Source organism: Streptococcus oralis (assembly GCF_019334565.1).
Classification (GTDB): domain Bacteria; phylum Bacillota; class Bacilli; order Lactobacillales; family Streptococcaceae; genus Streptococcus; species Streptococcus oralis_CR.
In genome coordinates this window covers 433,358-489,846 of record NZ_CP079724.1, presented here as the reverse complement: position 1 = coordinate 489,846, position 56,489 = coordinate 433,358, and the positions used below count along the sequence as shown (strand labels likewise).

Annotated in this window: 60 protein-coding genes, 2 tRNA genes, 2 pseudogenes, 1 riboswitch and 2 other annotated features (2 of these 67 running past the window's edge); of the genes and pseudogenes, 23 read left to right on the top strand and 41 right to left on the bottom strand. The window is 42.3% G+C overall.

Going from position 1 to position 56,489, the window contains the following annotated elements; genetic code table 11:
• The 13 genes from acpS to nrdR all read right to left on the bottom strand — a co-directional run.
• Positions 1-298 carry the 5' portion of a holo-ACP synthase gene (acpS, locus tag KX728_RS02595; protein WP_215804973.1) on the bottom strand. Its footprint begins 65 nt before the window's first position, so 298 of the gene's 363 nt are visible here — the first part of the coding sequence; the start codon lies at positions 296-298; its stop codon lies off the left edge, out of view.
• A 44-nt stretch (positions 299-342) separates the two neighbouring features.
• Positions 343-1,374 carry a 3-deoxy-7-phosphoheptulonate synthase gene (locus KX728_RS02590; RefSeq protein WP_000864028.1) on the bottom strand — a complete coding sequence of 344 codons (1,032 nt, stop codon included), beginning with the start codon at positions 1,372-1,374 and terminating at the stop codon, positions 343-345.
• Position 1,375: 1 nt separating this feature from the next.
• Positions 1,376-2,407, bottom strand: a complete 1,032-nt coding sequence (locus tag KX728_RS02585; RefSeq protein ID WP_215804897.1) for a 3-deoxy-7-phosphoheptulonate synthase — start codon at positions 2,405-2,407, stop codon at positions 1,376-1,378.
• A 79-nt stretch (positions 2,408-2,486) separates the two neighbouring features.
• On the bottom strand, positions 2,487-5,000 hold the full coding sequence (gene secA / locus KX728_RS02580) for a preprotein translocase subunit SecA (RefSeq protein ID WP_215804898.1): 2,514 nt from the start codon (positions 4,998-5,000) through the stop codon (positions 2,487-2,489).
• A 115-nt stretch (positions 5,001-5,115) separates the two neighbouring features.
• Positions 5,116-5,886: a DNA alkylation repair protein gene (locus tag KX728_RS02575; RefSeq protein WP_042902670.1), complete on the bottom strand. Its 771-nt coding sequence runs from the start codon at positions 5,884-5,886 to the stop codon at positions 5,116-5,118.
• A 144-nt stretch (positions 5,887-6,030) separates the two neighbouring features.
• Positions 6,031-6,321 carry a hypothetical protein gene (locus KX728_RS02570; protein ID WP_215804899.1) on the bottom strand — a complete coding sequence of 97 codons (291 nt, stop codon included), beginning with the start codon at positions 6,319-6,321 and terminating at the stop codon, positions 6,031-6,033.
• Positions 6,322-6,452: 131 nt separating this feature from the next.
• The gene (locus tag KX728_RS02565; protein ID WP_000812473.1) at positions 6,453-7,049 is read right to left on the bottom strand and encodes a LemA family protein; all 597 of its coding nucleotides are present in this window, start codon (positions 7,047-7,049) and stop codon (positions 6,453-6,455) included.
• 160 nt (positions 7,050-7,209) lie between these two features.
• Positions 7,210-8,061: a TPM domain-containing protein gene (locus tag KX728_RS02560; protein ID WP_215804900.1), complete on the bottom strand. Its 852-nt coding sequence runs from the start codon at positions 8,059-8,061 to the stop codon at positions 7,210-7,212.
• Positions 8,062-8,288: 227 nt separating this feature from the next.
• A complete protein-coding gene (gene der, locus KX728_RS02555) occupies positions 8,289-9,599 on the bottom strand; it encodes a ribosome biogenesis GTPase Der (protein ID WP_033630096.1) in 1,311 nt (436 codons plus the stop codon).
• 13 nt (positions 9,600-9,612) lie between these two features.
• A complete protein-coding gene (locus KX728_RS02550) occupies positions 9,613-10,326 on the bottom strand; it encodes an NADPH-dependent oxidoreductase (RefSeq protein ID WP_033630097.1) in 714 nt (237 codons plus the stop codon).
• The gene (gene dnaI / locus KX728_RS02545; protein WP_033630098.1) at positions 10,323-11,219 is read right to left on the bottom strand and encodes a primosomal protein DnaI; all 897 of its coding nucleotides are present in this window, start codon (positions 11,217-11,219) and stop codon (positions 10,323-10,325) included. Before dnaI ends, KX728_RS02550 begins: the two co-directional genes overlap by 4 nt.
• On the bottom strand, positions 11,220-12,383 hold the full coding sequence (locus tag KX728_RS02540; RefSeq protein WP_215804901.1) for a DnaD domain protein: 1,164 nt from the start codon (positions 12,381-12,383) through the stop codon (positions 11,220-11,222). It abuts the gene before it with no gap.
• On the bottom strand, positions 12,384-12,857 hold the full coding sequence (gene nrdR, locus KX728_RS02535; RefSeq protein WP_001203676.1) for a transcriptional regulator NrdR: 474 nt from the start codon (positions 12,855-12,857) through the stop codon (positions 12,384-12,386). It abuts the gene before it with no gap.
• A gap of 140 nt (positions 12,858-12,997) precedes the next feature.
• Between nrdR and KX728_RS02530 the strand changes: the two genes are divergently transcribed.
• The 3 genes from KX728_RS02530 to KX728_RS02520 are packed head-to-tail and all read left to right on the top strand — an operon-like array spanning position 12,998 to position 14,807.
• Positions 12,998-13,363: a GntR family transcriptional regulator gene (locus KX728_RS02530; protein ID WP_000119117.1), complete on the top strand. Its 366-nt coding sequence runs from the start codon at positions 12,998-13,000 to the stop codon at positions 13,361-13,363.
• Positions 13,364-13,367: 4 nt separating this feature from the next.
• Entirely contained in the window at positions 13,368-14,063 is a 696-nt protein-coding gene (locus tag KX728_RS02525) for an ABC transporter ATP-binding protein (protein WP_215804902.1), read from the top strand.
• A 15-nt stretch (positions 14,064-14,078) separates the two neighbouring features.
• Complete coding sequence (locus tag KX728_RS02520) at positions 14,079-14,807, top strand: hypothetical protein (RefSeq protein WP_215804903.1); 729 nt, start codon at positions 14,079-14,081, stop codon at positions 14,805-14,807.
• A 31-nt stretch (positions 14,808-14,838) separates the two neighbouring features.
• Here KX728_RS02520 and KX728_RS02515 read toward each other — a convergent pair whose 3' ends face one another.
• Both KX728_RS02515 and KX728_RS02510 read right to left on the bottom strand, forming a co-directional pair.
• Entirely contained in the window at positions 14,839-15,534 is a 696-nt protein-coding gene (locus tag KX728_RS02515) for an LrgB family protein (protein WP_215804904.1), read from the bottom strand.
• Positions 15,531-15,905, bottom strand: coding sequence for a CidA/LrgA family protein (locus tag KX728_RS02510; RefSeq protein WP_000781325.1), 375 nt, complete (start codon positions 15,903-15,905; stop codon positions 15,531-15,533). The genes KX728_RS02515 and KX728_RS02510 overlap by 4 nt, the downstream gene beginning before the upstream one ends.
• Positions 15,906-16,100: 195 nt before the next feature.
• Between KX728_RS02510 and KX728_RS02505 the strand changes: the two genes are divergently transcribed.
• From KX728_RS02505 to queF, 7 genes are all read left to right on the top strand, one after another.
• Complete coding sequence (locus KX728_RS02505) at positions 16,101-16,481, top strand: MarR family winged helix-turn-helix transcriptional regulator (RefSeq protein WP_215804905.1); 381 nt, start codon at positions 16,101-16,103, stop codon at positions 16,479-16,481.
• A gap of 100 nt (positions 16,482-16,581) precedes the next feature.
• A complete protein-coding gene (locus KX728_RS02500; protein WP_000570264.1) occupies positions 16,582-16,803 on the top strand; it encodes a DUF4649 family protein in 222 nt (73 codons plus the stop codon).
• 15 nt (positions 16,804-16,818) lie between these two features.
• On the top strand, positions 16,819-17,133 hold the full coding sequence (gene trxA / locus KX728_RS02495; protein ID WP_215804906.1) for a thioredoxin: 315 nt from the start codon (positions 16,819-16,821) through the stop codon (positions 17,131-17,133).
• A gap of 202 nt (positions 17,134-17,335) precedes the next feature.
• Positions 17,336-17,989: a 7-cyano-7-deazaguanine synthase QueC gene (gene queC, locus KX728_RS02490; protein WP_095725852.1), complete on the top strand. Its 654-nt coding sequence runs from the start codon at positions 17,336-17,338 to the stop codon at positions 17,987-17,989.
• Entirely contained in the window at positions 17,989-18,432 is a 444-nt protein-coding gene (queD, locus tag KX728_RS02485) for a 6-carboxytetrahydropterin synthase QueD (protein WP_215804907.1), read from the top strand. The genes queC and queD overlap by 1 nt, the downstream gene beginning before the upstream one ends.
• Positions 18,425-19,141 carry a 7-carboxy-7-deazaguanine synthase QueE gene (gene queE / locus KX728_RS02480; RefSeq protein WP_193431769.1) on the top strand — a complete coding sequence of 239 codons (717 nt, stop codon included), beginning with the start codon at positions 18,425-18,427 and terminating at the stop codon, positions 19,139-19,141. Before queD ends, queE begins: the two co-directional genes overlap by 8 nt.
• Positions 19,142-19,158: 17 nt before the next feature.
• Positions 19,159-19,650, top strand: a complete 492-nt coding sequence (gene queF / locus KX728_RS02475) for a preQ(1) synthase (RefSeq protein ID WP_000082579.1) — start codon at positions 19,159-19,161, stop codon at positions 19,648-19,650.
• 57 nt (positions 19,651-19,707) lie between these two features.
• Here queF and KX728_RS02470 read toward each other — a convergent pair whose 3' ends face one another.
• The 8 genes from KX728_RS02470 to KX728_RS02435 form a co-directional block, all read right to left on the bottom strand.
• The gene (locus KX728_RS02470) at positions 19,708-20,376 is read right to left on the bottom strand and encodes an MIP/aquaporin family protein (RefSeq protein WP_215804908.1); all 669 of its coding nucleotides are present in this window, start codon (positions 20,374-20,376) and stop codon (positions 19,708-19,710) included.
• Positions 20,377-20,485: 109 nt separating this feature from the next.
• Positions 20,486-21,277: a DUF2785 domain-containing protein gene (locus KX728_RS02465; protein ID WP_009014059.1), complete on the bottom strand. Its 792-nt coding sequence runs from the start codon at positions 21,275-21,277 to the stop codon at positions 20,486-20,488.
• A 130-nt stretch (positions 21,278-21,407) separates the two neighbouring features.
• A complete protein-coding gene (gene pepF / locus KX728_RS02460) occupies positions 21,408-23,204 on the bottom strand; it encodes an oligoendopeptidase F (protein ID WP_215804909.1) in 1,797 nt (598 codons plus the stop codon).
• Between the two features lie 10 nt (positions 23,205-23,214).
• Positions 23,215-23,958, bottom strand: coding sequence for a 16S rRNA (uracil(1498)-N(3))-methyltransferase (locus KX728_RS02455; RefSeq protein WP_219108667.1), 744 nt, complete (start codon positions 23,956-23,958; stop codon positions 23,215-23,217).
• A 1-nt stretch (position 23,959) separates the two neighbouring features.
• Positions 23,960-24,910 (bottom strand): 50S ribosomal protein L11 methyltransferase, encoded by a 951-nt coding sequence (gene prmA / locus KX728_RS02450; RefSeq protein WP_215804911.1) that lies wholly within the window; start codon positions 24,908-24,910, stop codon positions 23,960-23,962.
• 137 nt (positions 24,911-25,047) lie between these two features.
• Positions 25,048-25,476 carry an NUDIX hydrolase gene (locus KX728_RS02445; protein WP_215804912.1) on the bottom strand — a complete coding sequence of 143 codons (429 nt, stop codon included), beginning with the start codon at positions 25,474-25,476 and terminating at the stop codon, positions 25,048-25,050.
• Position 25,477: 1 nt separating this feature from the next.
• Positions 25,478-26,545 (bottom strand): M50 family metallopeptidase, encoded by a 1,068-nt coding sequence (locus KX728_RS02440; protein ID WP_215804913.1) that lies wholly within the window; start codon positions 26,543-26,545, stop codon positions 25,478-25,480.
• Between the two features lie 18 nt (positions 26,546-26,563).
• Entirely contained in the window at positions 26,564-27,034 is a 471-nt protein-coding gene (locus tag KX728_RS02435) for a DUF3013 family protein (protein WP_000257122.1), read from the bottom strand.
• Between the two features lie 115 nt (positions 27,035-27,149).
• On the opposite strand from KX728_RS02435, the gene KX728_RS02430 reads away from it, so the two are divergent.
• The 4 genes from KX728_RS02430 (at position 27,150) to KX728_RS02415 (ending at position 29,763) form a co-directional block, all read left to right on the top strand.
• Positions 27,150-28,421 carry a replication-associated recombination protein A gene (locus KX728_RS02430; RefSeq protein WP_215804914.1) on the top strand — a complete coding sequence of 424 codons (1,272 nt, stop codon included), beginning with the start codon at positions 27,150-27,152 and terminating at the stop codon, positions 28,419-28,421.
• Positions 28,422-28,685: 264 nt separating this feature from the next.
• Positions 28,686-28,758, top strand: a tRNA-Lys gene (locus KX728_RS02425).
• A 354-nt stretch (positions 28,759-29,112) separates the two neighbouring features.
• Complete coding sequence (locus tag KX728_RS02420; RefSeq protein WP_000672740.1) at positions 29,113-29,628, top strand: DUF308 domain-containing protein; 516 nt, start codon at positions 29,113-29,115, stop codon at positions 29,626-29,628.
• 62 nt (positions 29,629-29,690) lie between these two features.
• Positions 29,691-29,763: transfer RNA gene (locus KX728_RS02415), tRNA-Lys, on the top strand.
• Between the two features lie 138 nt (positions 29,764-29,901).
• Here KX728_RS02415 and KX728_RS02410 read toward each other — a convergent pair.
• A complete protein-coding gene (locus tag KX728_RS02410; protein ID WP_215804915.1) occupies positions 29,902-30,990 on the bottom strand; it encodes an AI-2E family transporter in 1,089 nt (362 codons plus the stop codon).
• 9 nt (positions 30,991-30,999) lie between these two features.
• On the bottom strand, positions 31,000-32,289 hold the full coding sequence (locus KX728_RS02405) for a hypothetical protein (protein ID WP_084878804.1): 1,290 nt from the start codon (positions 32,287-32,289) through the stop codon (positions 31,000-31,002).
• Positions 32,290-33,092: 803 nt separating this feature from the next.
• On the opposite strand from KX728_RS02405, the gene KX728_RS02400 reads away from it, so the two are divergent.
• From KX728_RS02400 to KX728_RS02385, 4 genes and pseudogenes are all read left to right on the top strand, one after another.
• Complete coding sequence (locus KX728_RS02400) at positions 33,093-33,524, top strand: Rrf2 family transcriptional regulator (RefSeq protein WP_000379854.1); 432 nt, start codon at positions 33,093-33,095, stop codon at positions 33,522-33,524.
• 90 nt (positions 33,525-33,614) lie between these two features.
• A complete protein-coding gene (locus KX728_RS02395; RefSeq protein ID WP_215804916.1) occupies positions 33,615-34,619 on the top strand; it encodes an NADP-dependent oxidoreductase in 1,005 nt (334 codons plus the stop codon).
• Between the two features lie 13 nt (positions 34,620-34,632).
• A pseudogene (locus KX728_RS02390) lies at positions 34,633-35,468 on the top strand (alpha/beta fold hydrolase).
• Position 35,469: 1 nt separating this feature from the next.
• A complete protein-coding gene (locus KX728_RS02385; RefSeq protein ID WP_215804917.1) occupies positions 35,470-36,348 on the top strand; it encodes an SDR family NAD(P)-dependent oxidoreductase in 879 nt (292 codons plus the stop codon).
• A gap of 157 nt (positions 36,349-36,505) precedes the next feature.
• Here KX728_RS02385 and KX728_RS02380 read toward each other — a convergent pair whose 3' ends face one another.
• Complete coding sequence (locus tag KX728_RS02380) at positions 36,506-36,961, bottom strand: GNAT family N-acetyltransferase (RefSeq protein WP_215804918.1); 456 nt, start codon at positions 36,959-36,961, stop codon at positions 36,506-36,508.
• A 69-nt stretch (positions 36,962-37,030) separates the two neighbouring features.
• On the opposite strand from KX728_RS02380, the gene KX728_RS02375 reads away from it, so the two are divergent.
• Complete coding sequence (locus KX728_RS02375; RefSeq protein WP_215804919.1) at positions 37,031-37,690, top strand: prepilin peptidase; 660 nt, start codon at positions 37,031-37,033, stop codon at positions 37,688-37,690.
• Here KX728_RS02375 and trpA read toward each other — a convergent pair.
• From trpA to KX728_RS02305, 14 genes and pseudogenes are all read right to left on the bottom strand, one after another.
• Positions 37,662-38,438 (bottom strand): tryptophan synthase subunit alpha, encoded by a 777-nt coding sequence (trpA, locus tag KX728_RS02370; RefSeq protein WP_215804920.1) that lies wholly within the window; start codon positions 38,436-38,438, stop codon positions 37,662-37,664. The two genes, KX728_RS02375 and trpA, sit on opposite strands and share 29 nt — an antisense overlap.
• Entirely contained in the window at positions 38,431-39,654 is a 1,224-nt protein-coding gene (trpB, locus tag KX728_RS02365; protein WP_000331263.1) for a tryptophan synthase subunit beta, read from the bottom strand. Before trpB ends, trpA begins: the two co-directional genes overlap by 8 nt.
• Positions 39,632-40,231 carry a phosphoribosylanthranilate isomerase gene (locus KX728_RS02360; RefSeq protein WP_049484654.1) on the bottom strand — a complete coding sequence of 200 codons (600 nt, stop codon included), beginning with the start codon at positions 40,229-40,231 and terminating at the stop codon, positions 39,632-39,634. Before KX728_RS02360 ends, trpB begins: the two co-directional genes overlap by 23 nt.
• On the bottom strand, positions 40,218-40,985 hold the full coding sequence (gene trpC / locus KX728_RS02355; protein WP_084944995.1) for an indole-3-glycerol phosphate synthase TrpC: 768 nt from the start codon (positions 40,983-40,985) through the stop codon (positions 40,218-40,220). The genes KX728_RS02360 and trpC overlap by 14 nt, the downstream gene beginning before the upstream one ends.
• A complete protein-coding gene (gene trpD, locus KX728_RS02350; protein ID WP_215804921.1) occupies positions 40,982-41,986 on the bottom strand; it encodes an anthranilate phosphoribosyltransferase in 1,005 nt (334 codons plus the stop codon). The genes trpC and trpD overlap by 4 nt, the downstream gene beginning before the upstream one ends.
• A gap of 10 nt (positions 41,987-41,996) precedes the next feature.
• Positions 41,997-42,563, bottom strand: coding sequence for an aminodeoxychorismate/anthranilate synthase component II (locus tag KX728_RS02345; RefSeq protein WP_215804922.1), 567 nt, complete (start codon positions 42,561-42,563; stop codon positions 41,997-41,999).
• Positions 42,560-43,921 carry an anthranilate synthase component I gene (trpE, locus tag KX728_RS02340; RefSeq protein WP_215804923.1) on the bottom strand — a complete coding sequence of 454 codons (1,362 nt, stop codon included), beginning with the start codon at positions 43,919-43,921 and terminating at the stop codon, positions 42,560-42,562. Before trpE ends, KX728_RS02345 begins: the two co-directional genes overlap by 4 nt.
• Before the next feature lie 377 nt (positions 43,922-44,298).
• Positions 44,299-44,524: a binding site (T-box leader), on the bottom strand.
• Positions 44,521-44,754: pseudogene (locus tag KX728_RS02335) on the bottom strand (tryptophan synthase subunit beta); the annotation flags it as partial. It overlaps the preceding feature by 4 nt.
• Before the next feature lie 119 nt (positions 44,755-44,873).
• Positions 44,874-45,099 (bottom strand) — a binding site (T-box leader).
• Between the two features lie 40 nt (positions 45,100-45,139).
• Entirely contained in the window at positions 45,140-46,369 is a 1,230-nt protein-coding gene (locus KX728_RS02330) for a DegT/DnrJ/EryC1/StrS family aminotransferase (RefSeq protein WP_042902634.1), read from the bottom strand.
• 42 nt (positions 46,370-46,411) lie between these two features.
• Complete coding sequence (locus tag KX728_RS02325) at positions 46,412-47,104, bottom strand: sugar transferase (protein WP_000922225.1); 693 nt, start codon at positions 47,102-47,104, stop codon at positions 46,412-46,414.
• A 183-nt stretch (positions 47,105-47,287) separates the two neighbouring features.
• The gene (locus KX728_RS02320; RefSeq protein WP_215804924.1) at positions 47,288-49,030 is read right to left on the bottom strand and encodes an ABC transporter ATP-binding protein; all 1,743 of its coding nucleotides are present in this window, start codon (positions 49,028-49,030) and stop codon (positions 47,288-47,290) included.
• Positions 49,020-50,765, bottom strand: coding sequence for an ABC transporter ATP-binding protein (locus KX728_RS02315; RefSeq protein WP_215804925.1), 1,746 nt, complete (start codon positions 50,763-50,765; stop codon positions 49,020-49,022). The genes KX728_RS02320 and KX728_RS02315 overlap by 11 nt, the downstream gene beginning before the upstream one ends.
• Positions 50,766-50,963: 198 nt before the next feature.
• On the bottom strand, positions 50,964-51,599 hold the full coding sequence (locus KX728_RS02310; RefSeq protein ID WP_000174434.1) for a DUF421 domain-containing protein: 636 nt from the start codon (positions 51,597-51,599) through the stop codon (positions 50,964-50,966).
• Entirely contained in the window at positions 51,596-52,051 is a 456-nt protein-coding gene (locus KX728_RS02305; protein WP_000675341.1) for a DUF3290 family protein, read from the bottom strand. The genes KX728_RS02310 and KX728_RS02305 overlap by 4 nt, the downstream gene beginning before the upstream one ends.
• 133 nt (positions 52,052-52,184) lie before the next feature.
• Here KX728_RS02305 and KX728_RS02300 point away from each other — a divergent pair, with 133 nt between their 5' ends.
• The 4 genes from KX728_RS02300 to KX728_RS02285 all read left to right on the top strand — a co-directional run bounded on the left by KX728_RS02300 (position 52,185) and on the right by KX728_RS02285 (position 55,926).
• Complete coding sequence (locus tag KX728_RS02300) at positions 52,185-53,012, top strand: exodeoxyribonuclease III (protein WP_215804926.1); 828 nt, start codon at positions 52,185-52,187, stop codon at positions 53,010-53,012.
• A gap of 11 nt (positions 53,013-53,023) precedes the next feature.
• Entirely contained in the window at positions 53,024-53,410 is a 387-nt protein-coding gene (locus tag KX728_RS02295) for a bleomycin resistance protein (RefSeq protein WP_215804927.1), read from the top strand.
• Between the two features lie 141 nt (positions 53,411-53,551).
• A riboswitch (purine riboswitch) is annotated at positions 53,552-53,647 on the top strand.
• A 435-nt stretch (positions 53,648-54,082) separates the two neighbouring features.
• Positions 54,083-54,664 carry a xanthine phosphoribosyltransferase gene (locus tag KX728_RS02290; RefSeq protein ID WP_129326231.1) on the top strand — a complete coding sequence of 194 codons (582 nt, stop codon included), beginning with the start codon at positions 54,083-54,085 and terminating at the stop codon, positions 54,662-54,664.
• Positions 54,664-55,926: a nucleobase:cation symporter-2 family protein gene (locus KX728_RS02285; RefSeq protein WP_215804928.1), complete on the top strand. Its 1,263-nt coding sequence runs from the start codon at positions 54,664-54,666 to the stop codon at positions 55,924-55,926. The genes KX728_RS02290 and KX728_RS02285 overlap by 1 nt, the downstream gene beginning before the upstream one ends.
• An 88-nt stretch (positions 55,927-56,014) precedes the next feature.
• Here KX728_RS02285 and KX728_RS02280 read toward each other — a convergent pair whose 3' ends face one another.
• A protein-coding gene (locus tag KX728_RS02280; RefSeq protein WP_215804929.1) for an endonuclease crosses the window boundary here: on the bottom strand, positions 56,015-56,489 show its final stretch. Its footprint extends 1,181 nt past the window's final position; the window shows 475 of its 1,656 coding nt (coding positions 1,182-1,656); its start codon lies beyond the right edge, outside the window; its stop codon occupies positions 56,015-56,017.

Here is a 56,489-nt window from a genome sequence, read left to right as displayed (position 1 = left end):
ATAGCCAAATCTTTCCTGAAAATGGTGCCTGACTAAAATAAGGAGCCCCTCGTTCATTGTTCAAAACTTCCAAATCCTGAAAGGTCAGTTTGCCAATACCAGTTCCCATAGCCTTGGAAAAGGCTTCCTTAGCTGACCAGCGGCCTGCCAAGTATTCGATCTGTCTGCGCCCTTTGAGACTGGTAAAATGCTCCATTTCTTTAGGGGTCAGCACGCGCTTGGCAAAGCCCTCACGTCGTGTAACTGCTTTTTCTATCGAAGCCAATTCTTCGATGTCAATTCCGTGTCCAACTATCATACTCATAAAAGGAGCTGAGATTCCCCCAACTCCATCCTTTTCACTTATTTTGTTAAGGTAGTATAAATTTCTTCTACCAAGGCTACTGTATTTTCCCAACCTAGACAAGGGTCAGTTATGGAGCAACCAAAGACCTCTGGTTGGTTTTGACGACCATCTGCTAGGTAAGATTCGATCATAAAGCCTCGAACCGTCTTTTTGATTTTCTCATTCCAGTCACGATTCAGCAAGGCTTGACGAACAATGCGAATTTGTTCCATATACTGCTTGCCAGAATTGTCATGATTGGTATCGATGATAATGAAGGGATTTTCAAGTCCCATAGTCTCATAGCGATTGATGGCATTTAAGAGTGTTTCATAGTAGAAATTGGGTTCATTTTTACCATATTCGTTCATGGCACCACGAAGGATAACGTGGGCCAAGGGATTTCCTGAAGTTTCCACTTCTTGACCATGGTAAAGGAAGGTTTGCTTGTTTTGAGCCGCATAGATGGCATTAAACATGACCCCAAGATTTCCAGATGTTGGATTTTTCATCCCAACCGGAGCATCAATCCCAGAGGCTACAAAGCGGTGTTCTTGGTCTTCCACTGAACGAGCCCCTACAGCATGGTAGCTGACCAGATCATCAACCAAAACGAGATTTGACGGATAAAGCATCTCATCAGCTGTTGTCAATCCAGTTTCGGTAATCACTCGGTAGTGTAGCTGACGAACAGCCTGCAAACCATTGATGAGACTAGGCGCTTCGCTGGTATTTGGTTGATGAATCATTCCCTTATAGCCATCTCCATTGGTACGAGGTTTAGCCGTATAGACACGCATCACGATAAAGATTTTATCCGCAACTTTTTTCTGCAAGTCTGCTAAGCGACGAGCATATTCGAGTACTGCTTCTTCATTGTCTGAAGAGCAAGGCCCCATCACCAAAAGGATTCGGTCGTCCTCACCCGAGATGATGGCTGCCAACTCTCTATCGCGGGCTTCTTTCTTTCGCAAGGCTTCAGGCGATAACTGGGTCGCAGCCTTGATTGCTTCAATATCAATTTCTTGACCTTTTTCGATAAATGCCATCTTACTCTCCTAGCGTTTGGTAGATTTCGCGAACAAGTGCTTCTGTGTTGTCCCATCCTAGACAAGGGTCCGTGATAGACTTACCAAAAACTTCTGGCTCATTTTGACGTCCATCTTCTAGATAGGACTCAATCATAAAACCACGAACATATTTTTTGATTTTCTCATTCCAGTCACGGTTAATCAAGGTCTGACGAACGATACGGATTTGATCCATGTATTGCTTGCCTGAATTGTCATGATTGGTATCGATGATGATAAAGGGATTTTCCAAGCCCATCTTTTCATACTGATCAATGGTATCCATCAAATTGTCATAGTAGTAGTTAGGAATATTTTTCCCATATTCATTCAAGGCACCGCGAAGAATGGCGTGGGACAATGGATTCCCTGTTGTTTCCACCTCTTTACCGAGGAAGAGGAAACTCTGTTTATTTTGCGCTGCATAAATCCCGTTAAACATGACATTGAGATTTCCAGATGTGGGATTTTTAAATCCTGTTGAGAAATCCGCTCCACTCACTACAAAACGATGCTGTTGATCCTCTACAGAACGAGCTCCAACAGCCATATAAGAAATCAAATCATCCACCAGCGGAAGATTTTCAGGATAAAGCATCTCATCCGCTGTTGTCATTCCCGTCTCGGTAATCACGCGGTAGTGGAGCTGGCGAACAGCCTTGATTCCATTAATCAAGCTAGGTGCTTCTGTCGCATTTGGTTGATGAATCAAGCCCTTATAGCCATCCCCATTGGTACGAGGTTTAGCCGTATAGACACGCATGACCATAAAAATACGGTCTTTGACCTCTTCTTGCAAGGCAGACAGGCGCTTAGCATACTCGAGAACCGCCTCTTCGTTATCAGATGAACATGGTCCTATCACCAAGAGAATACGCTGGTCTTCCCCACGAATGATGGCTTCCAATTCCTGATCACGTTGATTTTTTCTCGCAAGAGCCGATCCCTCTAATTTAGACAAGGCGCGAACTTCTTCAATGTTAATTTTAGGACTTTTAGCTTTAAATACCATGATTCATCTCCTTATAAAGCAAACGGACACCAAGCAAAAAATGATTTTTACCAGGTATCCGCCTGTATCTTATCTCATATTATTGTCTCTTACCATGACAGTTCTTGAATTTCTTACCTGATCCACATGGGCATTGGTCGTTTCGTCCGATTTGGCTCAAGTCCAAATCTTCTGGAAGACTTGCCTGCTGCGCTGCGATATTACGAGTCGCAGTTGTACTGATATTGTGTTCAGTTTGCGGACGTTCTTGTTCATGGATTTGTGCTTTCATCATCAAGCGGGTCACATCGAATTCAATCGATCCAATCATGTCGTTAAACATGCGGAAACCTTCTGCTTGATATTCTACAACAGGGTTGTTTTGGGCATATCCACGAAGACCAACAGCATTTCGCAACTGGTCAAGAGCATCGATATGGTCTGTCCACTTGTTGTCTACAACACGTAGAATCAAGACTTTTTGGAATTCTTTCACTGCATCTTCGTCACGAAGCTTAGCAACTTGGCTGTCATAGACTTTCAAGGCACGTTGGAATAGTTCATCTTTGATAGCTTGGTCTGACAAACCTGCAAGATCTGAACGGCTAATTGAATCTTCTGGAAGCAAGTTATACTTAGCAAAGTTCAAGATTGCTTCCATTTTTTCATCTTCCTTAGAACGTGCATGTGCATCCACGATACGTCCAATGGTACGACGAATCATAGCATGGATTTCTGGTGCCAAGTCACGATCTGCAGTAATGACATCATAACGTTGTGCATAGATGATCTCACGTTGTTCTCGCATAACGTCGTCGTATTGAAGGACTTGTTTACGAGTGTCATAGTTATTTCCTTCGACACGTTTTTGAGCTGCTTCAACTTGACGCGTTAACATGCGAGATTCGATGGCTTCGTCAGACATGTTGAGACGTTCAAAGACACCTTTCAAACGTTCTGAACCGAAACGTTTCATCAAATCATCTTCAAGAGACAAGTAGAATTGTGACTCACCTGGGTCTCCTTGACGCCCTGAACGTCCACGAAGCTGGTTATCAATACGGCGACTTTCGTGGCGCTCTGTACCAATGACGCAAAGACCACCAAGTTCACGAACCCCTTCACCAAGCTTGATGTCGGTACCACGACCGGCCATGTTGGTTGCGATGGTAACTGCGCCACGTTGACCAGCGTTCATGATGATTTGCGCTTCTCTGTAGTGGTTCTTCGCATTCAAGACTTCGTGAGGAACACCTGCAGCAACCAATTTCTTGGAGAGGAAATCACTGGTTTCAACGGCAACTGTACCTACCAAGACCGGCTGACCTTTTTGGTGACGAGCTTTTACATCTTCAACTACAGCCTTAAACTTCGCATCAAGACTGGCATAGAGAAGGTCTGAGTGGTCGATACGTTGAATTGGACGGTTAGTTGGGATTGGGATAACACGAATGTTGTAAATTTCACGGAATTCTTCTTCTTCTGTTTTACCAGTACCTGTCATCCCTGCCAATTTCTTATACATACGGAAGAGGTTTTGGTAGGTAATAGAAGCTGAAGTCTTGGTCTCGTCTTGGATTGGCACACCTTCTTTTGCTTCAATCGCTTGGTGTAAACCATCAGAGTAACGACGACCTTCCATGGTACGACCTGTAAATTGGTCGACGATCAAGATTTCCTGCTCTTCACTAACCACATAGTCGATATCGAGAATCATGATATAGTTAGCACGGAGGGCATTGTCGATAAAGTGAGTAAGAGCCACATTTTCAATGTCGTAGAGATTTTCTAGTTTGAAGTAGCTTTCAGCCTTGTCAATACCAGAATCTGACAAACCGATCGTCTTAGACTGAACGTCAATGATATAGTCATCCTTATCCAAGGATTTCACGAAGTGGTCTGCCATATGGTAGAGTTGGCTTGTCTCAACTGCGTTGGCACCTGAAACGATCAATGGTGTACGAGCTTCGTCGATCAAAATTGAGTCAACCTCATCGACCAAGGCATAATTGAGTGGACGTTGCACCATGTTTTCTGCACGAACGACCATGTTGTCACGAAGGTAGTCGAAACCAATCTCTGAGTTTGTTGAGTAGGTAATGTCGCAAAGGTAAGCCTCTTTTTTCTCCATTGGAGATTTAGCTGCCAAGTTGATCCCTACTGACAAACCGAGCCATGAGTAGAGCTCACCCATCTCAGTCGCGTCACGTTCTGTTAGGTATTCATTGACTGTAACTACGTGAACCCCTTTACCTGCAAGGGCATTGAGGTACACTGGCATGGTCGCCGTCAAGGTCTTCCCTTCACCGGTACGCATCTCTGGAACGTCACCATGGTGAAGAACGATTCCCCCCATTACCTGAACCTTATAAGGGAAGAGCCCAAGGACACGTTTTGCAGCTTCACGAACTACTGCAAAAGCCTCATATAGCAATGAATCAAGCGATTCACCCTTGTTGTAACGTTCTTTAAATTCGTCAGTTTTCGCTTTTAGTTCTTCGTCTGACATTGCAGCCATTTGGCTCTCATAGTTAAGAACCTTATCAGCCATCTTTTCCAGACGACGAAGTTCTCCTTTATCATTTTCAATAATCGTTTTTAAAATATTAGCCATGATTTTCCTTACTTTTTATTCTGAATATTTTAGAATGTTCTTTTAATTTTAGCATATTTACCATTATTTTTCAAGAAAGAATCCTTAATTTACAACGGAAAAGGCCAGCCAAAATTCAGCTTTTTTTGCATAAATCTTCTGTGGCTCTTTTTTTGTTTTTTGTTCGAGATGCATGCTTGATGATCCAAGCACAACTTGGACTTAGCTCCTCCTTTTGCCAAGTTTGAAGAATCTTTTCAAACTTATCAGGGTCTTCCTTGTACAAATCATTTAGATTATTGGCTACACTTTTTTGAATAGACTTATCTCTATCATCTTTTAGATTGGTCAGAATAGTGGTGAAATCCTCAAAATAATCCAATACCACGGTTTGTCTCTTAGCCCAAGGCAGACGGATACGCATACATTCGCTGGCAAGTCTGCGAACGCGCAAATTTTCATCCTGACTCCATTCTAACAGCAAAGTCATTGTAGCCTTAGGATAGCGAGCCAGCAAGGGCCTCATAGAAAATTCTCCAGTAAATCGCTTGGTTAGTTCCTTACTAAAGGCCGCGCTCAATTCAAATTCCTTGTCTCCATATAGCTCTACATATTTTCCGATTGGCCAAAGCCAATATCCTTCTGAGAACATACCTAAACCACCCTCTAACTCAGGACCCAAAATTTTCTCAAAAACCTTGAGAGAGTCCTCATAAGATAGGGGGAGGCAATCTTTGATACTTTTAGCCAAGAGTTCTTGACGCTGGCTAAACTCCAAATTTTCCAAGTCTTTTTCTAACAAGAGCCTAAACTTTTGTCCATCAAATGTAGGGGACGCTTCTTTCAACCGTCGACTCAAATCCCTAGCATAAGCCAAGTCATAATAATCTTTTACTTTTTTAGCCATTTTTTTTATCCCTTAATCTTCATTTTACGGGACTTATTATATCATACAGACAGCCCGTCAACAAAATTATTTTTATATCTCCAACTATTTTAATAAGGAAGAAAAAAGGACTAGAAGCTAGTCTAGTCCTTCATTTGTTAATGTTTAATTTCCCAAGAATACAGGCAATATCCCAAAATACCAAAAGAGATTGATCCAGAAGGCCAAGCAAAAGATAATTCCAAAGATGAGAAGACTGAAATTTTTAATCAGGACCGAGTATAGGATGGATAAAACTCCAAAAACCATAAAGAGTTTTTTCATAACGAAATAATAAATTGAAACTCCTCCTACTTGCCAATCCCAAGGAAGGAAAAACATGAGGAACCAGAGAAGGCAAATCGTAAGGATATATCTCTTGTAGTGCGCTTCAAGAAAGGCTTTTGTTTTCTCCATAGCAAACCTCCATTTGAGTCACTGTCTCTTCCCTTTTATTATACCAAAAAAACCTGGAAAAAGCTTTCCAGGTTCGGTTTGAAATCACTAGTCATACTAGAGAAATTCCTTTATTCATAGGCTGATTCACTTTATTGACTTGATGAAGATGTTCCAAAATCGACCTTAGGAACTGTCTTGGCTTCTTCTGTTTCTTTAAAGGTTTCAGCTTCTTTAAAGTTCATCATATTCGCAAAAAGCACGGTTGGAAAACTTCTCAACTTTTGATTGTACTCGGCTGCGACCTTGTTATAATCCTTACGTGCTACAAAGATACGATTTTCACTGCCTGAAAGTTCGACCATTAGTTGCTCAACATTTTGATTGCTCTTGAGTTCTGGATAATTCTCCGTCAAGGAAATCAAGCGGGAAAGAGCTGAGCTCAATTCTCCCTGAGCCTTTTGGTTTTCTTCCGATGTCACAGAGCTACTACCGATTTTAGCTCTAGCATCCGCAATCTTGGTAAAGACTTCGGTTTCATGATTCATTTGTCCTTTAACGGACTCCACCAAGTTACCAATCAAGTCCGAACGACGTTGGAGGGCTGTCGAGACATCGGCCTGAGCCTGCTCCACTTTAGTCTGTTCACCAACTAGACCATTATAGGTCGTCACTGCGGAACAACTTCCCAGAACTAGTAGTCCAAAGAAAATCGCTACTATTGAGAGAATTACTTTATTTTGTTTCATATCAAAACCTTAACACTTTCTTTTATCAACTTTTCTGAGAAAATACTCAGATTTTAAATCAATTTCCCAAACTTTGTTTTTATTTTTAATTAAGGAGTGAACTCTTGCAAAGGAGTCACCTTACTGTATGGAGAAATCGGTTTGAGCAATATATGATCACTCACCAGTCATCAGACGAACCACCGCCATCAAAGCCACCGCCGTCCCAGCCTCCAGATGAGTCGGAGCCCGAATCAGACCAAGAGGAACCTGAGTCTGATGAGTCACTGCCCCACCAGCCACCGCCAGAATCATCTCCACGTGAACCGCCACCACGACCACCAAATAGAAATCCGATAATCATCACGATGAAGTAAATGAGAATTCCAAATCCGATAACTCCGTCACTCGAACTGCTTTTTCGATGACGTCGTGAAGAACTCCTCTCACCAGCATACCTTTCCAGTTCCCTTAAGCGACTAGAGTTGGTAGTATAGTCGTAACTACTTTTAGAACTTGAAGCAGTCGTACTCGATCCACTATAGAACATGTAGTTGAGATTATTGACTATTGAGAGAACACCCTTGTTATAATCACCATTTTTAAAGTAAGGACGTGCTGTTGTCAAGAACCTGTGAGTCTGATAGTCAGTGATCTTACTGGCCACATTATTACTGGTTTCAATCCGTGATTTTCTATCTTGGACTGCTACCACAATCAAGACACCGTGATTGTCTCCCGAGTAGCCAATCTTCCAAGCTCTAGCTGTTTCATTGGCTACAGTCTCGATTGTTTCTCCATCTAAGCTTTTCACAACGTAAACACCCATCTGGAATTTTTCTGATTTTTTACTATTGACATTATTCAATTCCCGAATCTGACTTATAGTCTCATCCGTTAAATAATGATCCGGGTCATAGATTCCGTACTCAGGTTTTTCAGGTGCTGTAAATGCTGACAAGAAGAGAAAGACCATCAGCAATCCAAGCAAGCGAACCAACAAACTATGTTTAAATAATCTGCTTCTTTTCATAATAACCTCCCTGATAAAGGAAAATTGATTTAAGGAATTATAGCATTTTGATTTTTACAAAAAAAGTGCATTTTCATTACAAATAGATTACAAAATCTAGGAAAATGATTGAAATTTGATGACAGATTCTCCTCCAATTTGATAGGTTCTTTTCTCCCCTTTTAGATAGAAAAAAGAAGACTATGAAGTCTTCTTTCAATTTATTTTTATAGGAAAACAAGCAAGACTTACTTGCGTTTTCTCGCGATCAAGTGAATCGGTGTTCCTTCAAAGACAAAGGCCTTGCGGATTTGATTTTCTAAGAAACGCAAGTAAGAGAAGTGCATAAGTTCTTCTTCATTGACAAAGATGACAAAGGTTGGTGGCTTGGTTGCCACTTGGGTAGCGTAGAAAATCTTGAGGCGTTTCCCTTTGTCTGTCGGTGTTGGGTTGATAGCAATAGCATCTATAATGACATCATTCAAGACTGCTGATGGGATACGAGTGTTTTGGCTCTCGCTGATTTGTTTGATCATATGAGGTAGCTTGTGGAGACGTTGCTTGGTCAAAGCAGAAACAAAGATAATCGGTGCGTAAGGCAGATATTGGAACTGCTCACGGATATCTTCTTCCCAGTTTTTCATGGTGTGGTTATCTTTTTCAAGAGTATCCCACTTATTGACTACAATAATCATCCCTTTACCAGCTTCGTGGGCAAATCCAGCGATACGCTTATCATACTCACGGATACCTTCTTCGGCATTGAGGACCATCAAGACTACATCTGAACGGTCAATAGCTCGCATGGCACGCATGACTGAGTATTTCTCTGTGTTTTCATAGACTTTACCAGACTTACGCATACCTGCCGTATCAATCATGGTAAACTCTTGACCATCTTCATCTGTAAAATGCGTGTCGATAGCGTCACGAGTTGTACCAGCTACGGGACTAGCAATCACACGATCTTCTCCCAAAATAGCATTGATCAAGCTAGATTTTCCGACATTTGGACGTCCAATTAAGCTGAATTTAATGACATCCGGATTTTCTTCTTCGACTTCATGTGGGAGATTTTCTACGATAGCATCCAGTACATCACCTGTCCCGATACCGTGTACAGACGAGATTGGTAGAGGTTCACCCAAACCAAGAGCGTAGAAATCATAAATATCATTTCGCATTTCTGGGTTGTCAACCTTGTTAACGGCAAGGATAACAGGTTTATGGGTTTTATATAGTTTACGTGCTACGTATTCGTCTGCATCCGTGATTCCTTCTTTACCGGAAACTACAAAGACGATCACGTCAGCCTCTTCCATGGCAATTTCTGCCTGGTGCTTGATTTGTTCCATAAAGGGAGCATCAACGTCATCAATCCCTCCTGTATCAATCATACTGAAAGAACGGTTGAGCCATTCACCAGTAGCATAGATACGGTCCCGTGTTACTCCTTCGACATCTTCTACGATTGAGATGCGTTCCCCTGCAATACGGTTAAACAGGGTTGATTTCCCAACATTGGGACGTCCTACGATGGCAACAGTTGGTAAGGCCATGTTTTCTCACTTTCTACAATAACTTCTTCTGTTCAAGATTTTCTCTAGTCGAACTTGGTTCTGGATTACCGAATTGCTCTGCAAGACGTTGACTCCAAGTTGTAGTCGCACGCGCACCAGCATACTCTGCTTGTACACGATCATAAGCTTCAATTGCTTCAACTGAGACTTCTTGATACTCTTCTTCAAAAACAAGCTGGTCAAGAGGCAATCTTGGTTTCACATCATGTTTTTGATTCGGCACACCTAGTGCAATACCAAATACAGGATAAGTATAATCAGGAAGCTTGAACAATTCTGCTAACTCAGCAGATTTATAACGCACCAAACCAATAATCACTCCACCATAGCCTAGGCTTTCTGCCGCAAGCAAGGTATTTTGTCCAGCCAAAGCAGCATCCACAGAAGTAATGAGGAGACCTTCCACACCTTGAGGTTGGAAAGTATCGGTATGGAGACGAGCTCCTTTTTCTGCACGGTTTAAATCACCAACAAAGAGCAAGAATGCTGCTGATTGACGAATAGCTTCCTGAGGAACTAGTTCATACAGAGCATCTTTCTTCTCTTGACTTCTTACTAAAATCACTGAATAAGATTGGAAATTTTTCCAAGTTGAAGCCATTTGGGCAGCCTTTAAAATCTCATTCAAGTCCTCTTGAGGAATCTCTTGCTCCTTAAATCTGCGCACTGATGAGTGGCTTTGCATTAATTTAATCGTTTCTGTCATCGACGATTTTCTCCTTCTAATCTTGTTTCCTCTGCTAAATAACGGATACGCTCCATGACACGTCTAGATTCCCAAGTTTCATCATTTCCGTTCTTGCCTTTTGCAAAATGTTTTTCCAAATCTTCAAAATTGAAGTTGGAAGTGAAAAAGGTTGGCAAATCTTCCTGCATGCGGTACTGAAGAATGACTTGGAGAATCTCATCACGCACCCAAGGAGTCGACTGCTCTGCACCAATATCATCCAAGACCAGAACTTCTGCTAACTTGATGTCATCCACCAAGGTCTTCACAGAGCCTTCACCGATGGCATTTTTCACATCAATGACAAAACTTGGATAGTGGAGAATAGTTGTTGAGGCCCCACGTTTTTCAGATAGGTCGTGAGCTAAGGCTGCCATCATGAAACTCTTACCAACACCAAAATCTCCGTAAAGATAGAGGCCTTTTCGGATGCTTGGGTAAAGGTCAACAAAGGAATAGAGTCTCTCAAAAATCGGTAAACGTCCTAGATCATCCAGGTCAATCTGAGCTAATTTCGCTTTCTTGAGACTGGCTGGTAGATTAATCAACTTGAGACGATTCTTAATTGCAGCCTCTTTTTCTGCCGCGATTAGTTCTGGTGTTTCTTCATAAGACACATCCGCATAACCGTGATTCATGACCAAGATGGGCTTGTAGCCACGCGCTATATAGTCCGCATCCCCACGAAGAAACTTATCCCGTTCTGTGATATATTGGTTGAACTTGGAGATGCTTCGATTTAACTCCTCTGGGCTGAGGGATTCTTTCTGGATAAAAGCCGCTACATCTGGGTCCTTCATGATCTGCTGGACTAGGTCCTGATACTGAAAACGACTTGTCTGACGTTTGATAACGTCACCAACACTTTCCATTTAGTCTCCTCCTTCTTCTAATCGGGCTAACATTTCTTGTTTTTTGCGTTCTAGTTCCAGACGAGTCTCCTCACTGGTTTGATTCTTGTATTCTGGATTACTCCACTTAGGAACATTTGTCTTAGTCGAGCTAGTTTTTGATTTTTTGTCTTCCTGGCCTTTTTGCTGACGCTCTCTAATCCGAAGCACAGCTTCCTCTGCTGTCCGAATCTTGCGATAGGCATAGTCGTTTGCGACTTTCATAGCGTATTTTTCATTGACATTGGCCGAATCAACCTTGTTAAAGGTTAAAAGTAAGACGATATTAATGACTTCGTCCAACAAGCCTAAAGTCGCCATCTGGTAAAGGAGTTCTCTTTCACTTTGGGTGATGTTCCCCTTACGTGTTTGCTTGATTTCGGCTAAAAATTCTAGGGGAGTTTTATTTTTGGCTTCCCTGATAATGGTCATTTCTTTGGGGCTAAAGTCAGAAGTAGCTGGTTTTTGTGCTATCTTTTCACGCATGCGTTTGACTGAAATAACCTGAGCTACTGCTGTCGCCTTGGCTAATTGATAGGTTTCAAACCAGGTCCATTTTTTTTCATCTGCGATGGCGAACAATTCCAAAACATTCGCCTGCTCGTTTTCAAAACGCAAGCCATCCCGAGCCATCAGGCGCTGGAAATGTTCCAAGTCAAAATCATTTTTCACCCTGTTTTTTGACTCGATTGGTGTCACTTCTTCAGTCAAGGTTGGAAATACTTGGCTCAAAGAAACAGAGAGAGCTTCTCCCTCACTTGGTGCCTGTTTCATAGCAGAAACAGCTGCATCCCCTATCTTTTTCTCTAACAGTCTGCTATAGACAGAATGACTTAGAAAATCCTGACTGGGGAGGGGAGAATGAAGCTGTAATTCATAGTTTTCCCCCTTCTGATAAAGGGTCAACAAATCTAAGGAAGATAAGACTTTGAAGGATTGGAGCAAGGTCGGCATGCCAAAGTTTAAGTGGTTGAGAATATGGGAAAAGAGGTGTTCCTTTTGTCCACCATCCCAAAAGGTAATGGCATATAGATAGAGGCTCAGTGCCTCCTGACCGATAATCGGGAGGTAGCACTGCACCAGAGAAGAGGTATCTTGCGACACCCGATTATTCTTTAGAAAAGAAAAACGGTCATTTGGTTTCATCTATTTTTCCTTTTTCTTCTTAGAGGACTGGGTGATCTGCTGAAGAAGGCTCTCCAACTCACTCACATCCTTAAAGCTACGGTAAACACTGGCAAAACGTACATAGGTAATCTCATCAAGCTCTGCCAATTCTTCCATGACTAAAGACCCAATATACTCACTTTGGATCTCATTCTCACTGCGACTACGGAGTTTTTGCTCGATGCGATTGACCACCATGCCGATTTCATCACTCGAAACAGGGCGTTTCTGGGCTGAGCGAATAATCCCATTAAAGATTTTATCTCTCGAAAACTGCTCACGTGTACCGTCTTTTTTGACGACAACCAGCGTTCTTTCTTCTACTCGTTCATAGGTTGTAAAACGATGCTGGCACTCGTCGCACTCACGTCTTCGGCGGATGGTATTTCCTTCTTCGGCTTGTCGACTATCAACAACACTAGACTTGGTAGCCCCACATTTTGGACAACGCATGCATTTCCCTCCTTGTCGTTTTCTTTTCATTATACCATTTTTTGAGCAATTCCCAAAACAATTCTTATTTTTACTTGACAAGTTTTTTGTTTTATTGTATTATTTGATTAGAACAATAAAGGCAAAGAAAGGAGACTATGATGTCCTGGTCATTTGATAATACAAAACCGATTTATTTACAGATTATGGAAAAAATCAAATTACAGATTGTTTCCCATGAACTGGAACCCAACCAACAGCTCCCTACCGTGAGAGATTTGGCGAGCGAGGCTGGGGTCAATCCTAATACCATTCAGCGCGCCTTGTCTGACCTCGAACGTGAAGGATTTGTATACAGCAAGCGGACAACTGGTCGATTCGTCACCGAGGATTTGGACCTCATCCTTCAGTCCCGCAAACAACTTTCTGAGGAGCAACTGCAACAATTCGTCTCTTGCATGCTTCAATTTGGCTACAAAAAAGAAGAACTGCCAAATGTATTAAGCGACTATATTAAAGGAGTTTAAGACTATGACACTACTAGCACTTGAAAATGTAACAAAATCATATGGAGCAACTGCGGTACTTGACAATATCTCACTAGAGATCTCAGCTGGAAAGATTGTCGGGCTCCTTGGACCAAACGGATCCGGAAAAACAACCTTGATCAAACTGATCAATGGTCTCCTTCAACCAAATAAAGGACGTGTCCTCATTAATGGACAGGATCCAAGTCCTGCTACCAAGGCGATCGTTTCCTATCTGCCAGACACAACCTACCTCAATGAAGAGATGAAGGTTAAGGATGCTCTAACCTATTTTAAAACCTTCTACCAGGATTTCAATCTCGAAAAAGCCCAACACCTTTTAACCGATCTCGGTATTGATGAAAACAGTCGCCTCAAGAAACTATCAAAAGGGAACAAGGAAAAGGTCCAACTCATCTTGGTTATGAGCCGTGAAGCCCGCCTCTACGTTCTGGACGAACCAATCGGAGGCGTGGATCCAGCTGCCCGTGATTATATCCTCAATACCATCATCAATAACTACTCACCAACCTCTACGGTGCTGATTTCAACCCACTTGATTTCAGATATTGAGCCAATCTTGGATGAGATCATCTTCCTCAAAGACGGGAAAGTCGTCCGCCAAGGAAATGTTGATGATATTCGTTACGAGTCAGGTGAATCAATTGACCAGCTCTTCCGCCAGGAATTTAAAGCCTAAGCAAAGGAGATTATTATGTTTTGGAATCTAGTTCGTTATGAATTTAAAAATGTCAATAAATGGTATCTGGCACTCTACGGTGCTGTACTTGCAATTTCAGTTTTGATTGGAGCTTTTATTAGCAGTCTTAGCCAGAGTTACAATCCTAACAATGCTGCTTATTTCATCTTCTTTTTAGTACTAGTCTTTGGAGGACTCAGCGTCACTCTTTGGATTGCAACAATCTTTTTAATCATCCGAAGATTCAAGGGGAGTGTTTATGACCGCCAAGGGTACTTGACCTTGACCTTGCCTGTCTCAGAGCACCAAATCATCACCGCAAAACTTTTAGGTGGTCTTATCTGGTCCATCTTAAGCTATATCGTCTTTATCTTGAGTATATTGATTATCTTCTTCTTAACACCAATAGAAAAAGACTTCACTGCCCTCTATAACTTCATTTCCCCTTACCTCAGCTACGGCTGGCTGTATGCCCTATCACTGTTTATCAGTTCGATCGCATGGATTTTATCCATTTACCTCTCTATCTCTATCGGGCAACTCTTTAACGAGTATCGAACAGCTATGGGGATTCTAGCCTATATCGTCATTTCCATCGTTATTGGTTATATCACTTTCTTCTTAAGAGTTGACAATGACTTTAACGTGATGGCTGGTACAGAAATCTTACGCGATCTCTTTTTATCAGCTATCTACTATCTCGGAACCTACTATATTTTGAAAAACAAGGTTAATTTGCAATAAAAAATGCCCAGCTAGAAAGCTGGGTTTTTCTTTAACTCAATATCAAACTGGCTACAATGGGGCTGACAAAGACGTAGAGTATACCAGTGACACCAATAGCCAAGCCACCCATGGCTCCTGCTACCGAGCCGTATCGAAAGGCTGTTCCCGTTCCAACTGCGTGGCCTGTTCCTCCAAGGGAAAGCCCGACTGCTACTGGGTCGTCAATTTTCAGCCACTTCAAAAGGGTTGGTCCGATCACACTGGTCAAAATCCCAGTGGCCACTACGACGACCAAGGTCACAGTCGTCAAACCTTGCAATTTTTCTGTGATTCCCACTGCCATGGCGGTTGTTACTGACTTGGGAAAGAGAGAAATGGCTAGGAAAAAGTCCATACCAAATATTTTCGCTACTATGGCAGTAAAGCTAGTATTGACAACTACTGCTAGCAGACTACCAAAGAGAATACTCCGAGCATGGTGCTTCATCAAGTGAAAGCTCTTATAAAGCGGAATCCCTAAAGCCACGGTCGATGGGACTATCAAGTTGTTCAGATAAACCCCACCTTGGTAATAATCTTGATAAGAAATACCCGTCGCCTTAAGGAAAATAATGATAAAAATAGCTGACAAAAGCAGGGGCGTTGTCAATGGATGGGGAAAACGTCTGTAAATCAAGATCCCCACTAGATAAGCTAGAATAGATAATGCAATCCCAAACAGAGGATTGGATACAAATTCACTCATTTGGCATCTCCTTTCTCATAATCTCCCTCAAATCGTCTCTTGATAAACTGAACCACTAGGGCAATAAGGATAATGTTGATGACAGCCGCAAAAAAGACAATCAAGACGATGGGCAAAAGATAAGGGGCAATAACATCAAACTTTTCCATGATACCCACTGCTGGCGGCAAAAAGAGAATGGTCATGTTGGCCAGCAAGAAATTCCCGACCATATTGACATGTCTGGTTCTCAGCCACTTGAACTGCAGGGCTAGAAAAAGAATAATCAAACCGATAATACTGCCTGGGATGGGCAGATGAAAGAAACTAGAAATTCCCTCTCCGATAAGAGAAATCACAAAGAGAATCATTAATTGAACATATAATTTCATCCTAAACTCCACGAAATAGACTTCTTGCATACCAGTTTACTCTTTTTTCAGAAAATTTCAAGGAAATATCGCAATTCTTCTCTCTTGCAAAGATTAGTTAAAAGTAGTATAATCATTGCATGCGCAATCATCTTGTGTTAGAGAGACAGTCAGTAATGACTTTGTGATTTTACTTTGAAAAGAAAGGAGAAAGCAATGACCTATTTGGAAAAGTGGTTTGACTACAACCGCCGTCAAAAGGAAATGGAAGCCTTGTTAGAAGAAACCATCGCCCAGCAGACTGAACAAAGGTTGACCTTAAAAGAGTTTTACCTACTCTACTATCTGGATCTAGCTGATGAAAAATCCTTACGACAGATTGATTTACCCGATAAACTCCATCTCAGTCCCAGCGCTGTTTCTCGAATGGTGGCCCGACTAGAAGAGAAAAACTGTGGCTTGCTTAGTCGCCGATGTTGTGATCAGGATAGACGGGCTAGTTTTATCTGCCTGACTGACGAGGGACAAACAACCCTAGCTTACCTGCAAAAGGCCGTCGAAGAAAGTCTGGAAACGAGTCTTGATTTCATTTCTTAATCAGATTTTTTAAAAAAGTTGCGTGCGCAATCATTTTTCTTGACATTCCTCTTTTCAAGGAGTACAATAAAGTCAAGATCGAACAACAAAGGAGTTTTATATGATCGAAATTACCTATCTAGACGCCAGCAAGCAAGAGAGAACCATGACTTTCGAGTCATACCAAGACTTTGAACGTTCTCAACAAGCCTGCCTCATCGGCGTCGCAGATTACTACACTGTCCAAAAATTAACCTACAATGGTCATGATTTGGACTACCATGGGACTTATGGAGATGTCTTCTTCTATCTCATGAAACAAGATTTAAGCCAATATAACTAAAAAAGGAGAAATACAATGGCAAAAGCAATTACAGATGCAACATTTGAACAAGAAACAAAAGACGGTTTGGTCTTGGTAGACTTCTGGGCAACTTGGTGTGGTCCATGTCGTATGCAAGGTCCAATCTTGGACAAATTGTCTGAAGAACTTTCAGAAGATGTCTTGAAAATCGTTAAAATGGACGTTGATGAAAATCCAAACACAGCTCGTGCTTTTGGAATCATGTCTATCCCAACCCTTCTCTTCAAGAAAGATGGCCAAGTTATGAAACAGGTTGCAGGTGTTCACACTGCAGAACAAATCAAGGCCATCGTTGCTGAATTGAGCTAATCACACTAGAGACCAAGTACTTTATTTGGTCTCTTTTTTCTTGCCCTTTGCCATTTTTCAAAAAATATGCTAGACTGTAGGTAGAATATTACGATGTTTGGGACATGCCATCGCTAAAAAAAACCTCTACTTGGTATTTTTTAGCTCCCCTCAAGGGAGCTTTTTGCGTGCTCTGAACATTTCCCATTTTGGAAGGAGTACTATGAAACGTCAATCAGCCTTGGTCGTCTTTAGCGGCGGTCAAGATTCCACAACCTGCCTATTTTGGGCTAAAGAACACTATGAAACAGTCGAAGCCGTCACCTTTGCCTACGGCCAACGCCATCATCTCGAAATTCAAGTTGCTAGAGAAATCGCTAAGGAACAAGGCATTCGTCATCACATCTTAGATATGTCTCTGCTAGGACAAATCACTGAAAATGCCCTGACCTCTGATCTGGAGATCGAGCAAAAAGAGGGAGAGGTTCCCAATACCTTTGTTGACGGCCGCAACCACCTCTTTCTTTCCTTTGCAGCAGTTCTTGCCAAGCAACGAGGCATTAAAGACATCGTGACAGGTGTCTGTGAGACAGATTTTTCAGGCTACCCTGATTGTCGGGATGTCTTTGTCAAATCCCTCAATGTTACTCTCAACCTTGCCATGGATTACGACTTTGTTATCCAAACACCTCTCATGTGGCTAGACAAGGCTGAAACTTGGGAGTTAGCCGACCAACTTGGTGCCTTTGACTACGTTCGTGAGAAGACCTTAACCTGCTACAATGGGATTATCGGTAGTGGCTGCGGTGATTGTCCAGCATGTCACTTACGTCAGCATGGCCTTGATGTTTATCTCTCACAGAAAGGAGTGGGCTAATGTTTTTTGCACCCAAAGAAATCAAACAGGAAACGGGGGAGTCTCTTGTCTACAATCCTCACAGAACCTTGGTATCAAAAGAGTTCACCTTCGATGCTGCCCACCACCTCTTTCACTATGAGGGAAAATGCAAATCCCTGCACGGCCACACCTATCATCTGCAAGTTGCTGTCAGTGGATTTTTAGATGAACGGGGTATGACCCACGATTTCGGATATATCAAAGCGATCTATAAGAACTACTTAGAACCCCACTTGGATCATCGCTATCTCAATGAAACTCTGCCTTATATGAACACGACTGCTGAAAATATGGTTTACTGGATTTTCCAAACCATGAGTCAAGAGTTGCCTGACGAGCGCGGTCTCCGTTTGGAATACGTTCGCCTCTATGAAACTCCGACTGCCTTTGCGGAGTTTAGACGGGAGTGGTTAGATGACTAGGGAACGTGTCCTCAAACTACCAGTTCTGGAAATTTTCGGCCCAACCTTTCAAGGTGAAGGCCGTGCTATTGGGCAGAAAACCATGTTTGTCCGCACTGCTGGTTGCGACTACCACTGCGACTGGTGCGACTCTGCCTTTACTTGGGATGGTTCTGAAAAACCAACTCGCATGACCGCTGACGAAGTCATTGCTGCCTTAGACAAACTAGGAAGCTACGACTACGTTACCCTATCTGGGGGAAATCCTGCTATCCTAGCAGCTAACATGGCTGAACTGGTCACTAAGCTCAAGGAACGTGGTGTCACTCTGGCAGTTGAGACCCAAGGCTCCCGCTGGCAAAATTGGTTAAAAGATATCGATCAGGTCACCCTGAGTCCCAAGCCTCCTTCATCCAAGATGGAAATCAACTTCGAGACCTTGGACTTTATCGTTTCCCAACTAGATCCAGACAAGGTCACCTTTAAAATTCCTGTCTTTGATGATGCTGATTTGGCCTTTGCTAAAGGGATTCAAGAACGCTACCAACCAGATGTCCTCTTCTTATCGGCTGGAAATCCTGAGCCCAAGGCTACAGGCAATATTGTCCAAGACCAACTAGATCGCCTCAAAGAACTCTGGGAACGCGTCGCTGCTGACGATAGCTGGGGCAATGTCCGCGTCCTTCCTCAACTTCATACCCTCCTCTACGACAACCAACGTGGTGTTTAAATTAGAAAGAAAAAATCATGTCACAACAAGAAGAAATGAAAAACCTTAGCCTCCTCGGCAACAAAGAAACCAACTACATTTTTGACTATCAACCAGAAGTCCTCGAATCTTTTGACAATCGTCATGTTGAAAATGACTATTTTATTAAATTCAACTGTCCTGAATTTACCTCCCTGTGCCCAATCACTGCTCAGCCAGACTTTGCGACGATTTATATTTCCTACATTCCTGACAAGCTCTGTGTCGAGTCAAAATCCCTCAAACTCTACCTCTTTAGCTACCGAAATCATGGGGATTTTCACGAAAACTGTATCAACACCATCGGGAAAGACTTGGTCAACTTGCTAGACCCTCGCTATTTAGAGGTATGGGGAAAATTCACTCCGCGCGGTGGCATCTCAATCGACCCCTACTACAACTACGGTAAACCTGGAACTAAGTATGAAGGATTGGCAGAACAACGCCTCTTTCAACACGACCTTTATCCAGAGAAAATTGACAACCGTTAAACAGATACGAAAAAGCCCTGTTCCTCAAACTGAGGAGCAAGGCTTTTTGAATTTCAATTATTCTTCTGTTCCAAGAAAGTTTTTCGCAACAAGGGCTGCAAGAACGCCACCAACGATTGGCGCAAGGATGAAAATCCATACTTGTTGAAGGGCTGCGCCACCTACCAAGACGGCAGGTGCCAAGCTACGAGCTGGGTTAACTGAAAGGCCAGTAATGTTCAATCCCACAAGAATCAAGGCTGTCAATGACAAACCAATCACCAAACCAGCGATTGCGCCATTGCCTTTGCTTGCTGATGTTACAGTCATGATAACTAGGACAAACAAGAAAGTTGCGATGACTTCAAACAAGAATCCACCAAAGACAGTGACACCGTTTGCCAAGGCATTTTCACCAAGACTAGCAGTTGACATACCTGAGTTAGACAAGAGGAAGAATACTGCAGCTGACGCAAGGAAAGCTCCAACTACTTGTCCAAGGATGTAGTTTACAAGTTCTGAAGATGACAAACGTTTGTTTACAAACATAGCGATCGAAACAGCTGGGTTCAAGTGAGCACCTGAAACAGTTCCGATTGAGAAAGCTGCGACTACAATTGCCAAACCAAAGGCAAAAGCAATTCCAAGGTGTCCAAGACCTTCAACACCATTTCCAAAAACAACAGCTCCTGTTCCGATGAACACAAGCATAAATGTACCGATTAATTCAGCAACAATTTTTTTCATGATAAGTCTCCTTTTTTTAAACTATGTATTAGTCTATCAAAAGAAGGAAAGGGTTTCAAGAAAATTGACTGGAAAGTTATTTGAAAATCATGAAACAACTCGCTTATCCTTAGTACTGAAAAGATTGAATAGCTTCTTTCAAGTCATCTTGTAAAAGTTTATGACAGTCTAGTTGAAGGTAAGTTTCCAGCAAACAGGATCTGAAGTTGGAAAATTTATGGAAATCATTTACTTCTTTCAAGGGAAATTCGACTGTTTGCAGCCAAGCAGTGAGGAGAGACGATTCGATTTTCCCTCGTAAGATTGGTTCATAAAGTACTCTCGCTAACCGCCAATCTTCATCATTTGTAAAACGAATCTCAACACGTTTAAAGATTTTCCCAATGATTTCAAATGCTTCGGCTATATCTGACTTTGGAAAGCTAGGATGGCATATAACTTCCGTCAAGAGATCAGCCCCATGCGCAAATGCGTGGATCCACCCAAACTGATGAGAGTAACCCGTCGTCTCTTTTTCCTTTGTAAGATAGTGTAAGCCTTGATCTAGCATGGTAATCCTGATAGGAGAAGACAATTGCTGGTAATAAAGTGATTCCTTAGTACCATCGCAGGACAGTAGATTGGCATAAATAAGCGCCCTAAAAGAACGTTTAAGAGCCGAGACCCCTCTACTATCAATTTCTTTGTATAGACCTTCATCAGAGGAAACCCCTTCTGAGATAAACTGAAACTGCTCAAGGGAAAACAACTCTTCTTGAAGGCCCCTAGCTAAACTCGTAAAAACAAGTTCGTCTCGAATTTCTGGAGAGGGATCTCCCAAATGCTCAAGCAGCCACTGAATTTCTTCTCGGCTATAGCTTGGTTTTTCTTCTGTCACTTTTCTTTGTAATTCTTTATGCATCTTATGCATCTAAAGTACCTCTGGATTTCTAGTAACTTATCAAAAAGTCATCCGAAGATGACTTTCTGTTCTTTAAAATCCGAATTCAGCACATACTCTATAGTAGGTTTAATTCTGACATCCTGTTTCTTTACTCTCCCAACTCAGCACTGTAGGCAATAATCTGGTCAACTGTGTCTGACAGGAATTGGATGGTATCACGGAGTGGTTTGTCTGTTGAGATATCCGCTCCGATAATCATGGCTGACTCAAGCGGTGTCTTACTACCACCTGATTTAAGAAGATTGAGCCAATCTTCAGCTCCGGTTTCTGAATGTTTCAGATGGAGGTAGCCAGCTGTCGAGATGACAAGACCAGCAGAGTAGGTGTAGCTATACAAGCCCATGTAGTAGTGAGCTTGGCGCATCCAAGTCAAGGCCGCATCGTCGTCAATTTCAATGGCATCTCCCCAGAAATCTGTCAAAACTTCCTTCATAATGCTGTTGAGCTTGCTTGCTCCAAAGGTCTCCCCTTCTTCAATCAATGTATAAACCTTACGCTGAAAGGCTGCTTCCAAGAGGTGGGTGATGAAATTATGGAAGTAGGTATCTGTCAAGCGGTGAGCAAGGGCAAAGCGTTTTTGACGAGGATCATCAGACTGGTGCTCCAAGTAGTCACTGAGAAGCAATTCATTAAAGGTTGATGGCGCTTCGACGTAGTAGGTCGACATGTGGGCATTGAAGTAACTTTGGTGATTATCTGAAAAGATAAACTGACCAGAATGCCCGATTTCATGAATCAAGGTATAGACATCGCTCAAACGGCCTGTCCAGCTCATGAGGACATAAGGGTGCACGCGATATGGATCCGCCGCATAACCACCAGAATCCTTGCCACTATTAGCAGCAAAGTCCACCCAGCGTTCTTCTTGATAGCGCGCAACTTCCTGACAATATTCTTGTCCCAAAGGTTCTACTGACTTCATGACCAAATCATAGGCATCATCAATAGTCACTTCAGGATTCAGGGCGCTGTCCAAGTCCAATTTCCAGTCTGCAAAGGTCATCTTTTCAAGACCATTCACCTTGGCAACATGCTTGAGGTATCTCTGAGCAACTGGTGCAAAGTCCTTCATGATGAGGTCAATCTGGCGGTCAAACATGGCACGGTCCACTTCTTGCTCAGCTAGAAGATAATCAAAAACCGAGTCGTAGCCCTTCATATCAGCCAAGAGTTTTTCCGACTTGACCTGAGCTAAGTAGGCTGCCGCAGCCGTATTTTGGTGCTTACGAAGTCCCTCTGAGAAGGAACGGAAAGATTTCTCACGAACTTCAGCGTCCTCGTGGTTTTGGTAGAAATTTTCATAGGTAACAAAGCTGTTTTTATATGTCTTGCCATTGACTTCAAAGTCAGCCATTTCAAAGTCCCCAGCTCGCATCTTAGTATAAATATCCTGTGGACTGTAGAAAACTTCACCCAGATTTGTCAAAGCCTTCTCCACATCAGCCCCTAGATAGTGGGCTTTTTTGATTTTAGCCTGACGAATGGCTGCCGTCAAATGTGGCAATTCACCCAAACGGTCCAAAACTTCCTCGTCTGCTGCCACCAAGGCGTCGTCAAAGAAGGTCAAGGCTACGCTGGCATCTGTTTCAAATTCCATCCCAGCTTGGGCAATATTGGCAAATTCTTCATTGCTATAGTCTGTCGTCTGAGGCATAAAGGCGTAATTGCCAATATGGCTCATCTGAATATAAATTTGTTCCAATTCCTCAAAGGCCTTCTCAAAATCCTCAAAAGTGTGAAGATTACCCTTGTAATCACGGCTAAATTGGTTGATGTCTTCGCGCGTTTTCTCGATTGCACGCAAGAAATCCTCACGGTCTTGGTATAGGGCGGTTAAATCCCAAAGTTCCTTTTCTGGAAATTCTGAACGGTGTTTTTGTTCCATTTTCTTCCTCTTATTTCTCTAATTCTACTAAAACACTAAGGGCTGATAAGGCATAAAGCGGGGCTGTTTCCGCTCGAAGAATCCTTGGACCAAGTCCTGCAAGAACAGCTCCTTTGGCTTCAAAACTTTCAATTTCTGCAGGTGAAAGACCGCCTTCTGGGCCAAAAATAAAGAGCAATTTGGCTCCTTTTTCAAGACCAGTGACTGCTTGTAAGAGCGCAGCAGCTTCTCCCTCTTTTGCTGATTCTTCATAGGCCACTACAATAGAGTCAAACTGGCCCAGCTGAGCTAGAAAATCTGCTTTTTTCTCGAAAAGCTGGATACTTGGAACGATATTACGCTTGCTTTGCTCTGCTGCTCCAAGGGCGATTTTTTCTAGTTTTTCAACCTTTTTACCCAATTTCTTGCCATCCCACTTGGCAACGGACCAGTCGGCAGGAAAGGCCCAAATCTGTCTGGCACCCAGTTCGGTTACTTTTTGAGTGATAAACTCCAGCTTGTCCCCCTTGGGAAATCCAGATGCAATTGTCACTCGAACGGGCAGTTCCACATTGTCAGCTAATTCTTCAACCAATTCAAACTGACGTGCTTCCACATCAAGCACGCGCGCCAAGCGCTTGACGCCATCATCAAAGACTAAGGTCACCTCATCATCTTCTTTCAAGCGCATGACCTGAAACATATGCTTGCTGGTTTCCTTGTCCTCGATGGTGACAGGAGAGACTGCATTCCCCTTGACAAAATACTGCTGCATGCTATCCTCCAATCACACCGGAAATATCCTTGGTTTTCTTAAAGACACAGGCATTCCATTCCCCTTGAACCATGTGAGTTTCGAGGAAAAATCCAGCTGACTCAGCCGACTGGCGTACCATGTCCCACTTGTCCTTGATAATCCCACTCATGATGAGGTAGCCTTCATCCTTGACCAAGCGATAAGCATCATCCGTCAGATGAATGAGGATATCCGCCAAGATATTAGCTACAATCACATCTGCCTCAATCTCAACTCCCTTAAGCAAGTCTCCTGCTGCTACATGGATGTTTTCCATGCCAGGGTTTAGCTCAATATTTTCCTGAGCAACACGAACTGCCACATCATCCAGGTCGTAGGCAAAGATTTCCTTGGCACCAAGAAGCGAGCTGGCAATAGAGAGAACTCCTGAACCAGTTCCCACATCCAGCACCGTTTCGCCACCACGAAGGACCTGCTCCAAGGCAAAGAGGCTCATCTTAGTGGTTGGATGGGTCCCCGTACCAAAAGCCATACCTGGATCCAGCTTGATAATCTTTTCCCCAGCAGTCGCCTCATAGTCCGTCCAAGAGGGAACGATGGTCAAATCATGAGTGATACGAGCTGGTTCATAGTATTTCTTCCAGTTGTCTGCCCAGTCTTCCTCAGCCAAGGCAGTCGTACCCATTTTTACCTCTCCCAAATCCATAAAATCAGTTAGTTCCGCGAGACGGGCCTGCAAGTCTGCCTCAACCGTTGCTATATCAACCGTATCAGGGTAATAGGCTGTCACTACGATTTCTTCTTGCTGCTCAACCTCTGGGAAAATCTCGCCGAAACGATCCACATTTCCCACATAGTCCATGCTGTCTTCAATCGCAACACCTTGCGCTCCCAGCTCAATCAAGAGATTAGAGACTAGCTCCTCTCCCTCACGCTTAACTGTAACTTTTAACTCTTGCCATGTTTCCATATTTAAGATACCAAGCCCGTAAAACACAAAACCAAAATAGGAAATTCTCTGAAGACGCTTGTGTCTAAGAGAAGCTTATCTTTTTGGCAGAGTGTTTAGGGCGGGTTCAGTTTAGAAATTTAACTGAACCATCCTTTCTAATCACTTACTTTTAAATAATCTTTTAATCTCTCCTGCAACTGAGGTACAACTTGACTGGAGCTAAGAAATTCCTCGACATTCATCAACTGATAGGCCTGATCTTCATCTCCAAATACGATACTGTCAAATTGGTCCTGTGTCAACTGACCGACTAGAAATACAGATTGTTTATCCGCAAAAAGCATACTTGGATAAACCTTACTCCAAAGCAGACAATCCTCAGTCAGATGAATTCCCAGTTCTTCATAAACTTCACGCGCCACGCACTCAAAAGGACTTTCATCCCCTTCGCGTCCCCCACCGGGCAGTTCCCACATATTGGGCCAGGGAATGCTTGCCTTATCATCGCGTAAGATGACCAGTAGCTTATCACCACAAAATAAGGCAATCTTGCAACCTTGGAAATCAGTAAGTTCTATTTCCATATTAGACTCCTTCGGTTAATTCCTTTTCCAGCTCAGCTAACCAGTTTTGATAATAGCTTTTCTCATCCCGTAACATCCGACTGCTATTCATTTTCTGTCTAGCAATCTTCATAGCCTTGTGAGTTTGAACTACATCTTTCTTTACCTTAAATTGATACCAAGCTTGAATGACCTGCATATCTGCTGTTTTTAGAGATAAAAAGGATTTGACTCCTCGAATACTTGCATATTCTTCCGCCTTCTTATTATCTCCTTCCATCAGAGCAACTTGAAGAAGGTATAATTGAGAACTAGTTTTAGACATTGGATTGTCTGTTTTATCTAACACAGACTGAAACTGTTGCTTTGCAAGTTCTATATTATCATCCAATATGAATACCAACCCCTGAAGAGTCTGAACACTTTCTGCAAAACTCCCTCTCACCTCCTCATCAACAGGCATGATAAAGTCTTTTAAATCATATTCTTGAGGAGCTAGCAAGGTCTGGGCAGAATGCCTCAACATCAGGTAGGCGTATTTCGTATTTTCAGGGTGTTGTAGCAATTCCCAAATTTTTGCTCCATCGGTGATGCCGACTGGCAAAATGTTATTTAGGAAGAAAGACAAATTAAGAAAAATCCAAGTCCCTGCAAAATACCAGCTTCTTGTCAAAAACCCAAACACTATCGCCAATAATATCAAGCTGAGATGAACCATCAAGCCTCCTGAAAGCATCAGGATGATGCTTTGATCGCTTTCATCCTCTTTTAAACCAATGTATTGAGCACCAACATTTTTCAGAATGGCTGTTCTACTAAGACGAAACTTGCCTGATTTTTTGGTCAAAATAAAATGTCCTAATCCAAAAGCCACCAGCCGATAGCCTGTCAAGTAGCCACAAAAAGCATGTCCCAGCTCATGAAGAATAAAGATTAAATACATGCTTAGAAGAGCGAAGGCATAACCAAAAGTAAAGACTAAAACTGCGGAATACCCCAGCTCTGCAAATGCGATTGTTCCACAAGCAAAAGCCAGCATAATAAAGACAACAGCTAGCACATAAACCAAATAAATCCCAATTTTCTTCATAAAATCTCCAACCAACTCCTAGTATCTCGGATAAGGATAAAACTCTCCCTCTTCCAAGCCTACTTTTCCTTCTTCAAAGACTTCTTGGTTCCATTCCATGACAAATTCTTCTGCTTCTGGGTCTTCCAAAAAGTCCATGAGGGCATCTAGTCCAACCTCGGCAGTGTCTTTAAGGAATAGAGCAAAATAAGCTAAAAATTCACGAGAAAAACCTTTTTTAGGTAGGTAAGGAATGACAGTCAAATAGTCTTCCTCATTGACTGTTGACTTGGCAGGATTGTAGAAAAGGACTGCTTCTTCAAAGAGGATATCGTCTGATGATACCTCTCCGTCTTCATCTACCATCTCCACACCTGCAGCGTTTTGCGCTTCCAATAGAAAACTCACTTCAACCGCGTGGTTACGCTTGTCCCAACTAATCTCAAAGTCAAAGGGAAAATTCTTCTCCAACTCTTCCTCTAAAACATCTAAAAATCCGTATGTTGCCATTTTGTCCTCTTTCTATGCGACTCTTTAATCGCCCCGATTGCTCGGAAATATGCTAAAATAGATACTACCATCTTACCACATATACATCAGAAAATCCACGTTAGAAAGGACTGCTATGCCAGACAATCTCGCACTTCGCATGCGCCCTAAAACCATCGATCAGGTCATCGGTCAGGAACATCTGGTCGGACAAGGAAAAATCATCCGTCGCATGGTGGAAGCCAACCGCCTGTCCTCCATGATTCTATATGGACCTCCTGGAATCGGCAAGACCAGTATTGCTTCAGCCATCGCTGGGACTACTAAGTATGCCTTTCGAACTTTCAATGCGACAGTTGATAGTAAAAAGCGACTGCAAGAAATTGCGGAAGAGGCTAAATTTTCAGGTGGACTTGTACTACTCCTTGACGAGATTCATAGACTAGATAAAACCAAGCAAGACTTCCTCTTGCCTCTCTTGGAAAGTGGACTGGTCATCATGATTGGCGCTACAACTGAAAATCCTTTCTTCTCTGTCACTCCTGCCATTCGCAGTCGCGTTCAAATTTTTGAGTTGGAACCTCTGTCTAACCAAGACGTCAAAGAGGCCCTGCAGATAGCTCTAAATAACCCTGAACGTGGTTTTGATTTTCCAGTAGAACTAGATGAGGATGCGCTGGACTTCATTGCCACCTCTACAAATGGAGACCTGCGTTCTGCCTTCAACTCACTGGACTTGGCTGTTCTCTCTACCCCCGAAAATGACAAGGGAATCCGCCATATAACTTTGGATATCATGGAAAATAGCCTGCAGCGGAGTTATATTACCATGGACAAAGATGGGGATGGACACTACGATGTCCTCTCAGCCCTGCAAAAGTCTATCCGTGGCTCAGATGTTGATGCCAGTCTTCACTATGCTGCCCGCTTGATTGAGGCTGGTGATTTGCCAAGTCTCGCTCGTCGTTTGACTGTTATCGCTTATGAAGATATCGGCTTGGCCAATCCTGAGGCCCAGATTCATACCGTAACTGCTCTAGATGCTGCACAAAGGATTGGTTTCCCAGAAGCCCGCATTCTCATTGCCAATGTCGTGATTGATTTGGCCCTTTCTCCAAAATCCAACTCAGCCTATGTAGCTATGGATAAGGCGCTTGCCGACCTCAAAACATCAGGGCACTTGCCTATTCCGCGACACCTGCGTGATGGGCACTACAGTGGAAGCAAGGAACTGGGGAATGCCCAAGACTATCTCTATCCACACAACTATCCTGGAAATTGGGTCAAGCAAGACTATCTACCAGAAAAAATCCGCAATCATCACTATTTCCAAGCAGAAGATACTGGTAAATATGAACGGGCTTTGGCTCAAAGAAAGGAAGCTATCGACCGTTTGCGAAAAATCTGAAATCCTTTTCAAAAAATTGCACTTTCCTCTTGATTTTTTTTGAAAAAGTGGTATTATATAAACATAGAAACGCTGTGGTGTACGACTTCACACTTAAGTGTTGACCGACTATTTTTTGTATTATTAGGGAAACAAAAGTCTTCTAACAGCATGTAGGCCGTCTCACACGGAAACAGCTTCAGTTAGAGCGAGTTGCCCACCTGCTTAATTGCGCGGGTTCAATACAAACCGTGAAGTTTCGGCACCAATACAGCTTTTTTCTTTGCCTCCTTAGCTCAGCTGGCAGAGCAGCGGACTCTTAATCCGTGGGTCACAGGTTCGATCCCTGTAGGGGGCATCTAAATACAACAGGAAAAAGCCTTGTAAATCAAGGCTTTTTTTGCTTGTCTATAACTGATTTACCCCATCATTTGTCCCACATTTTAAATCTATCTTTTCTTTTTGAATCAAATTACATCTTTACAAATAGTGTAAAGCCAGTTACTTTTGCTTTGATGCCATACAATATTTTCATGTAGAGAAGACAAATTTTATCTTCTCTTTTTATTTTCAAAATAATAAAAACTGATTTTCTTTTCATAAATCAGACTGAAACTTCCAAATTTTCCATTTTGTTTATTGACATTTCCTCTAAAAAGGTGTATAATATTTTTATTATCAAACTATACTATACTATATAGGGGGTATTGAAATGAAATTTTCTAATCGTTTACTGCTATTCCTTGCAGGAGTTGTTTTTGTCCTTTTAGGACTTTTCCTATTTACAAACCCAGTAGCTAATCTTGTTGCTTACAGCTGGTGGATTGCATTTGGTTTACTGGTTTCTTCTATAGCAGCTATTTTAGGCTATTTCTCTGTACCAAAAGAGCTTCGCTCACCAGCTCATCTTTTCCAAGGGATTGTTAATCTTCTCTTAGCTCTTTACCTCGTTGCCTATGGCTTTGTGACGCTGCCAGTTGTCATTCCAACTATTTTAGGAATTTGGTTAATTGTAGAAGCCATTATAGTTTTCTTTAAAGGCAATCGTTTGGGATTGATTTTCCCTATTATTGGCAACCATATCATGTGGATAGCGTTGCTTGCATTTTTACTAGGTCTAGTGATTTTGTTCAATCCAGTAGCTACAAGTGTCTTTGTCGTTTATGTCGTTGCCTTTGCATTTTTAATTGTTGGTTTCACCTATATCCTTGATGCCTTTCGTAAATAATCTAGCTGCCATTTTGGGCATATTAAAAAAGCTGGGAAGTTACATTCTCAGCTTTTTCTGTTGCTTCCTTAGCTCAGTTGGTAGAGCAGTAGACTCTTAAGCTATGGGGCGCAGGTTCGAGCCCTGCAGGGGGCATCTAAATCAACAGAAATAAGCCTTGAAACCAAGGCTTTTTTTAACGTCTAATAGCTTTTTGTAGAAAAGTATTTAAAAATAAAAGAGAAGAGAATCTCTCACTCTCTTCTCAGTATATCTTATTAAATTTAGTTTTTCTTAATCTACCTGATTTTCCTTTGCAACGACAAATTCTTTAACCAGTCGATAGATAACAGCAAATACGGGGGTAAAGAATATCATTCCAAGTAGTCCGAAAAGATTCCCTCCGATACTAGCAGCCGCAAGCGTGAAAAGGGCTGGTAAGCCAATAGATTGACCCACAACTTTGGGATAGATAAGATTTCCCTCAATCAGTTGTATGATTTGATAAAGAACAATAGAAAGTAAGGCTTGACTTGGACTTACTGTAAAGATAAAAATCGCTCCCAGAATACAAGCAATCATAGGACCAACATAAGGAATGAAAGACAGTACTCCTGCAAATATACCTGTCATTACCCCATAAGGTAGTCCAAACAGGCTGTAGCCAACCGCTATCATAACTCCTATGATGACTGCTTCAATCAGCTGACTCATCAAAAATTGGTCATAAGTCTCTGGTGCTACTTGTCCAATGTAAGTTAACTTTGTCACCACTTTCTCTGGAAATATAACTTTTAGAAGTCGACTCGTCATCGCTGCCAGATGTTCCTTACTGGATAAAAATAAAAAGGTAAATACTATAATCAGAAAGGCATTCATTATACTTGAAAAAATATTTCCTATATTACTAGTCAGACCGGATAAGAAGGTTATCAAAGCTTGACTAATAGAGCTAGACTGTCCCTGAATTCCTGATACGAGAGTTGACAGCATGTCTTTGGTTACAAATTCCGAGCTGTCTAGCAATTTCCTAAGTTGAGTCAGGACTGTTGAAAGGACTGCTCCCAGCTGACTAATAGTCTGAGCAAGGGTTGGAAGCACCAAAACCAAAAGACAGATCACGATTAAGATAAGAGATAGGAAAACAAGCACCATAGCAATCGGACGGCGCAACCCTGCCTTTACCTTCATTTTAACTAGGAATTCTTCAATTTTTTTCATGGGAACATTGAGCACAAAAGCAATGACAGCACCATAAATCAAGGTAGAAGTTACTTCAAAGAGAGATACTGTCCCTGATATAAAGCTTGATGCATTCAGAATTACAAGAGTAACCAGCCCTATAAAAAGTATTAACGGGGTGTATTTTTTTACTAAATTCATAAATTTTCCTTAATAAACATGTTTAGATACGACTATACTATTTGGTTTTTCAAACTCTCGGTCAAGGTAAGCTTGGTAAGTTCCTGGTGCGATAAATCCTTTGGGTGAGAGGATATCTGTTCCAGCCTGACCGACTATGGTATCTGCCAAGAGCACACAATTTGTGGATAAGACAAAGTAGGATTTAAACTTAGATTTGATAAATTTATAAAGTTCCCCATCCGTCTCATGTCTGATTTTATAAGCGTAGGTGTAGTCTTCCTTACCATCACCTGTCGTGATTTTATCCGCACTTGGCTCCCATGGAATCGTCAGTTGTTTCAATTCAGTCAACTTTTTTTGAATTGCTTTTTCCATTTCAGGTGTCAAATCTATTCCATAACCAAAAAGTGTTTTTTGACTCTCACGTTTACATAGATCAATGTACTTATCGCGGTCACAGAAATATAAGACACCATCTCCTACCATACCAAATAAGGTCTCAGATGACGGATCATAGTTGCCATAAGAAATAACACGGCCCTGATAGAAGATATCCACATGACCAATAGCTGAAAACAGGGAGGTCTCAGCTGTATGAACAAAAATTTCTAGCTCTGCTGTCTTACCAGACTTCACTATTCCAAGATGGATATCTTCTTCCTCATCAGCATTTTCCAGCATAAATTTGTTAACTTTTGCTAAAGTTCTTGCAGGGATGAGAGCGGCTAGGACAATAGGTAAGCTAATTCTAATACGACGTTTGAGATGGTTTTTCCCAATTTCCCCTTCAAATAAGAAACCGTCACGGATATTGGACAGACCATAAAGGAAAAAATAAGCCCCTAAAACAAAGAGTTGAAAGACAGAATTTCCCGTAGAGGACAAAAGACTAGCTCCACCAAGAAAAACTAGTAGAATACCATCTAGTAAGAGACGAAAACGAGGTCGAATATTATTTTTACGGTAGAGAACATAGGTGACAAGATTAATCGTGGCCCTAAAAATCTGATAAACTCCAATCACAAGAGCCAGAACATAAATCGGTATATCAGTCGCAAGATTAGAACCTAGCAAATATCCCAGCACTAACAATTTAACCAGTGCAACTCCCAAGGTATCCGTTGACTGGCTTTTTTTGAAAACTCTTAATAGCAAATCTACGACCGTTGCTATCCAAGCTAAAAACAGAACCAGGCGAATAACTGTTACTGGCAACCAAGTCCCCGTGACCATCAAGATGAGACCTAGCAGAACAAACAAGAACCCCTGAGCAAGTAATTTCTTACCTGTCAGACCTAAAGATAGAATTTTCGCCATATAAAAACCTTTCAACAATAAAAATTAAACACTCCGATTAAACTGACTAGTAAATAGCCAACACTACAAACAGCCTGTGCCAGCAACATATGGTGACTAGAAATGACTGTAGTAATGTCACCATCTTGTCTTATGCACTTCTAAAATTTGTTATATTGATTAGAAACCAGAGCTTATAAAAACTAGCTAAACTCGAGAGATAGACACAATTGCGACGAAAAAATGTATAACCAATTCAACTTGTTAAGGTAAGAAAGCATTATTTCCAATCTATTAATTATTCATCTATTACCTATTATGACACAATATTCCCTATAGTTCAACTTTTTACTTGTTTTTATATTACACGGACTAAAAAGTTTTCAACAGTTGATTGCATTTGTTTTAATAAGTTTTAACCTTTCTTGGTTAGATAAAAAAAGAACCATACAGTTTAGAATCTGTATGGTTTTTGCCCCACTTTTGTCCCATTTTTAAATCATGACATTGAAAATACCTAAAATCACTTATATTTCAATATTTTTAATTGCTCTCAATATGAAAGTCCTTTCCAAATCCCTGTAGGGGGCATCTAAATACAACAGGAAAAAGCCTTGATTTACTAGGCTTTTTTGTGTATCTGTTCTACTTTTGTTCTACCAATGGATAGTAAAGATATAATTTTGTGAACACCCTTTCCAGACAGCTCTAATCTGATTGCACTTAAAATTTTAAAAAATTTAAAACAAAAGTCTTGCTTTTCTTTTTATTTTTGATATACTTGTTCTTGTACCTGATACAGGTTTGTCAAAAGAGGAGTTCAGATGGATACAAAATTCTCAGTTGCTTTGCATATCTTAACAATGATTAGTGAAAGCAAGGAAACCTTAAGTTCTCAAGCATTAGCTATTAGTGTTGGGACTAATGCTAGTTACATTCGAAAAGTGATTGCCTTATTGAAAAATGCAGATTTGATTCATTCCCAGCAAGGAAAAACAGGTTATCAACTCAGTAAGTCTCCAAAGAAAATGACTTTACTAGAGATCTACTATGCTACTCAAGAAATCAATCACATTAGTTTATTCCCTGTTCATCAAAATAGCAATCCTGATTGCCCTGTTGGAAAACATATCCAAGGAGCAGTTTCACCGCTTTTCGCTAGTGCCGAATCTCAATTAGAGAAGGAATTAGCAAATCAAACTTTAGAAGATGTCATTGACAATCTATATAAACAAGCTAAACAAGTCCGAAACTGATTTGATAACAAGTCAGTTTTTACTGGAAATAACATATACTTGTATCAGATACAGGTATAAAATCTTATAGAAAAAGAAAAGAGAAATCACATGAAAGCCGCACAACACACTACTTATAACAAAAACAATATCACACTGAACATCACAGAAATCGCTAAACCAAGTATTACAGACAAACAAGTCTTGGTGAAAGTCACCGCAGCCGGTGTTAATCCTCTCGATAACATGATCTCTCGTGGTGATGTCAAGATGATTGTTCCTTACAAACTTCCTCAAACTGCAGGTAACGAGGTCGGTGGGATCATTGAAAGCATTGGCAAGCAAGTTGACAACTTTCAGATAGGAGACCGTGTCTTTGGCCGTCTGCCACTTGATCATATCGGCGCCTTTGCAGAATACGTAGCTGTCGATAGCCCAGCCTTAGCCAAAGTTCCAGACTATCTATCAGACGAGGAAGCTGCTGCTGTTCCTCTTACTGCCTTGACCATTATGCAGGCTCTTGACCTCATGGACGCTCAAGCTGGGAAAACGATCTTTATTTCTGGTGGGACTGGAGGAGTTGGTGGAATGGCCATTCCGATTGCCAAGGCCAAAGGTTTGAAGGTCATTACCAATGGAGCTGGAGATAATGCTGAGCGTGTATTGAACCTAGGAGCAGACCGCTTTATCGATTACAAAACAGAGGATTATACAAAAACTGTTAGTGAGGTGGATTATGTCCTCGATACACTTGGTGGGGCTGAAACTGAAAAACAAATGTCTATCATGAAAAAAGGTGGGCATCTTGTTTCACTTCGTGCCATGCCAAACGGTGCCTTTGCCAAACGCATGAATCTAACGAAATGGAAACAGATGATTCTTGGCTTAGCAGGTCGCAAATTTGATAAAATAGCAGAAAAATATGGCGTTTACTACCATTTTATCTTTGTAGAAAGCAATGGTGCTCAATTACAAGAGGTAGCTGACCTCTTTAGTAAATTAGAAATCAAACCCTCTATCGATACAGTTTACCCATTCGAACAGGTAAATAACGCCTTAGACAAGGTCACTAATGGTCGCTCACGTGGAAAAACAGTCCTCAGCTTTAAGAAATAAAAAGGAAAACACAATGTCATATCTTACTACAAAAATCAATACATCACAGTCGTCGGGAACAAAATCGCTTATCGCGAACTTAGTAAAGGCAAATCAAAACTACCTCTTCTGATGTTAGTCCATTTGGCAGCAACTCTAGATAACTGGGATCCTAAACTCTTAGACTTGATTGCTGAAACGCACCATGTCATTGTAGTCGATCTTCCTGGAGTCGGAGCCAGTCAGGGCAAAGTTGCTCCGACTATTCCTGGAATGGCTAAGCAGACAATTGACTTTGTAAAAGCGCTTGGTTACGATAAAATCAATCTTCTTGGCCTTTCTATGGGAGGTATGATTGCCCAAGAAATCATCCGAATCAAGCCTACTCTAGTCAATCGTTTAATCTTGGCTGGAACAGGACCTCGAGGTGGAAAAGAGGTCGATAAGGTCACAGGGAAAACCTTTAGTTATATGTTTAAAGCTGGACTCGAGCGCATCGATCCTAAACGCTATATCTTCTATAATCATGATGATCAAGGGAAAATTGAAGCTTTGAAAGTCCTAGGACGAATGGGGATGAGAACAAAGGAATTTGCGGATAAAGATATGAACCTATCAGGATTCCTAACTCAACTCAAAGCTATTAAACGTTGGGGGAAAGATTCTCAAGACGACCTAAAATTTATCACCCAACCAACCTTAATCGTCAACGGGGATAAGGATATGCAGGTTCCAACGGAAAATTCTTACGATATGCATGAGAAAATAAAAGATAGCAAGCTGATTATCTATCCAAATGCTGGTCACGGTTCGATTTTCCAATATGCAGACGAATTTTCAACAGAACTAATAGCTTTCTTAGAGGACTAATATGGTCAAAACCATTCTAATAACAGGTGCTACTGACGGTATCGGTAAACATTTGGCAAAGAAATTGGCTAGCCAAGGGTATCATGTTATCCTCCATGGTCGAAATCCTCAAAAACTTGAGCTGGCACTTCAAGAGGTTCGCGCAATTTCCTTGAGAGGCCGAGTTTCTAGCTACTTGGCAGATTTTTCTAAATTAGATGATATTTATCGATTTGTAGAGAAAATCAAGCGAGACTTTCAAAGTATTGATGTCTTGTTTAACAATGCCGGACTGTATGCTGGAAAAGAACGAAAAGCGAGTGCTGAAAATGTCGAGTTGACCTTTATGTTATCTGTTCTGGTTCCCTATATTTTAACAACTGAGCTAAGTCCCTTGTTAGAAAAAGCGGCTGACGGCCGTGTCATTAATACTTCTTCCTATATGCATCATTTTGCCAAGGTCAAGGATTTAGACTTTGGATTTGAGAACAACTATAATCCCGGATTGGCCTATAATAATTCCAAACTTTACACTATTTGGATAACACGCTACCTGGCAAGAGACTTCTTTTTAAGAGGTTCAATCATCACCATCAATGCCTACCATCCAGGCTTGATTTCAACCAACTTAGGGAATGATTCCAGTGATGAAAAGACGAAAAAGTCTCTCTTCGGACGCTTGATGAAGTCATTTTCCAAAAATCTAGACGAGGGAATTGAAACAGGCTACTATCTTACATTGTCAGAAGAAATCACTGATTTGACTGGCTACTATTTTGATGAGAAGAAAGTGAAATCTGTATCTGAAAAAGGCTATACTTTTGAGAAAGCTCGAGATTTAATCACTTACTGTATTGATAAAATTGAGTTGTTTAAACAGAAATATGTTGAGTTTGATTAAAAATTTAATACAAGAGGAAGACTGGACAGGAACTCAATTTCAGGAGAAAACGAAGTAAATCTTCCCAAAATGAAACGTATAATATCAAGGTTATTAAAAACTGGATACTATGCGTTTTTCTGATTTCAAAGACTTTTCCTAGCCTCTTTTTTGCTTCCTATCTCCCCTTTTTCATAAGGTATTTTCGTACAGGTGCTTCAATGGTTTGAACGATTTCAAATCCTTCTTTTTGATAGAGGTGCTTGGCTGCTTGATTTGCCTCGAAGACATTTAGAGAAATACTATCTATGTCTCCATTTTTAAAAGCCAAACTAACAAATTTTCTTAAAGCCTGGCTACCTAAGCCTTGCCCCTGCTTCTGAGGGTTGATAAAAAATCTCCCGATATGAAGATTCCTGTCTTCTAGCCTGATTTTCTGGATAAGCCCCACAAACTCTTGTCCATCAAAGATTGAAAAGATTCCTTCCAAATCTTGCAAGATTTGAATTGTCAAGGGAAAAGGAATCATTGTTCCCATCCATTGTTCTTGAAAGGATTTGCCAAGGGAGTTAGACCATTGGCATACGAGCTGAGCATTTTCTGTGCTCACATTTTCTTCAAAACGAATTGTCATCTTGACCTCACCATCTTATCTATGTTTCTCCATTATACTACTTCTCCTATTTTTTACGAATAGATAAGTATGATTGATCTTTATTTTTTTCTTGTCGGGAGCATTCTCGCTTCTTTCTTGGGTTTGATCATTGACCGTTTCCCTGAGCAATCCATTATTCGACCGGCTAGCTACTGCAATTCCTGTCAGACTCGCTTGCGACCCTTAGATTTGATTCCTATCCTTTCGCAGGTCTTCAATCGCTTTCGCTGTCGCTACTGCAAGATTCGATATCCATTCTGGTATGCCCTCTTTGAACTCGGCTTAGGAATCCTCTTTCTAGCTTGGTCTTGGGGCTGGATTTCCTTGGGTCAAGTCATCCTCATCACTGCTGGTTTGACCTTGGGCATCTACGACTTTCGCCATCAGGAATATCCCTTACTAGTCTGGATGACTTTCCACCTAATCCTCATGGCTTTCTGTAGTTGGAATCTGGTTATGGTCTTCTTCCTTATACTTGGAATCATGGCCCATTTTATCGATATTCGCATGGGCGCAGGGGATTTTCTCTTTCTAGCTTCTTGTGCTCTCATCTTTAGCGCGACAGAATTACTCATCTTGATTCAGTTCGCTTCTGCGGCAGGCATTCTGGCCTTTCTCCTGCAAAAGAAAAAGGAAAGACTTCCTTTTGTGCCTTTCCTCTTACTTGCTACTTGTGTGATTATTTTTGGTAAGCTACTGCTTGTTTGATAAAGTCCTCAATCGGCTCTCCTTGGTGGAGAGCTTTTACAATTTTCGAACCGACAATAACACCATCTGATACCGCATTAAAGCGTTCGACATCTGCTTGACTAGATACGCCAAAACCTGTCAAGACTGGGATGTCAGCTACTTGATGCAATTGTGCCAAGTGCTTGTCCAAGTCTGCGCGGTAATTTCCTGATTTCCCTGTCACCCCATTGATAGCAACGGCATAGACGAAGCCTTCTACTCCCTTGATCAACTCTTTCTGACGCTCAATCCCTGTTGTCAAACTTACTAGGGGAATCAAGGCGATATCTGTGTCTACCAAAAATGGCTCTACAAAGTTGGCATGCTCATGAGGCAGGTCTGGGATAATCAAGCCCTTAACTGCAGTATCTGCCAGATCTTTGACAAATTTGTCCACACCGTACTGAAAAAGGGGGTTGAAGTAGGTCATGATGACCAGTGGCACCTCAGTCTGAATGGTTTTCAAGGTTTCAACCAAAGCCTGGGTAGAAGTCCCATGAGCTAGACTGCGCAAACCTGCTTCTTCGATCACAGGTCCATCTGCAACAGGGTCTGAAAAGGGAATACCCACTTCAATGGCTGAAACACCCAAATCTTCTAAAAAGTGGATTGTTTCATCGAGACCATCCAAACCTTTCTCATGGTCTCCAGCCATGATATAGGGAACAAAAATTCCTTTTCCTGCTGCTTTGATAGCATTCAATTTTTCTGTTAAAGTCTTAGGCATGGGCTTCTCCCTTCTTTGCTGCATCTGCTTCCAAGCGGTCTTTGACTTGAACTACATCCTTGTCCCCACGACCGGATAGGCAGACAATCATTGACTTGTCTGGACCAAGTTCTTTGGCCAATTTCACTGCGAAAGCAATGGCATGGCTAGATTCCAAGGCTGGAATAATCCCTTCCACGCGAGACAAGAGTTGGAATCCTTCCAAGGCTTCCTCGTCCGTCACAGGAACATAGCTGGCACGTTTGATATCGTGGTAGTGAGAATGTTCTGGGCCAATACCAGGATAGTCCAAACCGGCTGAGATAGAAAAGGCTTCTAAGATTTGTCCATGTGCATCTTGGAGCACATCCATAAGCGAACCGTGGAGAACACCTGGACGACCCTTGATCAAGGTAGCTGCGTGGTGCTCCGTATCCACACCTAGTCCTGCTGCTTCAGCCCCATACATAGCTACAGACTCATCTTCTACAAATGGATGGAAGAGACCGATAGCATTAGAACCACCACCAACACAGGCTACTAGGGCATCTGGCAAATCTTGACCTGTCAAGTCACGGTACTGTTGTTTAGCTTCTCGACCAATCACACTTTGGAAATCACGAACGATTTCTGGGAATGGATGAGGTCCCAAGGCAGAACCAAGGATATAGTGGGTATCGTCGATATTAGCCACCCATGAACGAAGGGCTGCATTGACTGCGTCCTTGAGCACACGCGAACCATCTGTCACTGCCTCAACTTTGGCTCCCAAAAGCTCCATACGGAAGACATTAAGGGCTTGGCGTTTGACATCTTCCTCACCCATGTAAATGGTACATTCCATGTTAAAGAGAGCCGCAGCCGTTGCAGTTGCCACACCGTGCTGACCAGCACCTGTTTCAGCGATAATCTTCTTTTTGCCCATACGTTTAGCCAGAAGAACCTGTCCCAAGGCATTGTTAATCTTGTGGGCCCCTGTATGGTTGAGGTCTTCACGCTTGAGATAAATCTTAGCTCCACCGATATGCTGGGTCAAGTTTTTTGCGTAGTAAAGGGGAGTTTCACGTCCTACATACTGGCGTAAGAGCTGGTTTAATTCCTCTTGGAAACTTGGGTCCGCCTGACTTTCACGATAAGCCTTCTCCAACTCCAAAACTGCTGTCATCAATGTTTCTGGGACGAAACGTCCGCCAAATTTTCCGTAAAATCCATCTTTATTTGGTTCTTGATATGCCATTCTTTGCCCTCTCTATAAATCTTCTAATCTTTTCCTGATCTTTTTGTCCATCTGTCTCCACTCCGCTCGATACATCGACTGCATAGGGAGTAAAGTGTTGAATTGCTTTTGCTACATTATCCTCATTGAGCCCACCTGCGATAAAGAAAGGCTGAGCTAGTTCTGCCGTATCTAGTTGACCCCAGTCAAAGGTCTGACCACTCCCTGCCACAGGGGCATCAAAGAGTAGATAATCCGCCTGAGAATTGGGGACATGACCATTTCCATCCACCTGCACAGCCTGAATACTGGCACAAGATAAATCCTCAAACAAAGCATCCGCCACCTGACCATGAACTTGAACCAAGTCCAAGCCAACCTTTTCAATCGCTTCTAGCAGTTGAGCTCGACTTGGTGAAACAAATACACCAACCTTTTTAAAGTTGACAGGAATGAGCTTTGCCAGCTCAGCAGCCTCTTCCAAGGTCACCTGCCTTTTACTAGGTGCGAAGACAAAACCGATGTAGTCTGCCCCTGCTGATACGGCTGTCTCTACCGCTTCTTTGTTCGACAATCCACAAATCTTAACCTTTGTCAATCTGCAACTCCTTAATTCTCTGGGGCACATCCTCTGCCTGCATGAGAGCTGTTCCCACCAAAATTCCGTTAAAGGATTCTGCTACTCGTTCTGCATCCTGCCCTGTGAAAATAGCCGATTCAGAAATATAATAGCGACCTTCCTTAAAGTACTGGGCCAAGTCTACACTAGTCTGCAAGTCAACTTCAAAGGTAGTCAAGTTGCGGTTGTTAACCCCAATAAACTGAGCACCCAGTCTGTGGGCCACCTCTAGTTCAGCTAGATTGTGAGTCTCCACCAAGACTTCCAGACCAAGCTCTGTCGCGTAGTCATACAGTTCCTTGAGGCGTTCTTCTGACAAGGCAGCTACGATGAGCAAGATAACTGTCGCGCCGGCATTGCGAGCACGGATGATTTGCTTTTCATCGATGATAAAGTCCTTGTTGAGCGTTGGAATGTTTACCTGACTAGAAATCTCCCGCAGATAATCCAAATGCCCTTTAAAGAAAACCTCATCTGTCAAAACCGAAATCATCACTGCGCCGTTCGCTTCATAAGTCTGGGCCTGTTGCACAATATCCACATCGAGATTGATATCTCCCAAACTAGGGCTAGCCTTCTTGACCTCAGCGATTACCTGTAAACGATCCTGGTGATTCTTCAAAAATTCTGCCAAGCGATAAGTCTGGCGCAAGGGCTGGACTTCCTCCAGCTCCATCTGCTCGACTTCACGCGCCTTCTGCTCCAAAATTCGTGCTAAAAATTCCTGACTCATTTTTGGTACTCCTGTAACAGTCTGAGTTTTTCAAGGGCCTTGCCACTAGTAATCACTTGACGAGCCAAGGCAACTCCTTCCTTGATACTAGCTACCTTACCATTAGCATAGAAACCAAGGCCAGCATTTAAAACTGTCGTTTCCAAGAATGGACTTGGTTCGTTTTGAAGAACACTAAGCAAAATCTCTGCATTTTCCTGAGCATTCCCTCCACGGATATCTTCGATAGCGTAGCGTTCCATCCCCAAATCCTCTGGAGTGAAGCTTGACAAGGTGATTTCGCCATTTTCAAGAAGAGCAATCTTGGTTGTTCCGTTCAAGCCAGCTTCATCAAGACCTTCTGGTCCAGCAACCACAACGGCACGTTTGCGACCCATATTTTTCAATACCTGAGCTGTACTTTCTAGCAGTTCTGGACGACTAATGCCAAGCAACTGTGTTTCCAAGGCCATTGGATGAATTAGTGGACCAGTCAAGTTCATAATCGTTGGAATTCCCAACTCCAAACGAGCGGGCATGATGTATTTCATAGCTGGGTGCATATTTTTAGCAAAGAGAAAGACGATTCCAGTTTTATCGAAAACCTTACCTAGTTCAGCTGGTTTGAGATCTAGGTTGATACCCAATGCTTGAAGGACATCTGCCGAACCCGATTTAGAAGAAATCGAACGGTTACCGTGCTTGGCCATATGAATGCCGCCGCCAGCCAAGACAAAGGCTGCAGTTGTGGAAATGTTAAAGCTGAAAGACTTGTCTCCACCAGTACCACAGTTGTCCATGGCATCATGAATCTCAGTTGGAATGTGTTGAGCATGCCCTCTCATGACTTGGGCAATGGCTGTGCGTTCTTCCGGTGTTTCCCCCTTCATCTTAAGGGCCAAGAGAAGAGAAGCAATCTGCGCTTCGGTTACACGTCCAGTAACGATACGCTCGATGACATCCGTCATTTCCACACCTGATAAATTTTCAAATTTTGCTAATTTTTCAATAATCTCTTTCATATAGGCAACCTCACTTTACAACCTTCTCAATAAAATTCCGAATAGAAGACAAGCCATCTGGCGTTCCGATACTTTCTGGATGGTACTGGAAGCCATAAATCGGCAGGCTTTTGTGTTGAATTCCCATAATGGCTTGGTCATCAGTCGAACGAGCTGTCACTTCAAAGCCTTCTGGCATTTCTTCAATCAAAATACTGTGATAACGCATGACTGGACGACCATCCTCAATGCCTTGATAGAGAACAGATGGCGTTTCAAAGCTGATATTGCTCTGTTTCCCATGCATGACTTTTGGAGCCAAGCCTAGCTTGCCACCAAAGACTTCTGCGATGGCTTGGTGACCCAAACAAATACCTAGAATCGGCTTCTTACCTGCAAAGTCACGAATCATGTCTTCCATCTTTCCAGCATCAACCGGCCAACCAGGACCAGGAGAAAAGACCAGACCATCTGCTTTTTCAGCTTCTTCATACAGCTTAGGATCATCATTTCTCAAGACCTGTACTTCTGCGAAATTCCCAATGTATTGCGCCAAATTATAGGTAAAAGAATCATAGTTGTCAATCAATAAAATCATGGTCTTAGTTCTCCAATTCTAGTCATAGATTTAGCCTTGTTAATGGTTTCTTGGTATTCGTTTTGGGCGATGGAGTCATAGACAATCCCTGCCCCAGCCTGCACATAGGCTGTTTGATTTTTGAGAATCATAGTTCGGATGGCGATAGCGAAATCCATATCACCCGTCGCAGACAAGTAGCCGATTGCTCCTGCGTATACACCACGTTTTTCTGTTTCCAGTTCATAGATGCGTCTCATGGCCCGAATCTTTGGTGCTCCTGAAACTGTTCCAGCTGGAAGTGTAGCTTTCAAAGCATCCATGGCAGTGAGTTCTGGAAGCAAACGTCCCTTGACCACGCTGGTCAAATGCATGACATAGCGGAAGAGCTCCACTTCCATATACTTGGTGACTTGAACACTAGCAGTTTCAGAGATGCGACCAATATCGTTACGCCCCAAGTCTACCAACATCCGATGTTCTGCTGTTTCCTTCTCATCAGAAAGCAGGTCAGTCGCCAAGGCCTTGTCCTCTTCATCCGTAGCCCCTCTTGGTCGCGTACCTGCAATCGGATTGGTTGTCACGATGCCATTTTTGACAGAAACCAAACTTTCAGGACTGGCACCGATGATTTGATAATCCCCAAAATCATAGAAATAGAGGTAATTAGAAGGATTAGTCACGCGGAGATTTCTGTAGAAGTCAAAAGGATTTCCAGTAACTTCTGTTGAGAAACGCTGACTGAGCACGCATTGGAACATATCACCATTACGAATCAAGTCACGAGCGGTTTCCACCATTTGCTCAAACTTCTGAGGAGCGATGTGCGGTTTGAAGTCTAGCGGAGATAAATCCAAGTCTTCAAATTCATTTGGAGCAGGAATGCGTAATTCCTCCAGCACTTGCTTCAAGGCTTCTTCCAAATCTTCTTGACTGCGATCACTATAGAGAGCATCCTCGATGACATGGATTTTTTCCTTCTTGTGGTCAAAGACCATATAACTCTCATAGACAAAGAAATGCATATCTGGTGTCCCAATGGTATCTTGAGGGATTTGACCGATTTCCTCATAGAGCGAAATCATATCGTAACCAACAAAACCAATGGCTCCCCCACCAAAAGGTAGATCTGAATGGTGCTGGCTCTTATGAGTCACTTCATAAAGGTAATCTAAGGGATCCCTATCAATCACTTGACCATTTTGATAAAGGACTCCATTTTCAAACTGAATCTCAAAAACAGGATTATAGGCTAGGATAGAAAAACGAGCGGTTTCCTTGTCTCTCGGAATACTTTCTAAGATCACCTTGTGTTGCCCCTTTAGGCGCATATAAGCCAAGATTGGTGATAAAACATCTCCATGAATGATTCGTTCCATTGTAATTTCCCTTTCAGTTTCTTATTTTTAATTTTTGGTCTTTTTTCTATTTCCCTTAAATAGTGCGGACGGGAGGTAAAATTATCCAGTGGATGATTTTAGAAATCCATGAAATGAAAGACCTAATTTTCGAGCTCCTCGCTCATTCATTTCTAGGCTCAGGCTAAAATAGTTCCCCAAACTATTTTACTCTCAAAAATTCCGTTCTAGAGAAGCATCTTTGCTTCTCTAGAATACCACTATAGCGGGAAATAGCGGGTCAATGCTCACTTCGTTAGCAAATATTTTATAGAAATCTATCTAGTGATGAAGCATAATTTAAAACTGATAGCCATATCTACGATAAATATATAAAAATCCCCACGCAAAATAACTTGCGTGAGGACGAAATTCGCGGTGCCACCTCAATTATAGGATTTCTCCTATCTCTCATTCCTGTCTCAGAACTTTCCTATAACAGGCTGTGCGATAAAGGGCACTCCCTTGAGAATTATGTTTTCTTCTCTCGTTTCAGATGGACCCAACCTTACAGCTTTCTCTGCTTGATTCCAGCAACCACAAGCTCTCTGTGAGAGAAAAGACTGTAATTTTTCCATCTTTTATTTTTTAGCTTCTAGGTAGTCTGCAATCGCAGCTACGTCCTTGTCTCCACGACCAGAGACATTGATGATGATAATCTCATCTTTACTTAGTTTCGGTGCACGTTTAACCGCTTCTGCGATAGCATGCGAACTTTCAATCGCTGGGATAATCCCTTCTGTCTTGCTGAGAAGGAGCAAGGCTTGAACAGCTTCTTCATCTGTCGCTGCTACGTATTCTACACGGCCTGAATCGGCTCCGGTACAAAACTACCACCAAATTGTCCAAAATAACCTTTAGTTGTCATAAAATTTTTCCTCTTTCAGTATTAATTTAAAGATATGAAAAAAGCCCACACACAGAAAACAATCTGTGTGAGGGCGTTGGTAACGCGGTGCCACCTCAATTATAAAGGGACTATTCCCCTTTACATCTCTACCTTGTCTAACAACAAGTTGCACTGTAAGGTGTGCGCACCGAATTTTCATTGTTTCAAATTCATTTTTAAAATCAGCCCACTTTCACTACTTCCAACCACCTGTTCACAATCACCACAGGCTCCCTGAAGATCAAAAATAGTTACTTTTCTGATTTGTTGAGAATATTATATGCTATTGTCCGCTTTTTGTCAAGATTTTTTTATGATTTTTTTCCTGATCCGAGGATTTCTTCAGAAATTCTCACCAAAGTCTGAACGATGTAATCAACTTCTTCATCGCTTAATTTAGTGTGAAGAGGGAGGGTAATTTCGTTTTCAAAGAAGGCATAGGCTCTTGGATAATCTGCCATATCAAAACCAAGATTCTTATAGGCTGTCAAGAGAGGAAGCGGTTTATAGTGTACATTACTTGCAATTCCTGCTTTGGCCAATTCTTGGATGATGAGGTTGCGTTCTTCTAAACTTGCTCCTTCTACATGGGTGATGTAGAGGTGGCGTGAAGATTCGACAGTATCAGTCTTGTGTGCCAGTGGGTGAATACGAGTACCCGCAAAACCACGATCATAGCGGTCCACGATGTCCTTACGACGTTGTAGCAAAGCTGGGTAACGGTCCAATTGTACCAAACCAATCGAAGCCATGATATCCGTCATATTGCACTTGTAGGCTGGTGTAACGATATCGTATTCCCATGAACCCAATTGCATCTTGGCAAGAGCATCCTTTGTTTGACCGTGAAGGGAAAGGATTTGAAATTCCTTGTACATCTCTTCGTCGTCAATCGCTGGATTGGCTTTCCAAGTCGCACTTCCTCCCTCAGCCGTTGTAAAGTTCTTAACGGCATGGAATGAGAAGGAAGTAAAGTCAGCGATAGAACCAGCTGGTTGCCCTTTGTAAGTAGATCCCAAAGCATGGGCACTATCAGAGACAATCACGATACGGTTAAAGGCCTTTTGCCACTTGCTAGCAGCTGTAAAGAGGTCACGTTTTTTCTCCACGACTTGGAACAAACGGTCATAGTCGCAAACAATCCCTGCAAGCTCAACCGGAATAATCACCTTAGTTTTCTCAGTAATAGCTTGCTCAAGCAAGTCATAGTCCATTTCAAAAGTATCTGCTTGAATATCCACCATGACAGGGGTCGCTCCCACGTGTGTGATGACACTACATGAAGCTGTATAAGTCATAGCTGGAACGATGACTTCATCACCAGGTCCCACTTCCAAAACACGCAAAATCAACTCAAGAGCTGCAGTCGCAGAGTTGAGGCAGACAGTCTTAGGTGTCTGTGTGTATTGAGACAAGCGACGCTCCAGTTCTTTTGTCTTAGGACCTGTTGTGATCCAACCAGAGCGCAGGGTATCCGCTACTTCAGCAATTTCAGCTTCGGTAATATCGGGTGGTGAAAATGGAATATTGTAATTTGGCATTGATTTGCTCCTTTTATCTGTACTCATTTTCTCATGACTACTTTATTTTAGCACTTCAAACACGGTTTGAAACATAATTTTGATGTCTCCAAGGAAACTAAACTCTCGGAGATAGGCGAGGTTATAGCGCATCTTTTCAGGAAGGACATGTTCGACATAGGCCTGGTCAACCGACAAGCCTTTCTCCGTCATTTGACTGATGATGGTGTCCTCATCCTTGTAGTTGATGCTGGCTGGAGAGGTGATTCCTGCTGGCAAGAGCAAGGTCGCCATCATTTCAGGGCTATACTGCTCGGTGTAACGTGGCACCTCAGGTCGTGTGCCTACAAAGGACATTTCGCCTTTAAGGACATTGACCAGCTGAGGCAGTTCGTCCAAACGCACACGTCGAATGAAATTTCCCACTTTGGTAATGCGGCTGTCGTTAGCAGAAGTCACCAGACTTCCTTTTTTATCCGCATCCGTCACCATAGTACGGAACTTCCAAATCTTGAACGGACGGTTGTACTGGGTCACGCGCTCTTGCTTGTAAATGACAGGTCCCTTGCTATCCAACTTGATCCAAATGCTCAAGATAAGAAAGATGGGAGAAGTCAAAACTAGCAAAAACAGGGCCAGAACCCAATCCAGGCAACGCTTGAAAATCAGCGAACCCTTCCTTTTAGAGACAAGCTGGTAGTAAGACTCAACCTCGCTTGATTGCATTTCCACGGGCAAGTCTTCCCATTTCAGCATGCTGTTTCTCCTTTGTTTTTATTATACTATTTGTCAACATTTTTCATTATACCACAAAATGGAAAAGGCGGTGCAAGAAATCTGTGATTTGAAGAATTTCCTTCTTATACTCAATGAAAATCATAGTGCAGCTTTGAGGTTGCAAATAAAGCTGACATGGTTTGAAGAGATTTCCAAAGAGTATTAGGACATGGCCCCAGCCTGCAAGCTATACATCTTATGATAGGTTCCTCCCAAGGCCAAGAGTTCCTCATGGGTTCCACTCTCGATGATGCGCCCCTTATCCAAGACATAAATACAGTTGGCGTCCTGGATGGTCGAAAGACGATGAGCAATAGCAATGGTTGTCCGCCCCTGTCTCATCTTGGCTAGGGAATCTTGAACCAAACTTTCTGTTTCAGAGTCAATATTGGCTGTCGCTTCATCCAAAATCAAGATTTTAGGCTGACTAGCAACTGTTCTAGCAAAGGCAAGAAGCTGACGCTGACCAGTAGAAAAGCTCGAACCACGCTCGGACACAGGTGCATCATAACCCTGCGGAAGGTCCTGAATAAAGGAATCTGCATCAACAAAGGCAGCCGCAGCCTGGACTTCTTCATCACTAAGATCTTGATACATGGCGATATTGGACTTGATAGTCCCGTGATAGAGGAAGGGATCCTGCAAGACCAAACCGATGTTCTTTCTCAGCTCTTCCTGACTGTAGTTTCGGATATCCACACCATCCAAGAGAACGCGGCCTGACTGAAATTCATAAAAACGCATGAGGACATTGATAATCGATGATTTTCCCGAACCTGTATGACCTACAAAGGCAATGGTTTCACCCTTCTTAACTGAAAAGGAAATGTCATCCAGAATCGGATGTTTGCCATCATATGAGAAACACACATGTTCAAAACGGATATTGCCTTCTTTGACTTTAGCTTGCCCATCTTTTTGAAGAGGCTCATAGGTCGTTTCGTCAATCAAGGCAAAGACACGACCTGCAGATACCATGGACGTTTGAAGGGTTGAAAAGTTTTGCGTCACCTCAATCAAGGGATCAAAAAGGCGGTTGATATACTGGATAAAGGCATACATGGTTCCAGCTGTTATCCCAATAGAAAGACCACGGTAACCAAAGTAGGCCATCAAAACGGCGTAGCCTAGGAGTTTCAGCAAACTCATGGCAGGGCGCAAGAAGAGGGCATCCAAGGCTACAGATCGGTTGGCATAGACCAAGTGTTCTTGGTTGATTTCATCAAATTCTGCCTGCAGGCGCTTCTCTTGATTAAAGGCCTGGATAATCCTGATTCCCTCGATATTCTCTGCCAGCTTACTATTGATATCCGACAAGAGACTTCTGGTTTTCTCGATAATCTTGACTGACTTTTTCCGATAGAGATTGACCAAAAGGAAAATCAAGGGAAGAAAGAGCAGGACTAAAGCTGTCAAACGAAAATCCAGAACCAACATGGTATAAAGGGTTGTCAGAAAGATGAAAACTGCTGAAATAAAGCTGGATAAAATCCCTGAAAACATATCACTGATGGTCTCGGTATCATTGGTCAAACGAGAAACGATGGAGCCTGCTGGCGTCTTGTCAAAATAAGACATGCCAAGTTTCTCCATATTGGCAAAGGCATCCCGACGAATATCTCTTACAATACTATAAGACACCCGCGCAAAGAGAAGATTTCCGACATACTGGACCAGAGTTTGTAGGAGATAAAGACCATAGTAGACCAGCAAAACGGCCACAGCAATTTGGTTAAGATTGCTGAGATACTGGTCGATAAAGTGGGAGGCCACAAGGGGAATGACACTTTTAATGACCGTCGTCGCGAGGAGAAAACTGAGTGCCAAAAAGGTCAGGAGGCCATAGGGCTTGAGATAGGACATCAAGCGCTTCAATACAGCCCATTGTTCTTTCTTATTCTGCATCTTCTTCTCCTTTCATTTCCAATTGCTGAGACTGGTAGGTTTGGGCATACCAGCCATCCAGAGCTAGCAAGTCATCGTGCGTGCCCCGTTCAATGATTTGGCCATTTTGCAGGACTAAAATCAAATCTGCATGGACAACCGCACTGAGACGATGGGCTGTAATAATGGTTGTCTTATCCTTCCTCGTCTCCTTGAGATTGTCGATGATCGCATACTCAGTTTTGGCATCCACTGCGGACAGGGAATCATCTAAAATCAAGATATCAGGGTCTAGAATCATCGCCCGACTCATAGCCAGACGCTGCTTTTGCCCACCTGAGAGACTGACTCCCTTTTCACCGATAACTGTATCAAATCCCTGAGGCATGTCTACAATATCTTGGTAAACTTGTGCTAGCTTGGTCGCTTCCTCAACTGCTGAAAGGAGGAAGTTAGGATTGCCGAAGCGGATATTGTCTAAGATAGAGGTCGCAAAGAGAAACTGATCCTGAGGGACATAGCCCATGAGACTGCGAAGGTCTGTCAGACGATAGTCCCGAATATCATGACCGTTTAGATAAATAGCTCCCTTATCCACATCGTATTCTCGCAAGAGAAGGTTAATCAAGGACGTTTTCCCAGAGCCTGTCTGCCCGACTAAGCCTAGGGTTTGCCCTTTTTCCAGACTAAAGTGAACATCCGTCAGTGTCTCCTCATTTTCAAAGGCAAAGCTGTCAATGGCGTACTCCAAACGTCCATTTTCGATACTGTCCAGAGGACATTCAGGATCTTTTATAGGTGATTCCTGAGATAAAAGATCCTCAATCCGCTGATAAGAAACCTTTCCTCGCTGAGTAATATTAAAGAGGAAACCAATAGCCATAAGAGGCCAGACCAACATATCCAAATAACTGATAAAGGTAACCAGATTTCCAACCGTGATTTGCCCCTCCTGAACCATCAAGGAACCGACTAAGAGCGTTAAAACATAGGATGAACCAACAAACAAGAGAACCATGGGGTCAAAGAGACTGTCGTATTTCATGGTTTGGAGATTCTTCTGGAAGGTCAATTCATTTACTTCCTGAAAAGATGCCAATTCATCAGACTGATAACCGAAAGACTTGGTCACTTTAATACCCGATACAGACTCCTGCACCTTGTTATTGAGTTCGGAAAAGGCAGCCTGTGATTCGCCAAAAGCCTTGTGAGTCTTTCTCCCTAGACGACTAGTCGCATAGGCCATGAAAGGCAGGGGTAGAATGGCAACCAAGGTCATTTGCCATGAGATGCTAAAAAGCATGGTCATCAAGGTTACTAGCGCCGTGATGGAAGCATCCACTGCTGACATGACTCCTCCACCTGCGAGACGAGTTAAGGCATTGATATCATTGGTGGCGTGTGCCATCAAGTCCCCCGTCCGATAGGTCTGATAAAAGGCTGGAGACATTTTAGTAAAATGCTCAAACAAGCGAGAGCGCATAATCTGCCCCAGACGGTAGGAAGTTCCAAGGATATACATGCGCCAAACATAGCGCAGATAGTACATCCCAAAGGCTGCCAGCAGTAGATAAAATAGATTAAGAAGGAGGTCCTGATGGGTTAATTGTCCCGACGTAATGGCATCAATCACCCGCCCCATAACCATAGGAGGAATGAGATTGAGGACGGAAACCAAGATCAAGGCCACAATCCCGACTAAATAACGGCGCTTTTCCAACTTGAAAAACCACCAGAGTTTTTGAATAATGGACATAAAATCCCTTTCTGATTGCAAATGGAAACCTGAGGCCAAGACTCAATGAAAATCAAAGATCAAACTAGCCGCAGGCTGCTCATAGCACTGCTTTGAGGTTGTAGATAGAACTGACGAAGTCAGTAACCTACATACGGCAAGGCGACGTTGACGCAGTTTGAATTTGATTTTTGAAGAGTACAAGACCTCAGGTTTTTCTTATTCATAGGTTACGACTGAGACGACACCCTTGTCGTACTCAGCGATAAAGATATTGGCCACATTGTCATACCCTTGTTTGCTGAGGTTATCAAGCAGCCATTCTTCGCTCCGACCAATGGTCTCCAAAATTTCAACTTGGATCACACCGTCTGTGACAACAGGATACTTGGGATTCTCGTCTCCCATTTGGACTACGATGAGTTGACCGTTTTGCTCCTGCATAGCACGTTTGACTTGTTTCATTTGGAAAATTCCCTGGCTACGGAGCTTAAGAGCTACATCCGCTGCTGATAAACCAACCGAACGGCAGGCTTCTGGATCAATCTTCCCATTTTTGATGAGCAGGGTTGGCTTCCCATCAATCAAACGTTTCACAAAGTGAACATTATTGTTGAGCCATTTGAGAGTCAAGACCAGAATGGTCCACATAATCAGGATAACTGCATACTGAAGGATACTGATGGCGCTATTGTAAATCACCCCGCCGATAATACCCCCGAGTACATAGTTCTGAATTTGATCTATTGCTGAGTTAGGCGCTAGGTTGCCCTTTCCTGTCACATTGATTACAAAAACCAGAGAAAAGAGACCCAAGGCTAGTTTGATTAAAATTTCGATATAATTGAGTGTCATTTGTTCACCTCCACCAGTTCAATTGCATCTGTTTTATACAATTCGACTTTCTCTAGCAGGTACTTGTCTGGCTCACTTCCGTTCAAGGCACGGTAATAGCGATCTCCGACCTTGATAAGTGCGCCATCAGTGTCCGCAGAGGTATTGACATAGACCTCTGACTTGTCTACCCCCAATTCTTTGGAAACAAGCTCGATGAAATGAAGTGAAGCTTGAAATTTATTATTAGATACTTGATTGTTTTGATAAGTTGTGATGCTGACCAAAAGGAGAGCTAATAAGGTCAAAGCTGAAATCATGACCAACTCACGAAATTTGGTCCCCTTTTTATCATGATAAGCCTTGAAAGCTAAAAATCCTGTCACAGCTAATAGGACAATCCCTAAACCAAGCATGATGCCATTTTGCTGACTAATTTGGCTGAGGACATAGTCATAAGAATAGAATTTCATGTGTTTTCACTCCCTTTCATAAAATCATTCTTCATTATAAACGAAAGAGGGTGATTTTTCAAACCATACGTTGGGGAAATACGTCTTTTTTTGGTATAATATAGTCTGTAATCTGAATGAAAAAGGTAAGTTTATGAAACTCATATCATGGAATATCGATTCCCTCAATGCAGCCCTAACGAGCGACTCAGCTCGTGCAAAATTGTCCCAAGAAGTCCTACAAACCTTGGTAGCCGAAAATGCTGATATTATCGCTATCCAGGAAACCAAGCTTTCTGCCAAGGGCCCTACAAAGAAACACCTAGAAGTACTTGAAGAACTCTTCCCAGGCTATGAAAACACTTGGCGTTCCTCCCAAGAACCTGCTCGCAAAGGCTACACTGGAACCATGTTCCTCTATAAGAAAGAACTCACACCAGCGATTAGCTTCCCAGAAATCGGTGCCCCTTCTACCATGGACTTGGAAGGCCGCATCATCACCTTGGAATTTGATACATTTTTCGTAACCCAAGTATACACACCAAACGCTGGTGATGGGCTCAAACGCTTGGAAGAACGCCAAGTCTGGGACGTCAAATACGCTGAGTATTTGGCGCAACTAGACAAAGAAAAACCAGTCCTTGCGACTGGAGACTACAACGTAGCTCACAAGGAAATCGACCTTGCAAATCCTGCCAGCAACCGCCGTTCACCTGGTTTTACAGACGAGGAACGTGCTGGGTTTACCAACCTTTTGGCAACTGGATTTACTGACACCTTCCGCCACATTCACGGTGATGTCCCAGAGCGCTATACTTGGTGGGCACAACGCAGCAAGACTTCTAAAATCAACAATACAGGCTGGAGAATCGACTACTGGCTCACCAGCAATCGCGTGGCTGACAAGGTAACCAAGTCTGACATGATTGACTCGGGTGCGCGTCAAGACCATACGCCGATTGTATTGGAAATTGAACTCTAAGGAGAAAGCTAATGGACTATCAAGCTGTCATTCCTGAATTTGTAGTATCTGACCTCGAAAAGTCACGCCACTTCTACTGCGACTTGCTGGGATTTTCTGTCGAATACGAGCGTCCAGAGGAGAAATTTCTCTTCCTCTCGCTTGAAGACTGCCAACTTATGCTAGAAGAAGGCAGCACAGAAGAATTAGCCCAACTAACCTATCCTTTCGGGCGCGGTGTCAATATTTCCTTTGGCGTTGAAGATGTCCCTCAGCTCCACCAAAAACTGCTGGAAGCTGACTATCCTATTTATCGTCCTTTGACTAAGAGAACATTTCGTGTTGGGGATCACTACATCTATCCTCACGAATTTGCAGTCTTGGATCCTGATGGTTATTTTTTAAGATTTAGCGAATAGAAGAATAGAAGAATAAAAGGCTACAATACTTTCTAGTGTTGCAGCCTTTTATTCGTTCGCTTTTATGATCTATTTGCTAACAAAATATTTGATTTATAAAGCTAATTGGTGTAAAATAAAAACATTGGCAGTAGCCTGTTTAAAATTGAATATCATTTTACTTGTTTATGTCGTGAATTGGCACGACGTTTCTACAAGGTGCCGGAACACCTAACAATGAGTATGTCAGCTGAAGGTATGGTTTTGGCCATACCTATTTTGGGGACTTACTTAGGGGGGATTAAGTAGGTCCTTTTTGAATATTTTTGTTAAAGCACGCCTTTAAGTGTAAACTAAATATTTTTAATATTTCCCTTATTTAGTACGGACGGGAGGTGAAATTATCCTGTGGATAATTTCAGGAATCCAGGGAATTTCATCCCTAATTTTTGAGCCCCTAGCTCTTTCATTTCTAGGCTTAGGCTAAAATAGTTCCCCGAACTATTTTACTCTCAAAAATCCCGTCATAGACAATAACAAGATTATTGTCTATGATACCACTACAGCGGGAAATATCTTGTAAAACTCGCTTCGCTCGCACTAGTATTATACATATACATTATTAGCAAACTAAATCACTATAGAAACATTTAAACAAGCAAATGAAGCATCTTTTAGACTTTAGGAGGTCTTATGAAATTATTAGAAGAGCGCATCCTTCAGGATGGGCATATCTTGGGTGACAATATCCTCAAGGTAGATTCCTTTTTAACCCACCAAGTTGACTATCGTTTGATGCGGGAGATTGGTAAGGTATTTGCGGAAAAATTCGCGTCTGCTGGCATTACCAAGGTCGTGACCATTGAAGCTTCAGGGATTGCCCCAGCTGTTTTTACAGCTGAAGCCTTAGACGTTCCCATGATTTTCGCAAAGAAAGCTAAAAACATCACCATGAACGAAGGCATCTTAACTGCTGAGGTTTACTCCTTTACCAAGCAGGTGACGAGCACAGTTTCCATCGCTGGGAAATTCCTCTCACCTGATGACAAGGTCTTGATTATCGATGATTTCCTAGCCAATGGACAAGCTGCCAAAGGCTTGATCCAAATCATCGAACAGGCCGGAGCAAAAGTCGAAGCCATCGGTATTGTTATCGAAAAATCATTCCAGGATGGTCGTGATTTGCTCGAGAAAGCTGGCTATCCAGTTCTATCACTCGCTCGTTTGGAACGTTTTGAAAACGGTCAGGTCGTATTTAAGGAGGCAGATCTCTAATGCAACAACAAGAAAAACACTCGCAAGCAGCGGTTCTAGGGCTTCAGCACCTTCTCGCAATGTACTCAGGCTCTATCCTAGTTCCTATCATGATTGCGACAGCTCTTGGCTATTCAGCTGAGCAGTTGACCTACTTAATTTCCACAGATATCTTCATGTGTGGGGTAGCTACCTTCCTTCAACTTCAACTCAACAAACACTTTGGTGTTGGACTACCAGTCGTTCTTGGAGTTGCTTTCCAGTCAGTCGCTCCTTTGATTATGATTGGTCAGAGCCACGGTAGTGGGGCCATGTTTGGTGCCCTTATCGTATCAGGAATCTATGTGGTTCTGATTTCAGGTATTTTCTCAAAAGTGGCCAATCTCTTCCCATCTATCGTAACAGGATCTGTTATTACGACCATCGGACTAACTTTGATTCCTGTCGCTATCGGAAATATGGGAAATAATGTTCCAGAGCCAACTGGTCAGAGTCTCTTGCTTGCAGCTATCACTGTTCTAATCATCCTCTTGATTAACATCTTTACCAAAGGATTTATCAAGTCTATCTCCATTTTGATTGGGCTGGTTGTCGGAACTACCATTGCTGCTACCATGGGCTTAGTAGACTTCTCTCCAGTCTCTGCAGCTCCACTCGTTCACATCCCAACTCCATTCTACTTTGGTACTCCAACTTTTGAAATCTCTTCTATCGTCATGATGTGTATCATCGCAACGGTTTCCATGGTGGAGTCGACTGGTGTTTACCTAGCTTTGTCAGATATTACCAATGACCCAATCGACAGCACGCGCCTTCGCAACGGTTACCGCGCAGAAGGTTTGGCTGTACTTCTCGGAGGAATCTTTAACACCTTCCCTTATACAGGATTTTCACAAAACGTTGGCTTGGTCAAATTGTCTGGTATCAAGACCCGTCTGCCAATCTATTATGCAGCTGGTTTCCTAGTCCTCCTTGGACTCCTACCTAAGTTTGGCGCCCTTGCCCAAATCATTCCAAGTCCTGTTCTTGGTGGCGCTATGCTGGTGATGTTTGGTTTTGTTTCCCTTCAAGGGATGCAAATCCTAGCCCGCGTTGACTTTGCTAACAATGAACACAACTTCCTTATCGCAGCTGTATCAATCGCTGCTGGTGTAGGTCTAAATAACAGTAACCTCTTCGTCAGCATGCCGACAGCCTTCCAAATGTTCTTCTCAAACGGAATCGTCGTAGCCAGCCTACTTGCCATTGTACTCAATGCTATATTAAATCGGAAAAAGAAATAAAAAGAAATTAAAAAGCGGTTGTCAACTTTCGTTGAAGACCGCTTTTTTGTAGACTACTTGTTTTAGTAAGTATACTTTTTATTCTAACTTATATAATTTCTTTAGACAGATCGCTATAATATTCACTCTTTAATAATGGACTTTCTATGTTAACCTGATTAACTTTCGAATCAACATATTTCAAATTATCTCTAATAATCGAAAAGAACGTTTGACTTTTTAAACTTAGAAATTTTGCATTTATTGCGTCGAACATTTTTTTCAAAACCTTTTTATCAGTTTCATTTTTTACGAATGAATCAATAGCAAATGGCAGACTTGTGATAGATTTACTATCAATCAAATTCATATAAACGAGAAAAATTACCAATAAATCTTTATTTAAATTTGTTCCACTGCCCTCTAACTTATCAAAATTACGAAATTTTTTATCTGTGATACCTGTTGAACCAATTAGAATTGAAAGTTCATTTTTAAGTGCTTCATACTCTCCTTCAATTGTTTTCGCTCTCTGATTAAGCTCTTTTTTGAGCATCCTTATTTCTTTTGTAATGTCACCAATC

Excerpts from the sequence above, each read along its gene's own strand:
- KX728_RS02590 (WP_000864028.1), bottom strand. The coding sequence starts at position 1,374 with ATGGCATTTATCGAAAAAGGTCAAGAAATTGATATTGAAGCAATCAAG.
- KX728_RS02585 (WP_215804897.1), bottom strand. The coding sequence starts at position 2,407 with ATGGTATTTAAAGCTAAAAGTCCTAAAATTAACATTGAAGAAGTTCGC.
- secA (WP_215804898.1), bottom strand. The coding sequence starts at position 5,000 with ATGGCTAATATTTTAAAAACGATTATTGAAAATGATAAAGGAGAACTT.
- KX728_RS02575 (WP_042902670.1), bottom strand. The coding sequence starts at position 5,886 with ATGGCTAAAAAAGTAAAAGATTATTATGACTTGGCTTATGCTAGGGAT.
- KX728_RS02570 (WP_215804899.1), bottom strand. The coding sequence starts at position 6,321 with ATGGAGAAAACAAAAGCCTTTCTTGAAGCGCACTACAAGAGATATATC.
- KX728_RS02565 (WP_000812473.1), bottom strand. The coding sequence starts at position 7,049 with ATGAAACAAAATAAAGTAATTCTCTCAATAGTAGCGATTTTCTTTGGA.
- KX728_RS02560 (WP_215804900.1), bottom strand. The coding sequence starts at position 8,061 with ATGAAAAGAAGCAGATTATTTAAACATAGTTTGTTGGTTCGCTTGCTT.
- der (WP_033630096.1), bottom strand. The coding sequence starts at position 9,599 with ATGGCCTTACCAACTGTTGCCATCGTAGGACGTCCCAATGTTGGGAAA.
- KX728_RS02550 (WP_033630097.1), bottom strand. The coding sequence starts at position 10,326 with ATGACAGAAACGATTAAATTAATGCAAAGCCACTCATCAGTGCGCAGA.
- dnaI (WP_033630098.1), bottom strand. The coding sequence starts at position 11,219 with ATGGAAAGTGTTGGTGACGTTATCAAACGTCAGACAAGTCGTTTTCAG.
- KX728_RS02540 (WP_215804901.1), bottom strand. The coding sequence starts at position 12,383 with ATGAAACCAAATGACCGTTTTTCTTTTCTAAAGAATAATCGGGTGTCG.
- nrdR (WP_001203676.1), bottom strand. The coding sequence starts at position 12,857 with ATGCGTTGTCCAAAATGTGGGGCTACCAAGTCTAGTGTTGTTGATAGT.
- KX728_RS02530 (WP_000119117.1), top strand. The coding sequence starts at position 12,998 with ATGTCCTGGTCATTTGATAATACAAAACCGATTTATTTACAGATTATG.
- KX728_RS02525 (WP_215804902.1), top strand. The coding sequence starts at position 13,368 with ATGACACTACTAGCACTTGAAAATGTAACAAAATCATATGGAGCAACT.
- KX728_RS02520 (WP_215804903.1), top strand. The coding sequence starts at position 14,079 with ATGTTTTGGAATCTAGTTCGTTATGAATTTAAAAATGTCAATAAATGG.
- KX728_RS02515 (WP_215804904.1), bottom strand. The coding sequence starts at position 15,534 with ATGAGTGAATTTGTATCCAATCCTCTGTTTGGGATTGCATTATCTATT.
- KX728_RS02510 (WP_000781325.1), bottom strand. The coding sequence starts at position 15,905 with ATGAAATTATATGTTCAATTAATGATTCTCTTTGTGATTTCTCTTATC.
- KX728_RS02505 (WP_215804905.1), top strand. The coding sequence starts at position 16,101 with ATGACCTATTTGGAAAAGTGGTTTGACTACAACCGCCGTCAAAAGGAA.
- KX728_RS02500 (WP_000570264.1), top strand. The coding sequence starts at position 16,582 with ATGATCGAAATTACCTATCTAGACGCCAGCAAGCAAGAGAGAACCATG.
- trxA (WP_215804906.1), top strand. The coding sequence starts at position 16,819 with ATGGCAAAAGCAATTACAGATGCAACATTTGAACAAGAAACAAAAGAC.
- queC (WP_095725852.1), top strand. The coding sequence starts at position 17,336 with ATGAAACGTCAATCAGCCTTGGTCGTCTTTAGCGGCGGTCAAGATTCC.
- queD (WP_215804907.1), top strand. The coding sequence starts at position 17,989 with ATGTTTTTTGCACCCAAAGAAATCAAACAGGAAACGGGGGAGTCTCTT.
- queE (WP_193431769.1), top strand. The coding sequence starts at position 18,425 with ATGACTAGGGAACGTGTCCTCAAACTACCAGTTCTGGAAATTTTCGGC.
- queF (WP_000082579.1), top strand. The coding sequence starts at position 19,159 with ATGTCACAACAAGAAGAAATGAAAAACCTTAGCCTCCTCGGCAACAAA.
- KX728_RS02470 (WP_215804908.1), bottom strand. The coding sequence starts at position 20,376 with ATGAAAAAAATTGTTGCTGAATTAATCGGTACATTTATGCTTGTGTTC.
- KX728_RS02465 (WP_009014059.1), bottom strand. The coding sequence starts at position 21,277 with ATGCATAAAGAATTACAAAGAAAAGTGACAGAAGAAAAACCAAGCTAT.
- pepF (WP_215804909.1), bottom strand. The coding sequence starts at position 23,204 with ATGGAACAAAAACACCGTTCAGAATTTCCAGAAAAGGAACTTTGGGAT.
- KX728_RS02455 (WP_219108667.1), bottom strand. The coding sequence starts at position 23,958 with ATGCAGCAGTATTTTGTCAAGGGGAATGCAGTCTCTCCTGTCACCATC.
- prmA (WP_215804911.1), bottom strand. The coding sequence starts at position 24,910 with ATGGAAACATGGCAAGAGTTAAAAGTTACAGTTAAGCGTGAGGGAGAG.
- KX728_RS02445 (WP_215804912.1), bottom strand. The coding sequence starts at position 25,476 with ATGGAAATAGAACTTACTGATTTCCAAGGTTGCAAGATTGCCTTATTT.
- KX728_RS02440 (WP_215804913.1), bottom strand. The coding sequence starts at position 26,545 with ATGAAGAAAATTGGGATTTATTTGGTTTATGTGCTAGCTGTTGTCTTT.
- KX728_RS02435 (WP_000257122.1), bottom strand. The coding sequence starts at position 27,034 with ATGGCAACATACGGATTTTTAGATGTTTTAGAGGAAGAGTTGGAGAAG.
- KX728_RS02430 (WP_215804914.1), top strand. The coding sequence starts at position 27,150 with ATGCCAGACAATCTCGCACTTCGCATGCGCCCTAAAACCATCGATCAG.
- KX728_RS02420 (WP_000672740.1), top strand. The coding sequence starts at position 29,113 with ATGAAATTTTCTAATCGTTTACTGCTATTCCTTGCAGGAGTTGTTTTT.
- KX728_RS02410 (WP_215804915.1), bottom strand. The coding sequence starts at position 30,990 with ATGAATTTAGTAAAAAAATACACCCCGTTAATACTTTTTATAGGGCTG.
- KX728_RS02405 (WP_084878804.1), bottom strand. The coding sequence starts at position 32,289 with ATGGCGAAAATTCTATCTTTAGGTCTGACAGGTAAGAAATTACTTGCT.
- KX728_RS02400 (WP_000379854.1), top strand. The coding sequence starts at position 33,093 with ATGGATACAAAATTCTCAGTTGCTTTGCATATCTTAACAATGATTAGT.
- KX728_RS02395 (WP_215804916.1), top strand. The coding sequence starts at position 33,615 with ATGAAAGCCGCACAACACACTACTTATAACAAAAACAATATCACACTG.
- KX728_RS02385 (WP_215804917.1), top strand. The coding sequence starts at position 35,470 with ATGGTCAAAACCATTCTAATAACAGGTGCTACTGACGGTATCGGTAAA.
- KX728_RS02380 (WP_215804918.1), bottom strand. The coding sequence starts at position 36,961 with ATGACAATTCGTTTTGAAGAAAATGTGAGCACAGAAAATGCTCAGCTC.
- KX728_RS02375 (WP_215804919.1), top strand. The coding sequence starts at position 37,031 with ATGATTGATCTTTATTTTTTTCTTGTCGGGAGCATTCTCGCTTCTTTC.
- trpA (WP_215804920.1), bottom strand. The coding sequence starts at position 38,438 with ATGCCTAAGACTTTAACAGAAAAATTGAATGCTATCAAAGCAGCAGGA.
- trpB (WP_000331263.1), bottom strand. The coding sequence starts at position 39,654 with ATGGCATATCAAGAACCAAATAAAGATGGATTTTACGGAAAATTTGGC.
- trpC (WP_084944995.1), bottom strand. The coding sequence starts at position 40,985 with ATGAGTCAGGAATTTTTAGCACGAATTTTGGAGCAGAAGGCGCGTGAA.
- trpD (WP_215804921.1), bottom strand. The coding sequence starts at position 41,986 with ATGAAAGAGATTATTGAAAAATTAGCAAAATTTGAAAATTTATCAGGT.
- KX728_RS02345 (WP_215804922.1), bottom strand. The coding sequence starts at position 42,563 with ATGATTTTATTGATTGACAACTATGATTCTTTTACCTATAATTTGGCG.
- trpE (WP_215804923.1), bottom strand. The coding sequence starts at position 43,921 with ATGGAACGAATCATTCATGGAGATGTTTTATCACCAATCTTGGCTTAT.
- KX728_RS02330 (WP_042902634.1), bottom strand. The coding sequence starts at position 46,369 with ATGCCAAATTACAATATTCCATTTTCACCACCCGATATTACCGAAGCT.
- KX728_RS02325 (WP_000922225.1), bottom strand. The coding sequence starts at position 47,104 with ATGCTGAAATGGGAAGACTTGCCCGTGGAAATGCAATCAAGCGAGGTT.
- KX728_RS02320 (WP_215804924.1), bottom strand. The coding sequence starts at position 49,030 with ATGCAGAATAAGAAAGAACAATGGGCTGTATTGAAGCGCTTGATGTCC.
- KX728_RS02315 (WP_215804925.1), bottom strand. The coding sequence starts at position 50,765 with ATGTCCATTATTCAAAAACTCTGGTGGTTTTTCAAGTTGGAAAAGCGC.
- KX728_RS02310 (WP_000174434.1), bottom strand. The coding sequence starts at position 51,599 with ATGACACTCAATTATATCGAAATTTTAATCAAACTAGCCTTGGGTCTC.
- KX728_RS02305 (WP_000675341.1), bottom strand. The coding sequence starts at position 52,051 with ATGAAATTCTATTCTTATGACTATGTCCTCAGCCAAATTAGTCAGCAA.
- KX728_RS02300 (WP_215804926.1), top strand. The coding sequence starts at position 52,185 with ATGAAACTCATATCATGGAATATCGATTCCCTCAATGCAGCCCTAACG.
- KX728_RS02295 (WP_215804927.1), top strand. The coding sequence starts at position 53,024 with ATGGACTATCAAGCTGTCATTCCTGAATTTGTAGTATCTGACCTCGAA.
- KX728_RS02290 (WP_129326231.1), top strand. The coding sequence starts at position 54,083 with ATGAAATTATTAGAAGAGCGCATCCTTCAGGATGGGCATATCTTGGGT.
- KX728_RS02285 (WP_215804928.1), top strand. The coding sequence starts at position 54,664 with ATGCAACAACAAGAAAAACACTCGCAAGCAGCGGTTCTAGGGCTTCAG.